The 44,040-nt window shown below is 67.6% G+C and carries 38 protein-coding genes and 2 tRNA genes; 21 read left to right on the top strand and 19 right to left on the bottom strand.

The annotated features are described in order from the left end of the window. The first annotated feature begins 207 nt into the window (after window positions 1–207). The 7 genes from P2P98_RS02400 to pknB all read left to right on the top strand — a co-directional run bounded on the left by P2P98_RS02400 (window position 208) and on the right by pknB (window position 9,148). The gene (locus P2P98_RS02400; RefSeq protein ID WP_275796855.1) at window positions 208–945 is read left to right on the top strand and encodes a DUF3662 and FHA domain-containing protein; all 738 of its coding nucleotides are present in this window, start codon (window positions 208–210) and stop codon (window positions 943–945) included. Further along, window positions 942–1,478 carry an FHA domain-containing protein gene (locus P2P98_RS02395; protein ID WP_275796852.1) on the top strand — a complete coding sequence of 179 codons (537 nt, stop codon included), beginning with the start codon at window positions 942–944 and terminating at the stop codon, window positions 1,476–1,478. Before P2P98_RS02400 ends, P2P98_RS02395 begins: the two co-directional genes overlap by 4 nt. Before the next feature lie 9 nt (window positions 1,479–1,487). Then, window positions 1,488–2,726: a PP2C family serine/threonine-protein phosphatase gene (locus P2P98_RS02390; RefSeq protein WP_275796850.1), complete on the top strand. Its 1,239-nt coding sequence runs from the start codon at window positions 1,488–1,490 to the stop codon at window positions 2,724–2,726. Then, window positions 2,723–4,123 (top strand): FtsW/RodA/SpoVE family cell cycle protein, encoded by a 1,401-nt coding sequence (locus P2P98_RS02385; protein ID WP_275796848.1) that lies wholly within the window; start codon window positions 2,723–2,725, stop codon window positions 4,121–4,123. Before P2P98_RS02390 ends, P2P98_RS02385 begins: the two co-directional genes overlap by 4 nt. A 61-nt stretch (window positions 4,124–4,184) precedes the next feature. Further along, the gene (locus P2P98_RS02380) at window positions 4,185–5,642 is read left to right on the top strand and encodes a penicillin-binding transpeptidase domain-containing protein (protein ID WP_275796846.1); all 1,458 of its coding nucleotides are present in this window, start codon (window positions 4,185–4,187) and stop codon (window positions 5,640–5,642) included. Then, window positions 5,639–7,384 carry a serine/threonine-protein kinase gene (locus tag P2P98_RS02375; protein ID WP_275796844.1) on the top strand — a complete coding sequence of 582 codons (1,746 nt, stop codon included), beginning with the start codon at window positions 5,639–5,641 and terminating at the stop codon, window positions 7,382–7,384. The genes P2P98_RS02380 and P2P98_RS02375 overlap by 4 nt, the downstream gene beginning before the upstream one ends. 33 nt (window positions 7,385–7,417) lie before the next feature. Further along, complete coding sequence (gene pknB / locus P2P98_RS02370; protein WP_275796842.1) at window positions 7,418–9,148, top strand: Stk1 family PASTA domain-containing Ser/Thr kinase; 1,731 nt, start codon at window positions 7,418–7,420, stop codon at window positions 9,146–9,148. On the opposite strand, the gene P2P98_RS02365 is transcribed toward pknB, so the two are convergent. The 3 genes from P2P98_RS02365 to P2P98_RS02355 are packed head-to-tail and all read right to left on the bottom strand — an operon-like array spanning window position 9,126 to window position 10,737. Beyond that, window positions 9,126–9,776: a gamma-glutamyl-gamma-aminobutyrate hydrolase family protein gene (locus P2P98_RS02365; protein ID WP_275796840.1), complete on the bottom strand. Its 651-nt coding sequence runs from the start codon at window positions 9,774–9,776 to the stop codon at window positions 9,126–9,128. The two genes, pknB and P2P98_RS02365, sit on opposite strands and share 23 nt — an antisense overlap. Beyond that, window positions 9,773–9,928, bottom strand: a complete 156-nt coding sequence (locus P2P98_RS02360) for a hypothetical protein (protein ID WP_193751324.1) — start codon at window positions 9,926–9,928, stop codon at window positions 9,773–9,775. The genes P2P98_RS02365 and P2P98_RS02360 overlap by 4 nt, the downstream gene beginning before the upstream one ends. Beyond that, entirely contained in the window at window positions 9,928–10,737 is an 810-nt protein-coding gene (locus P2P98_RS02355) for a class E sortase (RefSeq protein ID WP_275796835.1), read from the bottom strand. Before P2P98_RS02355 ends, P2P98_RS02360 begins: the two co-directional genes overlap by 1 nt. 54 nt (window positions 10,738–10,791) lie before the next feature. On the opposite strand from P2P98_RS02355, the gene P2P98_RS02350 reads away from it, so the two are divergent. After that, on the top strand, window positions 10,792–11,031 hold the full coding sequence (locus P2P98_RS02350) for a cell division protein CrgA (RefSeq protein ID WP_058596186.1): 240 nt from the start codon (window positions 10,792–10,794) through the stop codon (window positions 11,029–11,031). A gap of 62 nt (window positions 11,032–11,093) precedes the next feature. Here the strand turns inward: P2P98_RS02350 and P2P98_RS02345 are convergent, their stop codons facing one another. Both P2P98_RS02345 and P2P98_RS02340 read right to left on the bottom strand, forming a co-directional pair. Next, on the bottom strand, window positions 11,094–11,870 hold the full coding sequence (locus tag P2P98_RS02345) for a rhomboid family intramembrane serine protease (protein WP_275796857.1): 777 nt from the start codon (window positions 11,868–11,870) through the stop codon (window positions 11,094–11,096). 171 nt (window positions 11,871–12,041) lie between these two features. Further along, window positions 12,042–12,599: a peptidylprolyl isomerase gene (locus P2P98_RS02340; protein WP_275796832.1), complete on the bottom strand. Its 558-nt coding sequence runs from the start codon at window positions 12,597–12,599 to the stop codon at window positions 12,042–12,044. Window positions 12,600–12,699: 100 nt separating this feature from the next. On the opposite strand from P2P98_RS02340, the gene P2P98_RS02335 reads away from it, so the two are divergent. Both P2P98_RS02335 and P2P98_RS02330 read left to right on the top strand, forming a co-directional pair. Further along, window positions 12,700–13,272, top strand: coding sequence for a hypothetical protein (locus P2P98_RS02335; protein ID WP_058596189.1), 573 nt, complete (start codon window positions 12,700–12,702; stop codon window positions 13,270–13,272). Beyond that, on the top strand, window positions 13,269–13,742 hold the full coding sequence (locus P2P98_RS02330; protein ID WP_058627687.1) for a YbaK/EbsC family protein: 474 nt from the start codon (window positions 13,269–13,271) through the stop codon (window positions 13,740–13,742). Before P2P98_RS02335 ends, P2P98_RS02330 begins: the two co-directional genes overlap by 4 nt. On the opposite strand, the gene P2P98_RS02325 is transcribed toward P2P98_RS02330, so the two are convergent. The 10 genes from P2P98_RS02325 to dnaA form a co-directional block, all read right to left on the bottom strand. Then, window positions 13,723–14,190: an NUDIX hydrolase gene (locus P2P98_RS02325; protein ID WP_275796829.1), complete on the bottom strand. Its 468-nt coding sequence runs from the start codon at window positions 14,188–14,190 to the stop codon at window positions 13,723–13,725. The two genes, P2P98_RS02330 and P2P98_RS02325, sit on opposite strands and share 20 nt — an antisense overlap. 87 nt (window positions 14,191–14,277) lie before the next feature. Then, a tRNA-Ala gene (locus P2P98_RS02320) sits at window positions 14,278–14,350 on the bottom strand. A gap of 12 nt (window positions 14,351–14,362) precedes the next feature. Then, window positions 14,363–14,436: transfer RNA gene (locus tag P2P98_RS02315), tRNA-Ile, on the bottom strand. Window positions 14,437–14,504: 68 nt separating this feature from the next. After that, entirely contained in the window at window positions 14,505–14,909 is a 405-nt protein-coding gene (locus tag P2P98_RS02310; protein WP_058596192.1) for a DUF3566 domain-containing protein, read from the bottom strand. Further along, window positions 14,906–17,536: a DNA gyrase subunit A gene (gene gyrA / locus P2P98_RS02305; RefSeq protein WP_275796827.1), complete on the bottom strand. Its 2,631-nt coding sequence runs from the start codon at window positions 17,534–17,536 to the stop codon at window positions 14,906–14,908. Before gyrA ends, P2P98_RS02310 begins: the two co-directional genes overlap by 4 nt. A 71-nt stretch (window positions 17,537–17,607) precedes the next feature. Further along, entirely contained in the window at window positions 17,608–19,641 is a 2,034-nt protein-coding gene (gene gyrB / locus P2P98_RS02300) for a DNA topoisomerase (ATP-hydrolyzing) subunit B (protein ID WP_058596194.1), read from the bottom strand. Between the two features lie 118 nt (window positions 19,642–19,759). Beyond that, window positions 19,760–20,248: a DciA family protein gene (locus P2P98_RS02295; protein WP_275796824.1), complete on the bottom strand. Its 489-nt coding sequence runs from the start codon at window positions 20,246–20,248 to the stop codon at window positions 19,760–19,762. Beyond that, complete coding sequence (gene recF / locus P2P98_RS02290; protein ID WP_275796822.1) at window positions 20,241–21,392, bottom strand: DNA replication/repair protein RecF; 1,152 nt, start codon at window positions 21,390–21,392, stop codon at window positions 20,241–20,243. The genes P2P98_RS02295 and recF overlap by 8 nt, the downstream gene beginning before the upstream one ends. Window positions 21,393–21,449: 57 nt before the next feature. Further along, complete coding sequence (gene dnaN, locus P2P98_RS02285; protein WP_275796820.1) at window positions 21,450–22,601, bottom strand: DNA polymerase III subunit beta; 1,152 nt, start codon at window positions 22,599–22,601, stop codon at window positions 21,450–21,452. A 448-nt stretch (window positions 22,602–23,049) separates the two neighbouring features. Further along, window positions 23,050–24,465 carry a chromosomal replication initiator protein DnaA gene (dnaA, locus tag P2P98_RS02280; protein WP_275796818.1) on the bottom strand — a complete coding sequence of 472 codons (1,416 nt, stop codon included), beginning with the start codon at window positions 24,463–24,465 and terminating at the stop codon, window positions 23,050–23,052. 296 nt (window positions 24,466–24,761) lie between these two features. On the opposite strand from dnaA, the gene rpmH reads away from it, so the two are divergent. The 9 genes from rpmH to P2P98_RS02235 all read left to right on the top strand — a co-directional run bounded on the left by rpmH (window position 24,762) and on the right by P2P98_RS02235 (window position 35,177). Next, window positions 24,762–24,899: a 50S ribosomal protein L34 gene (gene rpmH, locus P2P98_RS02275; RefSeq protein WP_013584598.1), complete on the top strand. Its 138-nt coding sequence runs from the start codon at window positions 24,762–24,764 to the stop codon at window positions 24,897–24,899. Window positions 24,900–24,907: 8 nt separating this feature from the next. Next, window positions 24,908–25,246 carry a ribonuclease P protein component gene (gene rnpA / locus P2P98_RS02270; RefSeq protein ID WP_275796790.1) on the top strand — a complete coding sequence of 113 codons (339 nt, stop codon included), beginning with the start codon at window positions 24,908–24,910 and terminating at the stop codon, window positions 25,244–25,246. After that, complete coding sequence (gene yidD / locus P2P98_RS02265; RefSeq protein WP_013584600.1) at window positions 25,243–25,599, top strand: membrane protein insertion efficiency factor YidD; 357 nt, start codon at window positions 25,243–25,245, stop codon at window positions 25,597–25,599. Before rnpA ends, yidD begins: the two co-directional genes overlap by 4 nt. A gap of 2 nt (window positions 25,600–25,601) precedes the next feature. Beyond that, complete coding sequence (gene yidC / locus P2P98_RS02260) at window positions 25,602–26,675, top strand: membrane protein insertase YidC (protein ID WP_275796787.1); 1,074 nt, start codon at window positions 25,602–25,604, stop codon at window positions 26,673–26,675. A gap of 14 nt (window positions 26,676–26,689) precedes the next feature. Next, window positions 26,690–27,193, top strand: coding sequence for a R3H domain-containing nucleic acid-binding protein (locus P2P98_RS02255; protein ID WP_275796785.1), 504 nt, complete (start codon window positions 26,690–26,692; stop codon window positions 27,191–27,193). 8 nt (window positions 27,194–27,201) lie between these two features. Further along, the gene (gene rsmG / locus P2P98_RS02250; protein ID WP_275796784.1) at window positions 27,202–27,831 is read left to right on the top strand and encodes a 16S rRNA (guanine(527)-N(7))-methyltransferase RsmG; all 630 of its coding nucleotides are present in this window, start codon (window positions 27,202–27,204) and stop codon (window positions 27,829–27,831) included. Between the two features lie 5,058 nt (window positions 27,832–32,889). After that, on the top strand, window positions 32,890–33,807 hold the full coding sequence (locus P2P98_RS02245; RefSeq protein WP_275796782.1) for a ParA family protein: 918 nt from the start codon (window positions 32,890–32,892) through the stop codon (window positions 33,805–33,807). Beyond that, entirely contained in the window at window positions 33,807–34,787 is a 981-nt protein-coding gene (locus P2P98_RS02240) for a ParB/RepB/Spo0J family partition protein (RefSeq protein ID WP_275796780.1), read from the top strand. The genes P2P98_RS02245 and P2P98_RS02240 overlap by 1 nt, the downstream gene beginning before the upstream one ends. Window positions 34,788–34,829: 42 nt before the next feature. After that, entirely contained in the window at window positions 34,830–35,177 is a 348-nt protein-coding gene (locus tag P2P98_RS02235) for a hypothetical protein (RefSeq protein ID WP_058596205.1), read from the top strand. Between the two features lie 386 nt (window positions 35,178–35,563). On the opposite strand, the gene trxA is transcribed toward P2P98_RS02235, so the two are convergent. From trxA to P2P98_RS02215, 4 genes are all read right to left on the bottom strand, one after another. Continuing rightward, window positions 35,564–35,887, bottom strand: coding sequence for a thioredoxin (trxA, locus tag P2P98_RS02230; protein ID WP_058596206.1), 324 nt, complete (start codon window positions 35,885–35,887; stop codon window positions 35,564–35,566). Window positions 35,888–35,948: 61 nt separating this feature from the next. Beyond that, on the bottom strand, window positions 35,949–36,935 hold the full coding sequence (trxB, locus tag P2P98_RS02225) for a thioredoxin-disulfide reductase (protein ID WP_275796776.1): 987 nt from the start codon (window positions 36,933–36,935) through the stop codon (window positions 35,949–35,951). A 74-nt stretch (window positions 36,936–37,009) separates the two neighbouring features. Then, window positions 37,010–38,608, bottom strand: a complete 1,599-nt coding sequence (gene murJ / locus P2P98_RS02220) for a murein biosynthesis integral membrane protein MurJ (RefSeq protein WP_275796774.1) — start codon at window positions 38,606–38,608, stop codon at window positions 37,010–37,012. Continuing rightward, window positions 38,605–40,842, bottom strand: a complete 2,238-nt coding sequence (locus tag P2P98_RS02215) for a DUF6049 family protein (protein WP_275796772.1) — start codon at window positions 40,840–40,842, stop codon at window positions 38,605–38,607. The genes murJ and P2P98_RS02215 overlap by 4 nt, the downstream gene beginning before the upstream one ends. 68 nt (window positions 40,843–40,910) lie before the next feature. On the opposite strand from P2P98_RS02215, the gene P2P98_RS02210 reads away from it, so the two are divergent. After that, window positions 40,911–42,425 (top strand): methyltransferase, encoded by a 1,515-nt coding sequence (locus P2P98_RS02210; protein WP_275796770.1) that lies wholly within the window; start codon window positions 40,911–40,913, stop codon window positions 42,423–42,425. A gap of 124 nt (window positions 42,426–42,549) precedes the next feature. Beyond that, on the top strand, window positions 42,550–43,977 hold the full coding sequence (locus tag P2P98_RS02205) for a CCA tRNA nucleotidyltransferase (RefSeq protein WP_275796768.1): 1,428 nt from the start codon (window positions 42,550–42,552) through the stop codon (window positions 43,975–43,977). The last annotated feature ends 63 nt before the right edge of the window (window positions 43,978–44,040 follow it).

Below are 44,040 nucleotides of genomic sequence, written 5' to 3'. Positions count from 1 at the left end.
TGAAGGCACTGGCACCTGAAGCCAGCGCGTCTACCTATTCCGCCACTCGCGCGTGCGCGACATCAGAGGATGCCACGCGACCAACTTCCCGAGAATATCACGGCCGCGTCAACACAGCGAAACGCGGGCTCTGCAGGCGTCATCCATGACCTGCTCAGCCGCCCTGACTACGATGTGCCTACTGGTCTGCCTGCCCGAAGGAGTCTCGTGGGACTACTCGACAGTTTCGAGAAGGGTCTCGAACGCGCCGTCAACGGTGCGTTCGCGAAGACCTTCCGCAGTGGCATCCAGCCGGTGGAGATCGCCTCCGCGCTGCGGAGTGAACTCGACAAGAAGGCTGTCGTGGTCACCCGCGACCGCATCCTCGCCCCCAATGCCTTCGCGGTCCGCCTGTCGCCCGCCGACGACGAGAAGATGAGCGCGCTGGGCTCGACCCTGGTCACCGAGCTCACCACTCTCGTGAAGAAGCACGCCAGCACGCAGGGCTACTCGTTCGCCGGACCCCTGGCCATCTCGATCGAACGCGACGAGTCGCTGTCGACGGGGACTCTCCGCGTCGACTCGCAGACCAGCGAGGGCCAGGTCTCGTGGCGCGGTGTCGTCGACATCAACGGCACGCGGCACGAACTCACCCGCGCCCGCACGGTCATCGGGCGCGGCAGCGACGCCGACATCACGATCCCCGACGCCGGCACGAGCCGAAAGCACGTCGAGATCCTGTGGGACGGCGAACGCGCGATGGTGCGCGACCTCGGATCCACCAACGGCACGACCCTCAACGGCCGTAAAGTGTCAGAAGCCGCACTTCCACCCGATTCGACCATCTCCATCGGTCGCACCACGATCGTGTTCCGTGTGGTGGCGCAGGCACAGCCGGCGCGACGCGCGGCGGTTTCCGACGCCACGCGCCTGTTCGACGTTCGGGAGCGGGGGCCCCTGTCATGAGTCCGTTGACTCTTCTGCTGCTGCAGGGCGGCTTCCTCGTCCTGCTGTGGTTCTTCGTCTTCGGCGTGGTGTATTCGCTCCGCGCCGACCTCTTCGGCGTGAAGGTGCGCAAGCTCCCCGAGCCGGCGGCATCCGCCCCCGCGACTCCCGCCCCGGTCGCGTCTCCCGACGCGGTGACCACCCAGGTCAAGCGGCAGCCCGCCCCGGCGCCCGCGCCCGCCGGCGGGCTCGCCACCACCGAAACCGTCTCGCGCATCGTCATCACGAGCGGCCCGAAGGTCGGTCTCGAGCTCCCGCTCGGCACCGAACCGCTCACGATCGGCCGCTCGAGCGAGTCCGGTCTCGTGGTCCGCGACGACTACACCTCCAGCCACCACGCGCGGCTCGTGCTGTGGGGCAACCAGTGGATGCTGCAAGACCTCGACTCGACCAACGGCACCACGCACGACGGGGTGCGCGTGGCATCCCCGGTGCAGGTGAAGGTCGGCGCCCCGATCAAGGTGGGCGCGACGACCTTCGAGTTGAGGAAGTAACCCTCCTCCATGGTCTTCCAGGGCTCGAGCGCCGCCATCTCCCACACGGGCAAGGTGCGCTCCAACAACCAGGATTCGGGCTATTCCGGCTCGAATCTCTTCGTGGTCGCCGACGGCATGGGCGGCCACGCGGGCGGTGACGTCGCGTCGAGCCTCGCGATCCACCGCATGACCGAGCTGGACCAGCCCTTCCCGACCCCCGCCGACGCCGAGCACGCCCTCCGCGACGCCCTGTCCGACACGGCAGCCGAGCTCATCGACACGGTCGCGCGCCGACCCGAGCTCGCGGGCATGGGAACCACCGTCAGCGCGCTGATCATGGTCGACGACTACGCCGTCATCGGCCACATCGGCGACTCGCGCATCTATCTCTACCGCGACGGCGAACTCACCCAGATCACGACCGACCACACGTTCGTGCAGCGCCTGGTCGACTCGGGTCGCATCACCCCCGAAGAGGCGCGGTACCACCCGCGCCGCTCGGTCCTCATGCGCGTGCTCGGCGACATGGACCCCGATCCCGAGATCGACACGTTCATCATGCCGACGCAGGATGGCGATCGCTGGCTGCTGTGCTCCGACGGACTCTCGGGCGTCGTCGACGACACGCACACGGACCGCACCCTCGCCCTCGGGATGCCGCCCGCCCGCACCGCGGACGCGCTCCTCAAGCAGGCGCTCGACGGAGGGGCGCCCGACAACGTCACCGTCGTCATCGTCGACGTCGGCGGCCAGCACCCCGTCTTCACCGGCACGCCGACGATCGTCGGTTCGGCGCTGAACCCGGTTGGAGCCGTCGCTCCCGCGGGCCGACCGGCGCGATCGAACTGGCTGCACCCCGTCCGCCAGGCCGCGAACGAGCCGACGCACTTCGAACCCGCGCCCGAGTTCCTCGAGGAGCTCATCGAGGAAGACCGGCGCCGCGCCCGTCGGCGCCGCCTCGGCTGGCTCGCCGCACTCCTGATCGTGCTGGCCGGCATCGGCCTCGCTCTCTTCGCCGGCTACAACTGGACCCAGACGCGGTACTACGTGGGCGCCGACGACGATTCCGTCGTCATCTACCGCGGAGTGCAGCAGTCCATCGGCCCGATCTCGCTGTCGTCGGTGTACGAAGACACCAACATCGTCCTCGCCGACCTCTCGGACTTCGACCGCCAGACGGTCGAGGCCACGATCTCGGCGCGCTCCCTGTCCGACGCCGAACAGATCGTGGAGCGTCTGCGTCCCACCCCGGAGGCCGGCGGATGACCGATCAGAAGCTGACCCGCGACAACGCCGTGTCGACCGACACGGCCGTGATGCGCGCCCTGAAGAAGATCCGCGTCCCCGCCACGCAGCGCAATCGCGAGCTGGGCCTGCTGATCTTCGCGATCGCCGTCTACGGCGCCGCTCTCGTCCTCGTGCAGTTGGGCGCCACCGGCGCGATCGAGTCGGGCTTCCTCACGCTGGCGAGCATTCCCGCCGTCCTCGCGCTGATCCTCCACGTCGTGCTGCGCCTGCGCGCCCGCGACGCCGACCCCTTCGTCCTGCCGATCGCCACGGTGCTGACCGGGATCGGCATCGCGATGATCTACCGCATCGACCTCGCGGTCCGCCTCGAGGGCTGGGATGCCACGTCGAACCGTCAGATCGCCTGGGCGGCCATCGCTCTGGTCGCCGCCCTCGCTGTGGTGATCTTCGTGCGCAACTACCGCGTGCTCTTCCGCTACACCTACCTCTCGGGTCTCATCGGCATCCTGCTCCTGCTCCTGCCGTTCGTCCCGGGCCTGGGTACCGAGCAGAACGCCGACGTGTGGGTCTCGCTCGGGTTCGTGTCGTTCCAGCCGGGTGAGCTGGCCAAGATCTGCCTCGCGATCTTCTTCGCCGGCTACCTCGTGCGCACCCGTGAGAGCCTGACCTCCACGGGCACCCGGTTCCTCTTCATGACCTGGCCCCGCGCGCGCGAGCTCGGCCCACTCCTGATCATCTGGCTCGTCTCGCTCGGCATCATCGTGCTCCAGCGCGACCTCGGTACGGGTCTGCTCATCTTCGGCATGTTCGTCGCGATGCTCTATGTCGCGACCGGCAAGACGAGCTGGGTGCTCATCGGTGTCGTCCTCGCTGCGACCGGAGCGTTCTTGGCATCCCGGGTCCTCCCCTACGTCAACGGGCGCTTCGCCAACTGGCTCGACGCGTTCAACCCCGAGGTCATCAACCGCGACGGCGGCAGCTATCAGCTCGTGCAGGGGATCTTCGGCCTCTCGCACGGCGGACTCTTCGGCACCGGTCTCGGCCAGGGCCGCCCGTACATCACGCCGCTCTCGCAGAGCGACTACATCGTCCCGAGCCTCGGTGAAGAGCTGGGTCTCGTCGGCTTGTTCGCGATCCTCGCGCTCTACATGGTGTTCGCGAGCCGCGGCATCCGCATCGGCCTCGCGGGTCAAGACGACTTCGGAAAGCTCCTGGCCACAGGTTTCTCGTTCACGATCGCGCTGCAGGTGTTCATCATGGTCGGCGGTGTCACGCGCGTGATCCCGCTGACCGGCCTGACCACCCCGTTCCTCGCCGCCGGCGGGTCCTCGCTCGTGGCCAACTGGATCATCGTGGCCTTCCTGCTGCGGATCTCGGATGCCGTGCGCAGCCGCCCCCGGGTGGTGATCGGTTGATGACGCCCACGATCGCGCCCCCCACCGCGCCCCTCGGCGCTCCCCGACCGGAGGAGGCACCGTGACCAAAGAACTCCGACGCCTCAGCATCGTCATGCTGGCGATGTTCCTCGCCCTGTTCGCCTCGACGAGCATCATCCAGGTCGCCCAGGCGGGCAATCTCACCGATGCCCCCGGCAACACTCGCGCCCTCTACGACTCGTACGAGATCCAGCGCGGCTCGATCATCGCGAGCGGAAGCCCGATCGCGCAGTCGGTGCCGTCGGACGACGTCTACAGCTGGCAGCGCCAGTACACCGACGCGCAGATGTGGGCTCCCGTGACCGGGTACGTCAACCCGGTGCTCGACTCGCGAACCCAGATCGAGGATGCCGAGAACTCGGTGCTCAGCGGTTCGGGTGAGAACGAGTTCTTCTCGCGCATCAACCGCGCCATCACGGGCCAAGCGCCCCGAGGCGCGAACGTGGAGCTGTCGCTCGACGCCAACGTTCAGCGCGCCGCGTGGGACGCCCTCGGCGGTCTGCAGGGTGCTGTCGTCGCGATGGAGCCCTCGACCGGCCGCATCCTGGCCATGGTGTCGACGCCGAGTTTCGACACGAACGCCCTCGCGTCCCACGACACGGATGCCGTCGACTCGACCTACGATCAGTTGGTCGCCGATCCGTCGCAACCGATGGACAACCGCGCCATCGCGGGCAACCTCAACCCTCCGGGGTCGACGTTCAAGCTGGTCGTGGCGTCGGCGGCCTTGGCATCCGGAAAGTACACCCCCGACTCGAGCTTCCCGAACGTGGCCGAGTACACGTTGCCGCAGTCGAGCAGCGTCGTGCGCAACGCCGGCGGCGGGACGTGCGGCGGCGGCGACACCGTCACGATCGCGACCGCGTTGCGGTTGAGCTGCAACATCCCGATGGCCGAGCTGGCCGTCGAGCTCGGCGACGACGCGATCAAGGCCGAAGCCGAGAAGTACGGCTTCAACAAGCAGTTCTCGATGCCCCTGACCTCGACGGCGTCCAGCTACCCCTCGGGTCTCGACGCCGCGCAGACGGCGCTCAGCGGATTCGGTCAGGGACAGGTGACCGCGACCCCGCTGCAGATGGCGATGGTGTCGGCCGGAATCGCGAACGGCGGGGTGGTGATGAACCCGCGGATGGTGGACCGCGTGATCGAGTCCGACCTGTCGGTGACCGACGAGCGCGCTGACAGCGAGTTCGGCCGCGCGCTCGACGCGAATCTCGCGGCACAGATGGTTTCGATGATGACGGCGAACGTCCAGGACGGCGCGGCGTCGAATGCAAGAATAGACGGGGTCCAGGTCGCCGGTAAGACCGGCACCGCGGAGAACGGATCGACACGTCCGTTCACTCTCTGGTTCACGGGTTTTGCTCCGGCCGACGACCCCAAGGTCGCCGTCGCAGTGGTGGTCGAGAACGGCGGGGGCCAGGGGCAGAGCGGGAGCGGCAACGACATCGCCGCCCCGATAGCGAAGAAGGTCATGGAGGCGGTGCTGGGTAAATGAGACCGACGCAGGGAGTGACCTTCGGAGGACGGTACGAGCTCGATTCGCGTATTGCGATCGGCGGTATGGGTGAGGTGTGGGAGGCGACCGATCATGTGATCGGACGCACCGTCGCCATCAAGATCCTCAAAGACGAATACATGGGCGACCCCGGGTTCCTCGAGCGTTTCCGCGCCGAGGCCCGCCACGCCGCCCTCGTGAACCACGAGGGCATCGCCAGCGTGTTCGACTACGGCGAGGAAGACGGCAGCGCCTTCCTCGTCATGGAACTCGTCCCCGGCGAAGCCCTGTCGACGATCCTCGAGCGCGAGGGCTCGCTGTCGACCGACAAGACGCTCGACATCGTCGCGCAGACCGCCGCCGCGCTGCAGGCTGCGCACGCGGCCGGTCTCGTCCACCGCGACATCAAGCCGGGCAACCTGCTGATCACGCCCGACGGCCGCGTCAAGATCACCGACTTCGGCATCGCCCGCATCGCCGACCAGGTCCCGCTGACCGCGACCGGTCAGGTCATGGGCACCGTGCAGTACCTGTCGCCCGAGCAGGCGTCCGGACACCCGGCGTCTCCGGCGACCGACATCTACTCGCTCGGCATCGTCGCGTACGAGTGCCTCGCGGGCAAGCGCCCCTTCACCGGCGAGTCGCAGGTCGCGATCGCGATGGCCCAGATCAACGAGCAGCCCGCGCCGCTCCCGCCCACCGTGGCGGTTCCGGTGCAGAACCTCGTCATGGCCATGATCGCCAAGAAGCCCGACGACCGGCCCGCCTCGGCTGCCGCCGTCTCACGCGCCGCTACGGCCCTGCGCCGGGGAGACCTGACCGCCGCCGCGGCCGCAGTCCCCGCCATCGCCGCGGGTGCCGCCGTCGCCGACGACGTCACGCAGCTCCTGTCTCCCGGACAGACGGGCGCGGCGACGCGCCTCATGCCGACGCCGGCGGCCACGTCGCTCCTCACCGAGGAGCACACCGAAGAGACCGTGCCGCAGAAGAAGAAGCGAAGCCGGCTCACGTGGCCGCTCATCGCGCTGATCGTGCTGCTCGTCCTGGTCCTCGGAGGAACGCTCGCCGCTCTGCTGACCAACCAGAACGAGCCCGACGCGGCCCCCTCGAGCACGGCTCCGACCGCAGCCACGCCGGTACCGAGCGCGTCGACGCCCACGCCGGCTCCGTCGCCCTCGCAGACGCTCGTCGACGTCGACTCGCTCGAGCTGGTCGGCCGCACATGTGACGAGGCCCGCGCAATCCTCCGCGAGAACAACCTCGCCGCCACGTGCGCCACCGGAAATGCGGCGACCAGCGCCGACGCGGTCGGCAAGGTCTACATCGTCGACCCCACCGGTCGTAACCCCGCGGGCACCAACATCACGGTGACGGTCTACGGCGAAGAGACGCCCCTCAGCCAGCCGGGAACACCCACTCTGCCGTCGTCGGTCGCGGCCGGCGCCACGGTGCAGGTTTCGTGGCAGCAGTACACCTGCCCCTCGGGCACGGGCAACGTGACGTCGTACAATTTCACCGCCGAGCAGGGCACCTTCGCCACCAACGGCTCGTCGACGGCGTCGTTCTCCCCCGACGAGCGCAACGCCGAACTGGTGGTGAGCAACTCGCCCGGGTCGACTCTCCGCGTCACCTACACGGTCAGCTGCTCGGGCACCGATCGGACCGCGGGTCCCTCGGGCGAGGCCTCGGCCACCATCTCCGGCGGTCCGTCGCCGACGACCTCCGCGTCGCCCAAGAACTGACCCCTCGAACACGCACCACCCTGGAGTTCCTTCGTGACCACTGAGACGCGCGTCCTGTCCGGACGCTACCGCGTTGACGACCTCATCGGTCGTGGCGGCATGGCGAGCGTCTACCGCGGCTACGACCAGACGCTCGGGCGGACCGTCGCGATCAAGGTCCTCAAGGCCGATCTCGCCGGCGACGCGGCCTTCCGTACGCGCTTCCGCCTCGAGGCGCAGGCCGCGTCGCGCATGGCGCACCCCACGATCGTGCGGGTGTTCGACGCGGGCGAAGACGTGGAGACGGGCCCGGACGGCCAGCAACGTCCCGTTCCGTACATCGTCATGGAACTCGTCCACGGGCGTCTGCTCAAGGACATCATCTCGGCGGGCCCCGTTCCCACCGACGACGCACTGCGGTACGTCGACGGCATCCTCGAGGCGCTCGAGTACTCGCACCGCGCCGGTGTCGTGCACCGCGACATCAAGCCCGGCAACGTGATGATCACCGAATCCGGCGGTGTGAAGGTCATGGACTTCGGCATCGCGCGCGCGGTGTCGGACTCCTCGTCGACCGTGGCCGAGACGACGGCGATTGTCGGCACGGCCGCCTACTTCTCTCCGGAACAGGCGAAGGGCGAGTCGGTCGACGCGCGTGCCGACCTGTACTCGACGGGTGTCGTCCTCTACGAACTGCTGACCGGCCGACCGCCGTTCCGTGGTGAGACACCCGTGGCCGTCGCGTACCAGCACGTCAGCGAAGCCCCGGTGCCGCCGAGCGAGGTCAACGAATCCGTTTCGACGGCTCTGGATGCCATCGTGCTCCGCGCCCTCGCGAAAGATCCGTTCCAACGCCCGCAGGATGCCGCCGGCTTCCGGGAAGCGCTGGATGCCACCGTGGACGGCAAGGGTCCGACCAAGCGTCAGATGTCGGCGCTGTCGAACGAGCTCTACGGACCCAACCCGCGTCAGGCGGCCGAGACCGCACGGTCGCTGCGCCAGCTCAGCACCGACACGACGATGCGCCGTACGCAGCCGGGCCCTCCCGTCGCTTGGATCTGGGCGGGTGTCACCGTTCTCGCCGTGCTCCTGGTCGCCGTGCTGTTCTGGGTGATGCAGATCCAGCCCTCGAACAACGTCCCGTCCGCCGGCCGAGCCGTGCCCAACGTCGTCGACATGTCGTACGACCGGGCCGTCGAGGCGCTGGAGGGGGAAGACCTCGTCGCCAAGCGCGTCGACGAACCCAGCGACAAGATCGCCGCCGGAAACGTCACGCGGACGACGCCTGCCGCCGACACGTCCGTCGCGGAGGGTCAGGAGGTTGTGCTCTACGTCTCGAGCGGCCCCGATCTCGCCACCATGCCCACCCTCTCGGGGATGAGCGAAGAGGCCGCGCGCACCGCGCTGCAGCAAGCGGGGCTCTCCGTCGGTTCGGTCCGGCGACAGAACGACCCGGCTCTCGCCGCGAACACCGTGATCTCCGCGAATGTCGCGAGCGGCGGTGCCGTGACGAACGTTGAGGCGGGTTCGCAGCTCGCCAAGAACACCACCGTGAACCTCATCGTCGCCAGCGGCCAGGTCGTGATCGTCGACTACACGGGGTACACCGTGGATGCCGCTAAGCGCCAGCTCGAGTCCGATGCGACGCAGCTGACGGTCAAGGTCGAAGAGGATCCCAGCTGCGCGGCCTCGGTCCCGAGCCCCACGGTCAAGACGCAGTCGTTGGCTCCCGGTGAGGTCCCGGTCCACAGCGAGATCACGCTCACGTCCTGCTCGGGCTCCTGACGCGGCGGGGGTGGAGGGTCGCCCCGCGCTCGGCGGCGCCGCGGCATCCGGCATCCTCCATCCATCTGCCGAGAAGCCGGTGACCCCCCTCGGTCAGCACACTCTCCGGATGGAATTGGACGCCGACGATCGGCGCGAACCGGTGGCGGAGGCCCATGATCACGCCGCTGTCGGTACGCGCCGTGACCTCGAGCTCAGCGGGGAGTGTTCCGTCCGACACGGCGAGGGAGTGGTAGCGCGTCGCCGCGAACCCGTCGGGCAGGTCGGCGAACACGCCTCGTCCGTCGTGGCGGATGTGGCTCGTGATGCCGTGTAGGAGCTCGGGGGCGTGGTCGACGCGGGCTCCGAACGCGACCGCGATCGCCTGATGGCCGAGGCAGACGCCGAGGAGCGGACGCATCGCGTCATGTGCGGCTCGGACGACCTCGATCGACCCTCCCGCCTGATCGGGATGACCGGGCCCGGGTGAGATGACGACGGCCTCGGCGCGTGTCGAGACCGCGTGGAGCAGCGTCGGGTCGTTCGCGGGAAGCGTCTCGACGCTCGCACCGAGATCGCTCAGGTACCCGGCGAGGGTGTGGACGAAGCTGTCGCGGTTGTCGACGACGACCACGCGCCACCGAATCACTCGACCGTGACCTCCTGCGGGTAGACCATGTCGCTCACCCAGGGGAAGACGTAGTAAAAGAGTCCGTAGAGCACCGCGGCAGCGAGGACGAGAAGGATGAGCACCCGCACCCACCAGGGTCCGGGCAGCACACGCCAGAGGGCTCCGTACATCAGGCGGCTCCAGAGGTCAGCGAAGCAGGGGCGCCGTTGGCGCGGGGCGTGAACGATTCGAAGACGCCGTAGCCGATGGCACGCTCCGAGAATCCGTACCGCGGGCTGCACGTGGTCATCGTGATCAACCGATCCGTTGCCTCCACCTGAGCGGCCTGCGGGACGGGGAGCAGCACGCCGACGCCGTCGGGCTGCACGTACTCGAGGTTGCGGTAGCGGTAGGTGTACCAGCCGTCGGGGGTCTCGACGACGATGGCGTCGCCGATGTGGAGAGAGGGGAGGTCGGCGAACGGCGCGCCATGGCTGCCGCGGTGTCCCGCGATGGCGAAGTTGCCGACCTGACCGGGCATCGCGTTGTCGGGGTAGTGCCCCACGCCGATCGGGTCGAGTGTCACCGACGAACTCACTCCGCCCGCCAGCTTGAACTGGTAGTCCGACCCCAGGCGCGGGATGCGCAGGACGCCGAAGACCTCGCCGTCGCCGGGCTGTGGCAGAGCGGGCGGCTCGGCGGTGGCCGGCTCCGTCGGGGAGGGCGCTCCAGACGACGAGGCGGTCGGTGACGGAGCGGGGGCGGGTGTCTCGGTCGCCCACTTGTCGGTCAGTGAACTGGCTTCGTTCTTGTACTGGGCACCGATGATCGCGTCGCCGATCCAGAGCTGCCAGGCGACGAACAGAAGCACGAGCACGCCCGCGGTCAGCAGCAGGTCACCGAAGACACCGATGACCGATACCCGGCGCCGCGGAGCGGGACGCCGGCGAGAGCCACGGCGAGCGTCGCGACGCGTCTGCGGAGAGGATGCGGTGTCCACCAGGCGATTCTAGTTCCGTGGGTCGCACAGCACCTGAGCATTAGACTGGGCCGCATGGCTCGAACTGGAAACGGCGACGACCCGATCGCCGAGCGCAACGAAGGCGCGTCGGCACCGAACCCTGTGTGGTTCCTGCCCATCATGATCGGTCTCATGCTGGTGGGCCTGGTCTGGGTCCTGGTGTTCTACCTCAGCAACTCGCAGTTCCCCATTCCCGGCATCGGCCCGTGGAACCTCGTCATCGGCTTCGGAATCGCCTTCGTCGGCTTCCTGATGACCACGCGCTGGCGATGAATTTCACCCGACTTACACGCGTGTAATTCATCCCCACCTGTGGATGAGCCTGTGGATAACTCTCAGTAGTACACGACGACGGGGATCACGAGCAGCGCGAGAAGCACCGCGCCCACCCCGACCAGCAGCCCGATCTGCAACGCTCTCTGACGCGCGAGACGCGTCCGGGCGTAGACGAAGCCCACGGCCGCCCCGGTGATGAGGCCACCCAGGTGCGCCTGCCACGAGATCCCGACGCCGTTGAGCGCGGAGATGAAGTCGCCCGTACCGATCGAGGTGATGAGCGCGACGACGAACGGCCATGCGAAGTTGATGCCGATCAGCACGGCGATGACGCGGATGTCGGCGCCGATATGGCGCCCGATGACGAGCAGGGCGCCGAAGAGGGCGAAGATCGCGCCCGAGGCGCCGACGACCGGGGTCAGCGGCGCGAGGAGTGCCACCGCCACGGATCCGCCGAGTGTGCCGAGGACGTAGAGGACGACGAACCGCCATCGCCCCAGGAGCGGTTCGAGGTTTCGACCGATGAACCACAGCGCGAGCATGTTCAGCGCGATGTGGAAGAAGCCGGAGTGCACGAGCGAGACGGTGAACAGCCGCCACGGCTCGAACGCCCCGAACTGCGGAACGAGGTACGGGCCGTAGAACATGAGCGCGTTGCTCAGGATCGACCCGAGACCGGGGATGATCCCGATGATGTAGACCAGGCCTGTGATCGCGATGATCGTCAGCGTCGCGAGGGGTCGTCCCGAGGCGACCACGACGGCCGGGCGACGCGATGCCCAGCGTCGTTCCGCCTTCTTTTGGGCAGGGGTCTCCGCGGCGCGCTGCTGAGCCATGCACTCGGGGCAGATCACGCCGACGGCGGCGGGTGTGCGACATTCCGAACAGACCGTACGCAGGCATCGCTGGCAGAGCACGAAGCTCTGTCGATCCGGATGCCGGTAACAGAAGTTGTCGCTGTTACGACGGAACTCGTCGGTCGTGGACACCCGCCGCCGCCTCGAAGATCAGACGGCCACGACGTCGACCGAGTGCAGGACGACGTCGGCCTTCGGACGGTCCTGGGCACCGGTGGGCACCGCAGCGATGGCGTCGACGACGGCCTTCGACGCGTCGTCGGCCACCTCACCGAAGATGGTGTGCTTGCCCTGCAGCCACGGCGTCGGGTCGGTGGTGATGAAGAACTGCGAGCCGTTGGTGCCCTCGGCCTGGCCCGTGATGGCGTTGCGGCGCAGGCCGGCGTTGGCCATGGCGAGCTTGTAGGGCTGCGTGAAATCGAGCTCGGGGTGGATCTCGTCGTTGAAGTTGTAGCCGGGACCGCCGATGCCCTGACCGAGCGGGTCGCCGCCCTGGATCATGAAGTTCGGGATGATGCGGTGGAAGATGACGTCCTTGTAGAGCGGACCCTCACCCTTGGCGCCGGTGGCGGGGTTGGTCCATTCCTGCGTTCCATCGGAGAGGCCGATGAAGTTGCGGACGGTACGGGGAGCGTGGTCGCCGAACAGGTTGACCACGATGTCGCCGTGGTTGGTGTGCAAGGTCGCGACGGCGGTGTGAGTAGCCATGGGTACATTCTCTCAGAGTTATCTGCAAGGGTCCGTGGTGGGCACCGCCCGGTCTGGCAAGATGAAGCAACGTACATCCCATCGACAGGGAGGATGAGCCGTGGGCCTCAGCCGCAAGAGCAAGAAGGAACTGCGCAAGCTCCAGAAGCACGCCGCGAAGGTGTGGGAGTCGCAGCAGGTGCTGCTGGGCGAGAGCGGAAAGGTGGCTCGCGAAGCCGGCCACCAGCTCGGTCGCTTCAGCCGCGAAGACCTCGTCCCCGCCGTCCAAGACGGCTACAACAAGTACGCCGCGCCCTACGTCGACAAGAGCGTGAAGTACAGCAACCGCTTCCTCAGCAACAAGCTCATTCCGGCGGCCGGTGCGGTCGTCGGCGGGGCGATGTCGGTGTGGGATGCCGCGGGCGACACGCGTGACCGTCTCGCGAAGGGCCAGGGCTTCGAGCTCGATGCCCACAAGTACGCCAAGCGTGCCGAGAAGTACGGCAAGAAGGCGTCGAAGAACCTCGCCAAGAAGCTTCCGCACCAGAATGACGGCATCGGCGCGGGCGGCGTCATCGCCATCATCCTCGGCGTGGTCGCGGCGGCCGGTGTGGCCTACGCCGCGTGGCAGACTCTGCGCGCCGACGACGAGCTGTGGGTGGCCGACGACCCGCTGCGTGCACCGGACGCGTGAGCGACCCCACCATCAGAGTCAGAGAGGCCGCGCGTGAGCGCGGCCTCTCCGTCGATATCCGGGAGCGTCCGGCGGCGTCGAGCCTAGACGAGGCGGCCGAGCTCCTCGGCATCCCGTCCGCTGCGATCGTGAAGACGCTCGTGGTGAAGCGGTCCGACGACACCTACCTCTTCGCGCTCGTGCCCGGTGATCGGGCGATCTCATGGCCCAAGCTCCGCGCCGTCGTCGGGGTCAACAAGCTGCGCCTGCCCGAACCCGAGCTCGCGCTGGCGGCGACCGGGTACGAACGCGGGACGATCGTTCCCATCGGCAGCACGAACGACTGGCCGGTCTACGCCGACGAGAGCATCGTCGGGCAGCGCATCGCCATGGGAGCCGGCGCACACGGCTACAGCCTCTTCGTCGAGGCCGACGACCTCATCGACGCATACGACGCGACGGTCGCCGATATCACCGCGCCTCGGGCATAAGAGCCGACTCATCCGTCCCGCGCGGCGAGATCTTCGCCATGCGGAGGGCGATGTCCACGAGCTGGACACGGCGGAGCTTGCGGACCGTCGGCAACGAGAACCACTCTGCGCGGTCCGTGGATCCTCCGACCTCATGGCGGAGACGCCCTCCGACCACATGGGCGCGGTAGACGATTCGCAGTGTGTGAAGCGGACCGTCGGCATCGTCCGACAGGCGCCCGGACGCCGGTATCACTCGGGAATGGATGCCGAGCAGCTCATCGACCACCACACGGTAGCCCGTCTCCTCCCGCACCTCGCGCCGGACCGCGCGCTCGGGGTCCTCCCCCGCCTCGAGACCGCCCCCGGGGAGCGTCCACGCCGCCCGACGGCCCTCGACCCAGTGCGCCAGCAGCAAACGGTCGCTCGAGCCGGTGACGATGGCATAGGCGGCGACTCGCATGTCCATTGCGACACCATAGCGGCGCGACGGCGGCAGCGTGCGCCTCGGACCGTGAAGAGTCCCGCATCGGCCGGAGCCGGGGTGACGAAGATGTGGAGCCTGGGAGATTCGAACTCCCGACATCCTGCTTGCAAAGCAGGCGCTCTACCAACTGAGCTAAGGCCCCGTGGGGATGGGGTGGGGCTACCAGGACTTGAACCTGGGACCTCTTCATTATCAGTGAAGCGCTCTAACCGCCTGAGCTATAGCCCCGTTGTGACGACGTGATGTCGTCAACCTCGAAGACTTTACCGGAATCCCGAGGTTTTTCCGAATCGGCCTCAGTTCGAGGTGAAGCCGACCAGAAGACCGCCGGTCACCTTGACCGCGAGGTTGTAGATTCCGGCGACGACCGCGCCGAGAACCGTGATGACGACCAGGTTGAGGATCGCGACGATCGCCGCGAACGCCATCACCTGGGGGAGCCCGACGTACTGCGACAGCGTCGCGCCGCCGTCGGTGAAGCTCGTGAAGAACTCGTCGAGTTTCGTGATGAGGCCCGTGGCGCTCACGACGAGATAGATGAGGAAGTACGACACCACGGTCACGATCGCGACCGCCACGGCGGCCAGGAACGACAGCTTCACCGCCGACCAGAAGTCGATGTAGACCAGGCGCAGGCGGACCTGCTTGGCGGGGGTCTTGTGAGTCGACTTCTTAGCGAGCTTGTCGGCTACCGTGCTCATGCGTCAGTACTTTCCTCGGGGGTCTCGGGAGCGGAGGCGTCGGCCTCGTCCGCAGGGGCTGCGGCGGGCTCCGTGGTCGTCTCCGTCGTCTCTGCCAAGTTTCGTTCGGCGTTTCGAGCGATCGCGATGATGCGATCGTCGCCTCCAGCACGGGCGAACACGACACCCATCGTGTCGCGTCCCTTGGCGGGCACCTCGGCCACGGCAGAGCGTACCACCTTGCCGCTGGCAAGAACCACAAGGACCTCGTCGCCCTCGGAGACCATCATTCCGCCCGCGAGGACGCCTCGATCGTCGGTCAGACGAGCCACCTTGATGCCCAGACCGCCGCGGTTCTGCATGCGGTACTCGGTCACCGCCGTGCGCTTGGCATAGCCGCCCTCGGTCACGACGAAGACGTACTCGTCGTCCTTGGCGACGGATGCCGAGAGCAGGCTGTCGCCCTCACGGAAGTCCATGCCCTTCACACCCGACGTCGACCGACCCATCGGCCGCAGCGCGCTGTCGGTCGCGGAGAACCGCAGCGACATTCCCAGCCGGCTGATGAGGAGGATGTCGTCGCCCTCGTCGACCAGCAGAGCGCTGACCAGTTCGTCGGCCGTGCCGGGCTCGGTGTCGTCGCCCTCCTCGGCCACCTGGCCGCGGAGCTTGATCGCGATGACGCCGCCCTGCCGGTTGGTGTCGTACTCGTCGAGGCGCGTCTTCTTCACCAGACCGTTTCGGGTCGCCAGCACCAGGTAGGTGGCGACGTTGTAGTCGCGGATGTCGAGGATCTGCGCGATCTCTTCATCGGGCTGGAGCGCGAGCAGATTCGCGACGTGCTGGCCCTTGGCATCCCGACCCGCTTCGGGGACCTCGTAGGCCTTCGAACGGTAGACGCGACCCTTGTTCGTGAAGAACAGGAGCCAGTGGTGCGTCGTGGTGACGAAGAAGTGCTCCACGACGTCGTCGGCGCGCAGCTGCGCACCCTTCACGCCCTTGCCGCCGCGATGCTGCGACCGGTAGTTGTCGCTGCGCGTGCGCTTGATGTAGCCGTCACGCGTGACGGTGATGACCATCTCTTCTTCGGCGATCAGGTCTTCGATCGACACGTCTCCGTCGAAGCCGTGCAGGATCTGGGTGCGACGGTCGTCGCCGAAGCGGTCGACGATCCCGGTCAGCTCGTCACGGATGATCGTGCGCTGGCGGGCAGGGGTCGCGAGGATGTCGTTGAAGTCCGCGATGCGGGCCTCGAGCTCGGTCGCCTCGTCGACGATCTTCTGCCGTTCGAGCGCTGCCAGACGACGCAGCTGCATGTCGAGGATGGCCTGCGCCTGGATGTCGTCGATGTCGAGAAGCTTCTGCAGTCCCTCGTTGGCATCCTGAGCCGTCGGAGACCGACGGATGAGCGCGATGACCTCGTCGAGGGCGTCGAGCGCCTTCAGGTACCCGCGCAGGATGTGCATGCGCTCTTCGGCCTTGCGGAGCCGGAACCGGGTGCGGCGGACGATGACGTCGAGCTGGTGGTCGATCCAGTGGCTGATGAAGCCGTCGAGCGACAGGGTACGCGGCACCCCGTCGACGATCGCGAGCATGTTCGCGCCGAAGTTCTCTTGCAGCTGGGTGTGCTTGTAGAGGTTGTTGAGCACGACCTTGGCGACCGCGTCGCGCTTGAGCACGACGACGAGGCGCTGACCGGTGCGACCCGAGGTCTCGTCGCGGATGTCGGCGATACCGGTGATCTTGCCCTCGCGAGCGAGGTCGCCGATCTTCACCGCGACGTTGTCGGGGTTCACCTGGTACGGCAGCTCGGTGATCACGAGGCACGTGCGGCCCTGGATCTCTTCGATGTTCACCACGGCGCGCATCGTGATGGAGCCGCGCCCGGTGCGGTAGGCGTCCTTGATTCCGCGGGTTCCGAGGATCTGCGCGGCGGTCGGGAAGTCAGGCCCCGGGATGCGCTCCATGAGGGCTTCGAGCAGCTCCTCGCGGGTCGCATCCGGGTTCTCGAGAGCCCACAGCGCGCCGGCCGAGACCTCGCGGAGGTTGTGCGGCGGGATGTTCGTGGCCATACCGACCGCGATGCCGACCGAGCCGTTGACGAGCAGGTTCGGGAAGCGCGACGGCAGGACCACGGGCTCCTGCGTCTGACCGTCGTAGTTGTCCTCGAAGTCGACGGTCTCTTCTTCGATGTCGCGCACCATCTCGAGCGCGAGCTGCGACATCTTCGTCTCGGTGTAGCGCGGAGCAGCCGCTCCCTGGTTGCCCGGCGAGCCGAAGTTGCCCTGTCCGAGCGCGAGGGGGTATCGCAGCGACCACGGCTGCACGAGGCGCACGAGGGCGTCGTAGATCGGGGCGTCGCCGTGGGGGTGGTAGTGCCCCATCACCTCGCCGACCACGCGGGCGCACTTCGAGAACGACTTGTCGGGGCGGAAGCCCCCGTCGTACATGCCGTAGATCACGCGACGGTGAACCGGCTTGAGACCGTCTTCGACGCGCGGCAGGGCACGACCGACGATGACGCTCATGGCGTAGTCGAGGTAGCTCCGCTGCATCTCGAGCTGGAGGTCGACCTGGTCGATCCTGCCGTGGTTGTGCGCGGGTTCCGACCGGACCTCGTCGGGCTCGGGCGTGATGTCGTCAGCCATGTCTTCTCAGTTTCGTAGTACGTCGTCGATCGTCGTCGTGAGGTTCCGTGCGGGGTCGCGCGGGCGAGAGATCAGATGTCGAGGAAGCGGACGTCTTTGGCGTTGCGCTGGATGAAGCTGCGGCGCGACTCGACGTCTTCGCCCATGAGGACCGAGAAGATCTCGTCGGCCGCGGCGGCATCGTCGATCGTGACCTGCTTCAGCGTGCGCGTCTCGGGATCCATCGTGGTCTCCCAGAGCTCGTGGTCGTTCATCTCGCCCAGACCCTTGTAGCGCTGGATGCCGTTGTCCTTGGGGATACGGCGACCAGCGGCCTGGCCGTCGACGAGCATCGCGTCGCGCTCACGGTCGCTGTAGGCGTACTCGTGCGGGTGGTTGGACCACTTCAGGCGGTAGAGGGGCGGCTGAGCCAGATAGACGAAACCGGCCTCGATGAGTCCGCGCATGTAGCGGAACAGCAGGGTCAGAAGAAGCGTGGTGATGTGCTGGCCGTCGACGTCGGCATCCGCCATGAGCACGATCTTGTGGTAGCGCGCCTTGGCCATGTCGAAGTCTTCGCCGATGCCCGTGCCGAAGGCCTGGATCATCGCCTGGACTTCTTTGTTGCCCAGTGCCCGGTCGAGACGCGCGCGCTCGACGTTCAGGATCTTGCCGCGCAGCGCGAGGATCGCCTGCGTGTGCGGGTCGCGGCCCTGCACGGCCGAGCCGCCGGCGGAGTCACCCTCGACGAGGAAGATCTCGCTGATCGAGGGGTCTTTCGAGGTGCAGTCCTTGAGCTTGTCGGGCATCGCGGCCGACTCGAAGACGCTCTTGCGGCGAGCGGTCTCGCGGGCCTTGCGCGCCGCCAGGCGCGCGGTGGCCGCATCGATCGCCTTGCGGATGATGTTCTTGGCCTGACCCGGGTTGCGATCGAACCAGTCGCCGAGCTTGTCTCCGACGACTTTCTGCACGAAGGCGCGGGCCTCGGTGTTCCCGAGCTTCGTCTTGGTCTGACCCTCGAACTGCGGCTCCGACAGCTTCACCGAGATGACGGCGGTGAGGCCCTCACGGATGTCGTCGCCCGTGAGGTTGTCGTCCTTCTCTTTGAGCAGGTTGTTCGCGCGCGCGTAACGGTTGACCAGGGTGGTCAGCGCGGCACGGAAACCCTCTTCGTGGGTGCCGCCCTCGTGCGTGTTGATCGTGTTCGCGTAGGTGAACACGTTCTCGGTGTATGCCGTGGTCCACTGCATCGCGAGCTCGAGCGCGATGTGGCGCTCGGTGTCTTCCGACTCGACCTCGATGATCTCGTCGTTGACGACGTCGGCCTTGCGCACACGGTTGAGGTGCTCGACGTAGTCAACGAGACCTCGCTCGTAGAGGAACGAGTCGTTCCGCGCCTCGGTGACCTCTTCGCCCGGCTCGCCCTCGACGACCACCGACTGCGGACGCTCGTCGCGGAGGCTGATGCGCAGGCCCTTGTTGAGGAACGCCATCTGCTGGAAACGCGTGCGGAGGGTGTCGTAGTCGAAGTCGATGGTGTCGAAGATCGTGGCATCCGGCCAGAACGTGATCGTCGTCCCGGTCTGGTCGCTTTCTTCGCCCTTCTCGAGCGGGGCCAGAGGGTGTCCGCCATCACGGAACGACTGGCGCCACACGTGACCCTGCCGCTTGACCTCGACCTCGAGGCGAGTCGACAGCGCGTTCACGACCGACGAACCGACGCCGTGCAGACCGCCGGACACGGCGTATCCGCCACCGCCGAACTTTCCTCCGGCGTGCAGCACCGTGAGCACGACCTCGACCGTCGACTTGCCCTCGGTGCGGTGCATGTCGACCGGGATGCCGCGGCCGTTGTCGACGACGCGGACAGCGCCGTCGCTGAGGATCGTGACCTCGATCGTGTCGCAGTACCCGGCCAGGGCCTCATCGACGGAGTTGTCGACGATCTCTTGGACGAGGTGGTGCAGGCCCCGCTCGCCGGTGGAGCCGATGTACATGCCGGGGCGCTTGCGGACCGCCTCGAGACCTTCGAGCACCTGGATGGCGTCGGCCCCGTACTCGTTGGGAACCTTGGTGGAGGGTGCTTCGGGTTCCTCGGAAACGCTGTCGGGGTTTTCGGACGTCATGGGTACGCGCGCTCCAGATCGGTTCTCGGAGCTTCCATCCTATCGCGCGCGACCTGCAGAAATGGCGTGTACGCCCCTACGCGGCGATAAATCGACCCGAGGCGGGATCGACCATGGCCTAGCCGTAGGTATCGCGCGGGCCGCGGCCTGGAACGGCTCTGGGCCCCCATTTCCAGGAGGGGACGTCGGGTCCTACGAACCGGATCGCTTCGACACCCGCCTCGGGAAAGCGACGCAGGATCTCCGACAGGATCTGCGCGCGCATGAGCTGGAGCTGTTTCGCCCACGCCGTGGAGTCGGCCTGGACCGTGAGGGTGCCGGCGTCCAGCGCAACGGGACGTGTGTGCGCAGCCGTGTCCGCGCCGGCGACGTCATGCCAGGTACGCACCAGATCCTCGCGAGCGAGCTGCGGCTCCCACCCCGCCGACTGCGTCAGCGTCGAGAGCACGTCCCCGAGCCCGCGCGGATCGCGGCCGGGGGTGAAGGGGGCGTTCTCGTCTTCGTCCGTGCGCCGACGACGCCTCTTCTTGCGGTAGGGCGACGGCTCGAGACCTCGAAGGCGCAGGTAGGTCGCCATGGTCTCGGGCAGTTCGGCGTCGTCACTCATCGTCGTCGCTCACGATCCGCCCCGCCTCCACCCGAACCACGTGCGCGCGGAGGGCGTCGGGGACGTCTTCTTCGACCGCGGAGGTGACGATCACCTGCTCGTATCCGCCGACGAGCTCGGCGAGTCGCGCGCGGCGCCCGGCGTCGAGTTCTGCGAACACGTCGTCGAGGATGAGGACCGGATCTCCGAGACGCGACTCCGCGCGCAGGATCTCGGCCGAGGCGAGGCGCAGAGCGAGCGCGACCGACCAGGACTCCCCGTGCGAGGCGTAGCCCTTCACGGGCAGGTTGCGGACACGCAGGACCAGGTCGTCACGGTGAGGGCCCACGAGGGTCAGTCCGCGCTCGAGCTCAGCGGCACGACGAGCGGTGAGGGCGGCGCGGAACTGATCGGCGAGGGGCCCGGCCGACGTCGGGGTCGCCGCGTCGCCCTCTTCGGGGTCGCCGCCTCCGACGGAGAGTGCCCACTCGAGGCGTGGTTCGTGGTCGGCGCCGGCGATCGCCGTATACGCCCGCGCCACCGGTTCGGACAGGTCGGATGCCAGCGCCAGGCGGGCTTCGATGAGCTCGGTCCCGAGGGTGACCAGCTTGTCGTCCCACACGTCGAGCGTGCCGAGGGCGTCGCCGCGCACCCCTCGCGCCCGAGCGGACTTCAGCAGAGCGGTGCGCTGACGCAGGACCCGGTCGTAGTCGGCGACGACAGCGGCCATGCGGGGGCTCCGCTGCACGATGAGCTGGTCGGCGAAGCGCCGGCGTGCGGACGGGTCGCCGCGGACGATCTGAAGGTCCTCGGGCGCGAAGAGGATCACCTGCGCGTAGCGCGGCAACTCGGCGGTGCGGACGTTCACGCCGTTCACGCGCGCGCGATTGGAGCCCTGGCGATTGAGCTGCAGTTCGAGCAGGACGCTGCGCTCCCCGTGGGCGAGACGCGCGCGGACGATCGCGGCATCCGCCCCGTCTCTCACCATCGGCGCGTCACTGGAGACGCGATGAGAACCGAGCGTGGCCAGGTAGGCGACCGCCTCGACGAGGTTGGTCTTGCCCTGGCCGTTCCGCCCGACGAAGACGTTGGCGCCGGTGGCGAGCGAGACGTCGACTTCCGCGTAATTGCGGAAATCCCTGAGTCCCAGCTGCTCCACGATCACCGAGTCAGACTACCGGCCGCCTCCGACACCGAAGCCCGAGGATCGGCCCGGGCCGGCTCAGCGCAGCAGCAGATTCGGCTGGAGCAGGTACTTGAACGTGCCCTCGCCGCCCTTGTCGACCGAGGTCTGCGGGGTGACCAGCACGGGGCTCAGCTTGTTCGCGTTGTCGCTCGACGTGAACGTGATGCGGGTGAACTCGCTGCGCACGGCACCGAGCGACTCGAGCAGGTACTGCGGATTGAGGCCGAGCGTGACCTCGTCGCCGACCAGCGTGGCATCCACTGTCTCGGTGGCGCGCGCCTGCTCGGTCCCCGAGGCGTCCATCGACACTCCGTCGGCGCCGAAGGTGAAGCGCAGCGGAGCGGAGCGGTCGAGGACGAGCGCCACACGGCGGACGGCTTCGGCCAGTTCTGCGGTGTTCACGACGCTGTGGTGCTCGGTCTGCTCGGGGAAAAGCCGGCGCACCGGGGGGAAGTTGCCCTTGATGAGGAGAGACGTGACGGTCTTGTTCGCCGCGGTGAACGCGATGATCTCGCGATCGCCGGAGCCCGAGAAGGCGATCGAGATGTCGCCGCCGTGCGCGAAGGTCTTGCCGACCTCCTGCAGGGTGCGCGCGGGCACCAGCGCCGAGGTCGTCTCGTCGGATGCCGCGTGCCCGCCGTCCCAGGGGATCTCGCGCAGCGCGACGCGGTAGCGGTCGGTGGCGACGAGGCTGAGCCGCGTTCCGCTCACCTCGAGCTGGACGCCGGTGAGGACGGGGGTGACGTCGTCGCGGGACGCCGCGAAGGCCACCTGCGCGATGGCGGTGGCGAACTCGTCCGCGGGGACCAGACCCGACTCACCCGTGACCTCGGGGATGGCGGGGTACTCCTGGACGGGCATCGAGGCGAGGGTGAACCGCGCCGACCCGCACGTGAGCAGGATTCCGCCGTCGTCGTCGACGGCGATCTGGATGGGAGCGTTCGGCAGGCGGCTGGCGATGTCGCTGAGAAGACGACCGTGGACGAGGATCGTGCCGGGCTCGTCGACCGTCGCCTCGATCGTCGTCCGCGCGGAGGCTTCGTAGTCGAACGCGGCGAGCGTGAGTCCCTGATCGCCGGCCTCGATGAGCACACCCGCGAGGATCGGCTGCGGATTGCGCTGCGGCAGGAGCTTGACCACGAACGAGACGGCTTCGCTGAACACATCGCGATTGACGTGGAACTTCACGGACGCTCCCTTGACGGCGGGTATGGCTTACCCATGCTAGTCCCCGACCGAGGCGCCCCCGATGTGCGTGCCTTCGCACCACAAGGTCATCGAATCTCTCTTAACTCAAATGGGATCTTTCATCTTGTTAACAGCTGTGGAGAGTGTGGATAACTCGACGGATCCCTGTTAACAGAAGGGAACGACACCAGTGTGACCTGTGGAGGCGTTGCGGAGAGCCTGCGCAGTTAACGCGACGGCACTCGAAGGGGGTGCGCCTGCCGTCCACAGGTTAAGGCGCGTCGTACACAAGTCATCCGCAGAGATTTGGAGTTATCCACAGGTTTTCCACACTGTGTAGAACCGTGCGAGAAGTCTTCGCGGAAGAGGTTGTGACGGGTTCTCCCGGGCGAAAAAGACGAAAGGCCCGACCGCGGATGCGGACGGGCCCGGTGCGGGAGACGAGCTCTCAGCGCATACGTCCGAGTTGGCTCGTGATCTCCGAGACTTGGTTGAAGATCGATCGACGCTCCTTCATGAGGTCGCTGATCTTCTTGTAGGCGTACATGACGGTCGTGTGGTCGCGGTTGCCGAAGAGCTGCCCGATCTTGGGCAGTGACAGGCTCGTGCGCTCACGGCAGAGATACATCGCGATCTGACGGGCGGTCGCGACGGCTTGGGATCGGCTCGAACCGTAGAGGTCGTCGACCGAGAGCTTGAAGTACTGCGCCGTCGCCGTGATGATGTCGGTCGGCGAGACGACGTTGGCGTCGTCTTGATCGATGATGTCGCGGAGGACGGTCTGCGCGAGGGACATGTCGAGGGTCGACCGGTTCAGGCTCGCGAACGCGGAGACGCGGATGAGGGCACCCTCGAGCTCGCGGATGTTCGACGACACCACCGTTGCGATGTACTCGAGGACGTCGTCGGGAATGAGGAGACGCTCGCTCTGCGCCTTCTTGCGGAGGATCGCGATGCGCGTCTCGAGGTCGGGTGCCTGCACATCGGTGATGAGGCCCCACTCGAAGCGACTCCGCATGCGATCTTCGAAGCCCGTGAGCTGCTTCGGGGGCAGGTCGCTCGTGATCACGACCTGCTTGTCGTGGTCGTGCAGGGTGTTGAACGTGTGGAAGAAGGCTTCCTGCGTCTCGGCACGCCCCTGGAGGAACTGGATGTCGTCGATCAGAAGGATGTCGACGTCGCGATATCGGGCCTGGAACGCCGAGCCGCGGTTGTTCGCGATCGAGTTGATGAAGTCGTTCGTGAACTCTTCGCTCGAGACGTATCGGACGCGGATGCCGGCGTACATGCTCGCGGCGTAGTCGCCGATCGCGTGCAGCAGGTGGGTCTTGCCCAGTCCCGAGTCCCCATAGATGAAGAGCGGGTTGTAGGCCTTCGCCGGCGCTTCGGCGACGGCGACAGCCGCTGCGTGGGCGAATCGGTTGGACTGGCCGATGACGAAGTTGTCGAAGGTGTACTTCGGGTTCAGTCGGGTGTCGCTGCGAGAAGCCGGGACGATCGGCTCCGGAGCCTGCTCGGGGATGAGTGAGTGACCGGCCGGCGCCGACACGGAGCGCTCGTCGGCAGGAGTGGGTCGCGGCGAATCGATCAGGTCGGGATTCACGACCACACGGAACGCGTTCACTTCGGGGTCGGGCCCCTGAACCTGGGTCAGAGCCTCGAGGATGGGAGCCCGCATGCGCTTGTTGATCTGCGCTGCAGTCAGGTCATTGGGGACATCGAGGTACAGGGTGCCGCCCATCACGCCCTGGGGAACGGCGAGGTTCAGGAAGCCGTGGAGCTGCGGCGTGACGCGCTCGTCCTTGAGAAGGTGGTCGAGCACGGCGGACCAGACGGGAACATCCGGTACTTCGTGCAATGACATGTCCCCTCCGGGATCTCGGCGCGCGGGCAGACCGACGGAGTCACGTCGAACCTGTGGATAACTTCCGGGGCCACGCTAGTTCGCGGCTCATCCGGAGCAAAATCCACTGTAGAACGCTGTCGCGTGTCTTTGCCACGCCTGTGGACAACGACTGGGGATAATGGGCGGTCGGTTTCTCGGTTTGAGTTAAGGGCGCGCGCGACGTAGCCTTAGTCGGTTGACTTATGCCTATACGGCAGTCCCGACCCACGTCCCCGGCAGAAGAGCATCGGGCGACACCACCTCCGGAGTGACCCATGAGCAAGCGCACCTTCCAGCCCAACAACCGTCGCCGCGCCAAGAAGCACGGCTTCCGCGCCCGCATGCGCACGCGCGCCGGCCGCGGCATCCTCGCGGCCCGTCGTGCCAAGGGCCGCACCGAACTCTCGGCCTGATTCACCCGGTGCTCGCGAAGCCGAACCGACTCACCCGCGGATCGGACTATAAAGCCACTGTCCGCCGGGGGACTCGGTGCGCCGGAACGCACGCCGTGACCTATGTCGGCAGCGTGGACGAAGACGGCCCCGCCCGTTTCGGTTTCATCGTGAGCAAGCAGGTCGGATCCGCGGTGATCCGCAACACCGTCCGCCGCCGCCTGAAGGCGGTGTGCGCCGAGGCGCTCCCGTCTGTCCGCGGGGGCGCCTCGGTCGTGATCCGGGCACTCCCCTCCTCGGCGACTGCCGATTACGCGTCGCTCCGGTCCGACGTCCTTCGTTGCTTGCAGCGGAAGGCTTTCGCATGAGCGCCTCGACCCTCCCCACCTCGTCCACCGGGACGGCTCATTTCGAGCTGTCCGCGGTGGTGGCATCCGTCCCGCTCCTCCCCAGGAACGCGGGACTGGCCCTGTTGCACGCGTATCGCGCGACGATCTCGCACGTCTATGGCGACGTCTGCAAGTACTACCCGTCCTGTTCTGCCTATTCGGTAGGCGCCGTGCAGCAGCACGGACTCGTCAAGGGTGTCGCGCTGACCGCGGCCCGCCTCGCACGCTGTCATCCCTGGGCTCAGGGAGGCATCGACGATGTCCGTCCTCACCGCGCCTTCCGTCACGAACTCACTCCGCACGGATTCGTCGTGCCCTCCCGGAAGGACTGATCGTGCAATTCGATCTCATTGGGACCATCCTCTGGCCGTTGAAATGGATGGTCGAGCTCGTGCTGGTGGGCTGGCACGCGCTGTTCACGGCGTTGGGTATGGCGCCGGCCGCGGGCCTCACCTGGGTGCTCTCGATCGTGGGTCTCGTGCTCATCGTGCGTGCCGCCCTGATCCCGCTCTTCGTGAAGCAGATCAAGAGCCAGCGCAAGATGATGGAGATCGCTCCGGAACTGCGCAAGGTGCAGGAGAAGTACAAGGGCAAGCGCGACCAGCTGTCTCGCGAGGCGATGAGCCGCGAGACCATGGCTCTGTACAAGAAGCACGGCACGACGCCGGTCTCGAGCTGCCTCCCGCTCCTGGTGCAGATGCCGATCTTCTTCGCCCTGTTCAGCGTGCTGAACGACGTGTCGAAGCACGCCGCGAGCGGCGTCGGTGGTGTGGGTCTGCTCACCCCCGAGCTCACGACCGAGTTCTACGACGCGCGTCTGTTCGACGTGGCATCCATGCACGTGAACCTCGTGACGGCGTGGAGCCAGCCCGACGGCCAGGTCACCGTGGCGATCCTGCTCACGCTGGTGGTGCTGATGATCGCGTCGCAGTTCTTCACGCAGCTGCAGATCATCTCGAAGAACCTCTCCCCCGAGGCGAAGACCGGCCAGGCGTACCAGATGCAGAAGGTGATGCTCTACATCCTTCCGCTGGCGTTCATCTTCTCGGGTGTCTTCTTCCCGCTCGGTGTCGTCATCTACTGGTTCGTCAGCAACCTGTGGACGATGGTCCAGCAGTTCGTCGTCATCCGCGAGATGCCGACCCCCGGATCGGACGCGGCCAAGGCCCGCGAAGAGCGCCTCGCGCGCAAGGGTAAGGCGATCGATTCGAGCGGCAAGGTCGTCCCGATCGAGAAGTACCGCGCCGAGCAGCAGCGTCTCCTCGAGGAGGCCGAGCGCGCCCGCGCGACGCAGCCCAAGCGGCAGCAGCCGGTCGGCAAGCAGCGCGCGAAGAAGCAGCAGGGCAACAAGCCCGGCTCCCCGGCACGGCCGGCCCCCGGCTCCGCCGCATCCGACCCCTCCTCCTGACGACCGGAGACATCATGACGACGTCCGAGCAGATCTCGACCGACCAGAACGCCGCCACCGAAGAGCAGCTCGAGCAAGAGGGCGACATCGCCGCCGACTTCCTGGAGGGTCTGCTCGACATCGCGGATATCGACGGTGATCTCGCCCTCGACGTGCGCGCCGGTCGGGCCTATGTGTCCGTGGAGGCGGACGACGCGAGCGCGCTGTCGTCGCTGTCGCACCCCGACACGGTTCAGGCCCTCCAGGAGCTCACGCGCTTGGCCGTGCAGAACGCCACCGGTCGTTTTTCTCGGCTGATCCTCGACGTGGGGGGCTCGCGCGACGCGCGCCAGCGTCAGCTCGAGAACCTCGTCGACCGCGCGATCGAACGCCTGGACGAGGGCGCTTCGCAGGCGTCTCTGCCGGCGATGTCGAGCTACGAGCGCAAGCTCGTCCACGACATCGCTGCGGAGCGCGGCTGCGTGTCGGAATCCTTCGGCGAGGGCGCAGACCGCCACACCGTTCTGCGCCGTAGCTGAGGACCCGGATGCCGTTGGATCTGGAGGCGGAGCCGGCTGTCGCCGCGGAGATCTTCGGTGATCGTCTCAGCCTCGCTCGGCGATTCACCGAGGCTCTCGCGCAGCATGGCGAGGAACGGGGTCTGATCGGTCCGCTCGAGGTCCCACGTCTGTGGACACGTCACATCCTCAACAGTGCTGTCGCGGCGCCTTTCTTCGAAGGGCAGGCGGCGGACATCGGTTCTGGTGCCGGTCTGCCGGGGATCGTTCTCGCGATCGCGCGCCCGGACGTGCAGTGGACGCTCATCGAGCCGATGGAGCGCCGGACGATCTGGTTGACCGAGCAGGCGGAGGCCCTCGGACTCTCGAACGTCACGGTCGCTCGAATGCGCGGGGAAGAGTGGACCGGTGGGCGTTCGTTCGACGTTGTCACCGCGCGTGCGGTGAGTGCGCTCCGCACCTTGCTCCCCTTCACGGCTCCCCTGGTTCGTTCGGGCGGTCGACTGGTGCTCTTGAAGGGAGCGAATGTCGCGGCCGAGATCGACGCGGCCGCGAAGCAGGTGCGCCGCTTCGGACTGACGGATGTGCGCGTTGAGGTCGTCGGCGAGGGTCAGCTGGACGAGCCGACACGCGTGTTCGTCGCGACGGTATCGCGCTGACGAGCTTTTTCTTCCGCCGCTCGCGAGCCTGATTACCGCGACTGATCGCGGTGCTGTCTCACCAGCCCGCGTGAGGCTTCGGTGAAGCACTGTTCTCTTCGGGCCGCGGACGCGACGTATGCGTAGCCTGGCCCGCGAACATGTATGACAAGTACGTGCGGCGCTTTCAGTACGACCGTCACGAGCTTCTCGATTGAGAGACGTGCATCGCGGTGATCCCGGCGTGAACTCGGGTGCTCGCGTGCGTCAATCCTTGGATGGTCACTGCGGACGTTACTGCCGCATGGGGAGCGCGCGTTCCACGTGAAACGCGACTCTCAGAGTCCCGTGGTGTCGATGACGGATGTGCATCCTCACTCTCGGTGATGGGCGCGGTGCGTCGGCGGTGAGAGAGTGCGATTCCTTTTCCAAGTGGGCGTGGCTCCTTTCGACCGAGTCTGGCGGGAAGCATCTGGCGGGCCCGTGGGGCAATGCCATGGGATCTCAATCACCTGCGCTCGATTGCGGTGACACGAGAAGCTCGACGGAGAGTCCTGATCAACATCTGAAGCCGCTCGCGTCTGGATGTGGTGCGTGGCGGAGGCCATGCTCGGTGTTCTGCCCAAGGGAGATCGCGCTTCACCTCTCCCCCGCGGCCAGGGGAGGTGTCCGTACAACGCGGCCGGAAGCCTGCTGCTTGGTGATCGTCGGAAGTGCCCGACCTCTAAGACTCCCGTGATCGCAAGAGTGGGTGGTTTCAGGGTGATGACCAGCACCGGCGTGAGCCGTCGGCGGCGTTGTCGGCGGTGGAGTTGCGGCGCCCGCACGCCGGGGTCAGTGGCTTCTGCGATGGGCATCAATGTCGGTTGGACAGCTTGTCAACTGCCAGGGTCCGCGGGCATCGGCGGCGAGGGCTTCGGTTGATGTCGAGGCCGTGTGACACGAGCGCCCTTCCCCGGCGCGAGCTCGTGTCGGGGGCGTGAACGGAGGAGTGACCGCGCCTGCGCGTTGTTCGGCTGATCCCGGTTGAGACTCAAGGCGTCGGAGACAGACCTCGAGACGGTGATGCGCACGTCGTCGGTGACCGGCGCGACCAGGGTGTGAGAGGCGACGGTGTTCGACACGAGAGATATTTGAGCGAGGCCAGCGCTCGCCCGGTTTCCGTGGGCGAGCGGCCCGATGGGACGGCATCCGGGCTCTACCGGTCATCGCTCGCGTCATTGCGCAGGCAGTGTTGCGCGGCTCACCGTCTCACCGCGACGCCGGACTGGTGTGTGGCGTGTTGCCAGGCTTCGGAGTTCGGCGTGTGTTCGGTGCCGCCGTGGGTTTCGGGCGCCCTCGGAGCGGCGCGGCGCACGAGCGTCGCCCGCCGTGACGGTCGCGGGTGACACGGTTGTCGGCTCCTGGAGGGAAAGCGGACGCGCACTGCGGGCTGCTCGAGCCGACCTGCGTGCTCGCGTACCAGGTTGGATCGAGAGTTCGAGCAGATCGACCTGCTGTGTGAGATGGTCCCGCAGAGCGCGGTTGTCGCACAGGGGGTTCGATGAGGAAGTGACGGGATGCTGCGACGCGCGGGCGTCTGTGATCTTGGCGGTCGTCGCAGGATGCTGGGTGTCGCTCGACTGCCGAGATCATTTCGTGTGCGTAGGGAAGCGCTGGGAGAAGCGCCGCTGCCAGGGTCGCGTCTCGGATACATCTCGCGTCTCGATGGCAGAGGTCCATGAGATCCGCTACGCCTGAGTCGCGTAGCGGTCTGAGTGGGCTGAAGCCCCGTCACGTGTGATCCTCCTGAGCGTGCACGTCTGAGGCGTGTGACCAGGCGTGATGTTTCACGTGGAACGAGGCGTGCGCTACTCCCCCTGACGTCGAGGCGCCGCGTGGGGACAGTTTTCTGGGATGAGTTCGCGGCGTGAGGAGCACGTCACGCCTATCCGATCGTTTGTGTACCCGACCCGCACGTTCGGCGTTTCTGTTTCACGTGAAACATTCTTTGCCGTACGCCCGCGGTCCCCTGGCGTCGGGATGTCGTTGCCGACCCATGCGTACTGTGTGAACGTACGTGGTGTCCGCGCGCGGGAAGCCCTAGCAGCGCAGGAGCGCGCACGAGTTGTGCAAGAGCTGCTGGCACGCGAGACCTACCAGCACGAACGCACGGGCGTGCGAGCTTGTGTGCAAAGGCCGGTGATCTTGAGACATCTGCTCGTCGATTCGGCTGGCTGATGAGCGAGTCGTGGAGTCAACTGACACGTGCAGGTACGTGTCCAGGCCACCACGCGTGCGGTCTTTCGCGTGCAGGTCGCGCACGGCGGTGAGTTCACCGATCCGTTGGCCCGAAGATGCCGAGCGTGTCCATTCCAGGTGATGTCGGGTCCCGTGAACGTGAGTGGACTGCTCGTCAGAGCAAGTCACACGCAGTGGACGGTCGGAGGTTCCGATGCGCGCCGTCCAGACCAAAGAAGACCCGCGACTGTCCCGGTGGAAATCAGGGCGCCGCGCGTGGTCGGGGACCTGTGCGTGCGCAAGACTTCGTGGCTGAAAGCAGGACGCCTCAGGATGAGAACAGAGTGACCTGATCGAATGATGCGGCGAGCTCATCCCCCACAGGTCCCTCAAGGGTGGTGCCCGCGTTTCGCGATGGCTGGTCGCACGTTCGCAGTCTGGACCGGGGTCTGTCACTCGGTACGTCACGAGCATTTGCTACCAGATCCTGCCTGCGCTGCTGTTGAGCGGCGTAGAGGTTACTCGAGGCGGGATTGGGGCGCTGAGGTGGATGGTCAGGATCAGCCCGATCTCCCCCTCAATGTCAGGGCCGCGGTCAAGCCTGTGGTGTGTAGTCCGGAGCCGAGCGCACGCGTCGACCTTCCCATGAGCGGCGGATGCGCCGAGGGAAGTTCCCGCCGAGGTCGTGTGCCAACACGATTCTCCAGGAGGTGCACGCATAGGGCGTTGGGTGGCCTGAGTCCGGCCGACGGCTCTGACGTGTTTCACGTGGAACGCGGGCACGCTGAGCAGTGCGAGCGGTCCACCAGGATCGGCTGGCGAGACCTGCATTGTTTGGGTGGCTACGGCGCACGTGACGCCATCACAGGAGCGAACGTGGGCCTTGCCGGACGGCGTCGGACGGAGGATGGGCGATTATCCAAGATGGGTCGCACGAGGTGCTTGCTCAGGGTCCGGCCCCGACTGACACCTGCAACTATCCGCTGAGGGCAATTCACGCCTTGGTGTCAACATCGAGTGTGGGTGTAGGCATCTCGCAGTGAGTCCGCTGCCCGCATACCTGCTGGCTCGCGGTTCATAGACGACTACGGGCGGGATGTGTCGGCGGGTGAAAGTTAGGTCCGGGCGACACCCGCTCAGCCCCAGCTCTGACGGATGTACTCCACGACTGCTGGAAGCCAATGCAGCGTCGGCGTCGTTACCCGCGTTCGGGCCGTCCGCGGGGACTCGCGACTTCCGCACGAGCCACCGCACGACAACGCCTCGGGCGTGGCAGTGCTTTCTGATGAGACGACTCCTCACCGCGGCGTGCGGCGTTCTCATGGGACAACTCAACCGCCCGTCGAGAGCGGGTCGCGAGCTGAGTGGTTGGCTTCCACCTATCGTCGCCCGGTCGCGCGTTGGGGTTGTGCTGAACCTGCGGTTAGCGCGAGTGCGCGGCGAGAACCGTCCAGGACGCTGTTCCCATCGGCTCATTGTGTCTCTCGCAAGCGGTGTTTCACGTGAAACATGTTGCGGGCGCCGGCGTGCTGCTCGGGTCAGTATGAAGAAGAGAGAATACCGCGCAGGTTCAATCTGGTGGGGGGCGACGGGGCACCGGAGTGGAAAGACCCGGGGTGAGTCGACGGCGGTCTCGTCAAGATCGCGGCGTTGCCCTCCTGCCCGACTTCGCCTCGCGCCCAACGTGAAGAAGGCGCGAGGAGTGGGTGTCTTGAAGCAGGAGACTGGCGATTGCTTCGACGGGTGATCGATACGCGAGCGTGACTGGGACAATCGGACCGCACGGCGAACTGCAAGCCAGTTCGGCGCTTCGGGATGTTTCACGTGAAACCGACCAACGGATCTCGCTGCGCGGGATGTGCCCACGCGTGGGAAAGAGTGCAGGACGTTGCCGGGAGCCGGAAAGTCTCCCCAGCGGCGGAGAGTTGATCGAGTTCACGTAACGAGAACCGATCACTTCAATGGGTCATGCATCCAGTCGCTCCCCGGTCGATCTCGCTCACGTCAGAGTGGCGCTGGAGGAGTCCGGTTGGTTGTGTCTCCCTCGTCGAACGAGGTCGACGGTCTATCGCGAGAAACGCCGACTGTTCGAGCCTTTGCGATGCCAGCCGGGCTGTCTGCGCTGCATGAAGCACCCCTGTCTGTTCTGACTACTCCTCGCGCGTCGAGGCTGGTCGACATGGCACAGTGAGTGCCGTGTGGCCGTGATCGCTGGCGCGCCGGCCACGCACGGCGTGCAAGAAGCCTGCTGGACTGCTTCGCCCGGCAGGCAGCGAGATTCGCGACCCGTGGTGAGTTGCTCGATCGGCGAAACAGAGCTGATTGCGATCCTCCGCGTGTTCTCTGTGCACTCGAACTCTGTGGTCTTGACACGCCTTGGCTCCTGGTTGGGTCGCTCGTCCTCCCCCGCGGCGCATGTCGCAGAATACGAGCACAGAGCGCACCGCCGACGTTGCTCACGCGAGACCTTGCACTCAGGGCTCGCCGCTCGACGCTTCGCGCTCCCGAGTTGGTGCTTGGTGCTTGGGGCTCGGCAGTCAGGACTCGGTGGTCGTCACTTGCTACTCTGTGAGTCGCTCGTGGCAGGCGGCACTTCACGGTGGCAGGGTGCTGACGCCTCGCGACACCAGGCTGCGACTTAGCCACTCTCGCTGAAGTCCACAGCGTCTTACCGCCCCGGCGACCTCCACAAGACCGCGCCTTGGGGTGGGCGAGGCAGACAATGGCATCCCAACCACCCCCAGGAAGTGGGCTCGAACCTCGCCCACCACTCTGTGGATAACCGGCGCTCGGCGATCGTCGCGACCGCCTCGCGGGTAGACTGGGCGAGTTCGGCGACGGCAAGGGAGAGCGTTTCACGTGAAACAGTCCGACGAAACGCCATCGTCATCCTCGTTCTATGACTCCCCCATCGCACGCGAGATCGCTGATCTGTCCGCGCGGCGTCGGGCGCTCGAGAGCGCGAAGGTCGAACTCTCCGGGCGTACGCGCGTCTTCACGGTGTCGAACCAGAAGGGCGGCGTCGGCAAGACGACGACGGCCGTGAACATCGCCGCCGCTCTCGCGTCTGTGGGAGCGCGCGTGCTGGTGGTCGACCTCGACCCGCAGGGGAATGCCTCTACGGCGCTGGGGGTCGCTCACAACGCAGAAACCGCGAGCATCTACGACGTTCTGATCAACGAGGTGCCTCTCGCGGATATCGTCCAGACGAGTCCCGAGTCACCGAACCTCCTGTGCGCGCCCAGCACCATCCACCTGGCGGGCGCCGAGATTGAACTGGTCTCACAGGTCGCTCGCGAGCACCGTCTTCGGGGAGCGCTGCGCGACTACCTCGCGATCGATGGCAATTATCTCGATTTCGTCATCATCGACTGTCCCCCGTCGCTGGGTCTGCTCACCATCAATGCGTTCACGGCGGCCGACGAGGTCATGATCCCGATTCAGTGCGAGTACTACGCGCTGGAGGGGTTGAGCCAGCTTCTCGGCAGCGTTCAGATGATCCAGAAGCATCTCAATCCGACGCTGCATGTCTCCACGATCCTCCTCACCATGTATGACGGGCGTACCCGTCTGGCTCAGCAGGTGGCCGACGAGGTGCGTTCCCACTTCACGGACGAAGTGCTCGATACCGTGATCCCCCGCTCTGTGCGCGTTTCGGAGGCACCGAGCTTCGGGCAGACCGTGATCGCGTACGATGGCCAGTCAGCGGGCGCCATCGCCTACCGCGAAGCCGCGGTCGAGATCGTCAACCGCGACACCACGACGAAGGGCTCCTGATGGCGAAGAGGACCGGACTCGGGCGCGGTATCGGCGCCCTGATCCCCACGGCGGAGGCATCGGAGGCGCGTCCGGTCGACGTGTTCTTTCCCGGCGCGCCGGCGAAGGATTCGTCGGCCCAGACGGCATCCCCCGCTGGAACGGACGCGGCTTCGCCTGCGGACGACCTCGTTTCGGTGCCGGGCGCTCGTCTCGTACACATCGACCCCAAGGCGATCGTCCCCAACCCTCGCCAGCCACGTACGCACTTCGACCCCGAAGACCTCGCGGAGCTCGTGCACTCCGTGCGTGAGTTCGGGGTGCTCCAGCCCGTGGTCGTCCGCGACAAGGGCGACGGCACCTATGAACTGATCATGGGCGAGCGCCGGACGCGCGCTTCGAGGGAGGCGGGCCTCGAGTCCATCCCCGCCGTGGTTCGCGAGACCGACGACGAGTATCTCCTGCGCGACGCGCTCCTCGAGAACCTCCACCGCTCGCAGCTCAACCCTCTCGAAGAGGCGTCCGCCTACCAGCAACTCCTCGAGGACTTCGGCATCACCCAAGAGGAGTTGGCCACTCGTATCGGTCGCTCTCGTCCACAGATCAGCAACACCATTCGCTTGCTGAAGCTCCCTGTGCCTGTTCAGCAGCGGGTGGCGGCGGGAGTACTCAGCGCGGGGCACGCACGCGCGATCCTGTCGCTCGACGACCCGCAGGAGATGCAGAAGCTCGCCGACAAGATCGTCAACGAGGATCTTTCCGTGCGCGCGGCGGAAGCAGCGGCCAAGATGCCGGGGGTCTCGCCCGCGCGTCAGAAGCCGAAGGCAGGGTCGCGACGTTCCGGTCTCGACGACGTCGCGGAGCGGCTCGGTGACCGACTCGACACCAAAGTACGCGTTTCGCTGACGGCAAAGAAAGGCCAGATCAGCATTGATTTCGCTTCGATTCAGGACCTGAATCGCATCCTTTCCGCCCTGGGCGAAGAGGGCTACACCGGCTGACGGACAGCGCCGGGTGTCGCCGGTCGCGCGTACCCTTGAAAGGTGACCGCGAACGAGCAAGACCCGCCCCGGCGGGCGAGTCTAGAACTGCTGCGGGCAGAGGCATCCGACGAACTGGCAGTGCTCATCCATGAGCGGCTGCGCGGTGGCGAAGACCCGTGGGACTTCATGGAAGACCTTCCGAGCGTCGATGAGCTCGTCGTCCTGACGCTGCGGGCCGACAACATCGCCGAGAACGGCGGGCAGCGCCCGAACCGTGCGCGCAACTACCGCGTCCTGCGGCAGATCGCTCTCGACTATCCCCCGCTCACGCGCGCTGTGTGGCGCATCCTGGGCGAAGAAGAGCCACACCGGCGCTGGGATGCCAGCGTGCGCCTCGACGCCTCCTGACGGCCCTCAGGCGCCTGACGCGCCGCACTCCCGGTACGACGTTGGGACCGCGCGGCGTACATTCCGCGGTCCACGCAAAGCGCAAGCCGCGCACGGCGCCCACCCCCGCACGACGCGATCCGTGCACGGCGCACACCGCGCGCGGTGCACACCCCGGTAAGACACGGGTCTGCGCGACGCAAACCCCGAAGCGCGACCCCGTAGCGTCCTCTCCCCCGCCGCGTCGATGATGAAGCCTCCGTGGGCCTCACCCCAGCGCACCCCGGGCGTGATCGAGCGCGGGCCCTGCTCGGCATCCATTGTCCTTGCGACCCCCGCGGCGATACGCCGCCGGAAACGACGGATCCCCGACGCCGAAGCGCCGGGGATCCGATTCGCGAGGGGACTCAGCCGATGAACGGCGCGAGGTCCTGCTCGAGCGCGTACTTGGGCTTCGCGCCGATGATGGTCGTCTTGACCTCGCCGCCCTGGAACACCTTCATCGCGGGGATCGAGGTGATCTGGTACTTCATCGCGAGGTCGGGGTTCTCATCGACGTTGAGCTTGAGGATCGTGATCTTGCCCGAGTTCTCGGACTGGATCTCGTCGAGCACGGGGGCGACCATGCGACACGGTCCACACCACTCGGCCCAGAAGTCCACGAGAACGGGTCCGTCGGCCTGCAGGACGTCCTGCTCGAAGGTCGCGGAGGTCGTCGCCTTGGCGGTCATGTGCTTTTCTCCTTAGTGAGAGCGTCAGTTGGTGAAACGCCCGAGGGCGTCGAATTGTTCCTCAGACCACCGCAGCGTCGGGCAGGCCCTCGATGAGGCTGTCGGCGACAGCCGGTTCGCCGGCCTCACCGCGTGCCGCGAGGAAGTGCTCCACGTCGAGGGCCGCCACCGTGCCGCTGCCGGCCGCGGTGATCGCCTGGCGGTAGGTGGGGTCGATCACGTCACCGGCGGCGAAGACGCCCTCGACCGAGGTGCGGGACGAGCGTCCGTCGACCCAGATGGTGCCCTGGTCGGTGAGTTGGAGCTTGTCGTGCACGAGGTGCGTGCGCGGGTCGTTTCCGATCGCGACGAACAGGCCGTCGAGCGGCAGCTCGCGCGTGGTGTCGTCGACGGTCGAGCGCAGGCGGACGCCGGAGACGGCCTCGTCGCCGAGAATCTCGTCGACCGCGCTGTTCCAGATGAACTCGATCTTGGGGTTCGCGAAAGCGCGCTCCTGCATGATCTTCGAGGCACGCAGGGTGTCCTTGCGGTGGATGATGTACACCTTCGACGCGAACTTCGTGAGGAAGTTGGCTTCTTCCATGGCGGAGTCGCCGCCGCCGACGACGGCGATCGTGCGGTCGCGGAAGAAGAATCCGTCGCACGTGGCGCACCACGAGACGCCGCGGCCGGAGAGCCGGTCTTCACCCTCGAGGCCGAGCTTGCGGTAGGCGGAGCCGGTCGCGTAGATGACCGAGACGGCCTCTTCGACCTTGCCGCTGCCGAGCGTGACCTTCTTGACGGGTCCTTCGAGGTCGAGCGACACGACGTCGTCGTACAGGACCTCCGCGCCGAAACGCTCGGCCTGCGCCTGCATCTTGGCCATGAGGTCGGGGCCCTGGATGCCGTCGGGGAACCCGGGGAAGTTCTCGACCTCGGTCGTGTTCATGAGGTCGCCGCCGGCTTCGACGGAGCTCGCGACGACGAGGGGCTCGAGGTTCGCCCGGGCGGCGTAGATGGCGGCCGTGTAGCCGGCAGGACCCGACCCGATGATGATGACGTGACGCACGATTGCGCCTTCCTCTCGTTGATTCCGTCGGATGAAACCCATGGTAGCCCCGGGGTATTCCGCGGGGCTGAGGGCTAGCGTCGGGGCAGGAACCGGCGCACGAGTGAGAACGCCGACGCCACCTCGGGGGTGCGGAAGAGGGCCAGGATGCCGACGTACACCGCCAGCACGACGGTTCCGATCAGGCCGGCTCCGACCGCTCCGGCGAGAGAGCTCGTCGTCATCCAGCCGGTCGATCCCCCGAGGAGTGAGAGAACGACGAATCCGGCCATCGCGGCCGGAAGCGACGCGAGGGTGAACTTGACCAGCGCGGGGAGCCATGCGGCAGTCCCGATCCCGCCGAGGCGCCGGTGCAGCAGCACGCTCGCGACGATGACCTGCACGATGCTGGCGAAGGATTGGGTGAGGGCCACCCCCGCGGCGAGGACGCTGCGATCGAGGAGGAGGCCCGCGAGTACCGCGCCACCGGCCACGAGAGCGCACTGCAGCAGCGTGAAGAAGAACGGGGTCCGGGTGTCGTTGTACGCGTAGAAGGTCCGCTGCACGACGAACAGGACGGCCAGAGGCACCAGGCAGAGCAGGAAGCACAGGAGCACCGGAGCCGCGGCGGTCGCCTGCTCGGCGCCGTTGGTGAAGATGCGGCTGGCGGGTACCGCGGCCACGGCGAGGGCGGCAGCGGCCACGACGATGAAGAACCCGAGCGTACGAATGCTGCGAGCGATGTCGGCCCGCACCTCGTCGTGCCGTCCGGATGCCGCGTGCTCGCTGAGCTGCGTGAAGTACGGCGTCCCGATCGAGAGCACGATGATCGAGTACGGGAGCATGAAGAGGAGCCAGGCGTTCTGTGACGCGAAGATCGCCGGGTCCTCCCCAGAGGCGCCAGAGAGCACGTTGGATTGCACGATGCCGGCGAGTTGACCCGCGACGACCATGAGAAACGTCCACCCGGCCAGTCGGGCGATGTGGCGCAGGCCCACGCCCTTCCACTGGAAGTCCGGCCGCAGCGCCAAGCCGGCCCGCCGCCAGAAGAACAACAGCACGAGGGTCTGAACGACGATGCCCGCCGTCGCCGTTCCCGCCAGCACCGCGATCATGCTCGGTGTCCAGGCATCCACCCGGGTCTGGGGACCGCCGAAGATCAGGATGAACGCGCCGAAACCGGCGATCGAGACGATGTTGTTGACGATGGGTGCCCACGTGTACGGGCCGAACACCCGTCGAGCATTGAGGATCTCACCGAGTAGCGCATAAAGGCCGTAGAAGAAGATCTGCGGCAGGCACCAATAGGCGAACGCCGTCGACAGCGCGAGTTGGTCCGGTGTGAACTTGCTCGCGTACACCTGCACGAGGAACGGCGCGGCGATCATCGCGAGGGCGGTCGCGCCGAGCAGCCCGACCGTCCCGAGCGTGAAGAGCTTCGAGATGAACGCTTGGCCGCCGTCGGCGTGCGCTGCGGCCTTGACGATCTGCGGGACGACGACGGCGGTCAGCAGGCCGGTCGAGATGATCGCGTAGATGTTGTTGGGCAGCTGGTTCGCGACGGCGAACGCGTCGCCGGCGCCGCCGAAGGATCCGATCGCGGCGACGAGCACGATCGTGCGGAGCAGGCCACTGACCCGCGAGACGACGGTGCCCGCCCCGATGAGGACGCTCGCGCGACCGATGCTGCTCACGGGCGGGACTCCTCGGAGGCGTGGGGGGCGGTGGGGTCGTCGTCGACGGCATCGCCCTCGGCGGGCGCGCGTCCGTCGGCCGGCTCGTCGTCGGGTGTCGGCTCTGGTTCCTGGCCGGCGGCGGCGCGCCGTCGACGTGCGAGGGTACGGATCACGCCCACGCCGAGGAAGACCACGACGAGCACGATCACGACAATGAGGCCGATGCTCTCCCACTCGGCGCGCACTTCGACGTCGACGACCTGCGGGGCGCCGACGGGCTCTCCCGTGGGGCTGTAGAGCTGCAGGGCGACGCTGACCTCGCCGTTGGCCAGTCGCGCCTCGACGGGCACTTCGACGCGCGTGTTCGCCGAGGCCTGGGCCTCGACGGGGGTGCGATCCTGCACCCGGAGTCGCGCATCGTCGGGGCGGACCGCGAGCACGACCGAGATCGGCCACGGGAGGTCGTTGCGCACCCATGGACGCAGCGGCGCGCTCGAGCTCACCAGGCGGAAGTCCGACGACAGGATGCCGACCGCGTTCAGCGTGGTCTGTGTCGCGGCGCGATGGTCGGAGACGGCCGTGCGGGCGGCATCCCCTGTCCATCCCACGTTCAGCACCTGGAGGACCTCGGCGCGCTCGCGACCGGTGAGCAGGTCGGGCTGCTCGAGGATCGTCGCGAAGCGGTCGATGACCTGCTCGTCGGCGACGAGGTTCGTCACGTCGTCGACGAGCGTGCTGTCGACCGCAGCGTCGACGAGCGAGATCGCGGATGCCGGCTGCCCGGCGATCGCGTCGAGGGTCGTCCCGGTGAAGCCCGGCGCGGTCGTGACGGCCGTCATGGTGGCGCGCAGGCTCCCACGCGATCGGTCCGTGCCGCGGTCGAGGACGGCGAGGACGGGGCGGTCGGCGTTCGCTGTGCGCGCGAAGGCGAGATAGCCGAGCGCTGCGGCGAGGTCGGCTCCCCGTCGGGTGGTGTCGTTCTCGCCGGCCGCGCGGGTCAGCGCCGCCGAGACCTCGGCGTCGTACACGGGGGTGGACACTCCTCCGACGCTGGCGTTCGCCGGGACGGCCTCGCCCGCACCGGCGACGGTGCTCGAGGGAACCAGGACTCGTGTGGGGGCATCCGCGGTCCCCTGACCGCCGAGAGCGGCCACCGTGTCGGCACCCGCGGAGCCGGAGGCCGGCCAATACACCGACGGAGTTGAAGAGCCGATGTCGAGGAGGGTCGCCAGGTCGGGGAGCGTCGGCTGACCGGGGGTCGCGGAGGGATCCGGCGACGGGCTCGCGACCGCAGGGGGCTGCGTGAAATCGCTCGCGGTCATGTACGACTGGAGCGAGGTCGGGGCGAGGGGCGCCGTGAGCCCGGCGCGCAGTTGCGATGCCAGGTCGGCGTCGCCGAACTGCAGAGCGAAGCGTTCGTTGGGCAGCGACAGCAGTCTCTGCAGCCACGCCACGGCGGTGGGAGGTGCCGACGAGCCCAGTGCGCGGATGGATGCCACGATCGCCGGGTCGATCGCCAGGGTCGCCCGCGTGCCGTCGACGGCGTCGAGCTGGGCCGAGAGCGGACCGTCGACCGCCGTCAGATCGACGAGCTCGTTCGCGGTGAGCAGGCCGCGGGTCATCGGGGAGGCGGTGATCGGGACGACCAGCCCCAGGGGCGTCGGCGTTCCCCCGTCGGCGGTCACCACCACGACGCTGAGCGCCGTGAGGCCGTCGGCCGTGCGGGCGAGGAGCGGGTACACACCGGCCGCCCGCCCGGCCACCGCGGCATCGGTCGCGGGCACGCTGAACGTCGTCGACGCCTGCGCGCCGGAGGGAGTGGCATCCAGAATCCCGGTGGCGATCTGCTGGAGCGTCACGCCCGTCGAATCACCGTCGAGCCAGCGCGTGAGCGCCGAGTCGTCGGCCAGGGCCTGTGTGCCGATCGACAGGGCCACGGAGGAGGCAGGGAGGGCGCTTCCCCCGCTGGGGTTCGCTCGGGTCGCGGTCGCGGTGAGTGCGTCTCCGCTACGCAGGATGCCGTTGGCCGCCGGAGCGACGGCGAGCAGCGGTGCGGCGCTCGCCGTGGCGGAGGGCGTCGGCGTGGCCGTCGGAGCAGCCACGGCGGCGGCGGGCGCGGCCATACCCAGCGCGAGGGCGGTTGCCGCGAGGGTCGCCAGCAGCCGGCGCGTGAGAGGGCGCCGCAGCACGGGTGAGCCAGAGGGCTGGGAGATCACGGTCATACGAGCGTCGGTGGGCGAGGGGTCTCGCACCGCGACGAGTCTAGGGCCGCCCACCTCGGAGCCCCCCGATAGCCTCGCGAAGACGGTTGAATGGAGCGGTGCTTCCCGAACCCGATCCGACGCTGTGCCGCCTCCTCGCCGACGACCTGCGGGCGGCGGGCTACCGCAGCGCCGAGCTGAGGAGCGCGTGGGGTCCGCGAGCCGACGACGCCGTCGCACGCGGACTGCTCGGCCCCGCGATGCGCGCGCTGGGCGACCGGCGCGATCCGCTCGCGGTGCTGGGGCGCCTGTGGGGGCTCGGTCGTTCGGTGAGGCGCGACGACCTCGCAGCTGCCCTGCCGTCAGTCGGGATTGCGGGAGCCGTCACTCTGGGCCTCGCCGTTGAGGACGGAGACACCGTGGCGCCGACCGTTCTCGTCCGCCCGCAGGCCATCGCCGACGCGGACGGCGAGGAGGAGTGGTGGATCGCGAGCGACCTCGACGAGGCGGCGCTGGGCGGCCCTCTTCCCGAGGATCATGTGTTGGGCGTCGGTGGGGCGTCTCAGACGCTCGCTCGGTTGCAGGTCACCTGGCGTGCCGCCTCGGCTCTCGACATCGGCACGGGGTGTGGCATCCAGGCTCTCCGCCTGCGTCGCCTGGTGCCGCGAGTGGTCGCCACCGACATCTCCGAACGGGCGTTGCGGTTCACGCGCCTGAACGCCCTCCTGAACGACGTCGACGGGATCGAGACGCGGCACGGTTCGCTCTTCGAACCCGTCGAGGGAGAGCTGTTCGAGCGGGTGGCATCCAATCCCCCGTTCGTCATCACCCCGCGTGTGGCGGGGGTTCCGGCCTACGAGTACCGCGACGGGGGCCTCGAGGGCGACGCGCTCGTCGCCTCGGTCATCCGCGGGGTCGGAGCTCACCTCGCGCCGGGCGGAGTGGCGCAGTCGCTCGGGAACTGGGAGTACCGCGTGGACGAGAGCGGACTCGACCGCGTGAGGGGATGGGTCGATCCCGAGCTGGACGCGTGGGTGATCGAGCGCGAGGTGCTGGACCCGCTCGCCTACGCCGAGCTCTGGGTGCGCGATGGCGGAACCGTGCCGGGCACACCCGCCTATGCCCGCCTGATCGACGCGTGGCTCGAGGACTTCGATCGGCGCGGGGTCACGGGGATCGGCTTCGGGTACGTGCTCCTGCGTCGACCGCTCGCCGGGGCTCCGACGTTGGCGCGCTACGAGCGGGTCGCCGGCGGCGGCGAGGCGGCGTTCGGTCCGCACCTGGCCGCGTGCCTCGAGGAGCACGACCGCGCCGCCCTGCTCGACGACGACGGACTGGCCGCCGCGACCCTTCGTGTGGCGTCCGACGTCACGGAGGCCCGGCACCACCGGCCCGGAGAGGAGTCTCCGTCGGTGATCGAACTGCGCCAGGGCGGAGGCTTCGGTCGCACGATCGAGGTCGACCCGGCGCTCGCCGCCCTCGTCGGCGCGTGCGACGGAGACCTCGCCGTGGGACCGCTGGTCGGTGCGATCGCGGAGCTTCTGGAGGTGGATGCCGATGACCTCCGCGCCGACCTCCTCCCCCGCGTGCGTGAGCTCATCGTGACCGGTTTCCTCCGTTTCGTCGACGCGTAGGGCCCCCGCCTGTTGAGTGTCCACGACACGCCGCAACTGCGGGGTGCGATACGGCGTGTCTTGGACACTCAACCGGAGGCGGCACCGCTGCGGTGCTGTCGGCGGCCCCGGATAGGCTCGAAGCATGCTGAACATGGCCGAGGGTCTCGCGCGCCTCGAAGAGCTCGCCGCGCATCCCGTGGTCGCCACGCTGGCCCGCGTCTTCGCCGATGAGGGCCGCGATCTCGCGATCGTGGGCGGACCGGTGCGCGATGCGCTGCTCGGACGCCTCACCCACGACTTCGACTTCACCACCGACGCCCGCCCCGACGAGATCCTCGCGCTCGTGAAGCCCGTCTCGTCGGTGCAGTGGGACGTGGGACGGGCCTTCGGCACGATCGGCGCGCGCGTCCAGGGCGAGCAGGTCGAGATCACGACCTATCGCGCCGACAGCTACGACGGCGTCACCCGCAAGCCCACGGTGGAGTTCGGTGACACGCTCGAGGCCGACCTCACCCGTCGCGACTTCACCGTCAACGCGATGGCCTTGCGCGTCCCCGCGCGGACGCTCGTCGACCCGACCGGCGGCGTCGAAGACCTCCTCGCCGGACGCCTGCGCACCCCGATCGACCCGGCCGTGAGCTTCGGCGATGACCCGCTGCGCATGCTGCGCGGGGCGCGCTTCTCGTCGCAGCTCGAGTTCGCGATCGACCCCGACACCCTCGACGCGGTGAGCGCGCTGCGGCAGACGCTCCAGATCGTCAGTCCCGAGCGGGTCCAGGCCGAGCTCGTGCGGCTTCTGCAGACGGATGACCCGGTGCGTGGCATCCGGGTCCTGGTCGAGACGCGGCTGATCGACGAGTTCCTCCCCGAGGTCCCCGCGCTGCGGCTCGAGGTCGACGAGCACCACCACCACAAAGACGTGTACGAGCACTCGCTCACGGTGCTGCGGCAGGCCATCGCGCTCGAGAAGGAGCGGAACCCGGATGCCGCGCCCGACGTGCCCCTCCGCCTCGCGGCCCTGCTGCACGACATCGGCAAGCCCGCGACCCGGCGACTGGAGCCCGGCGGCGGCGTCACCTTCCACCACCACGACATCAAGGGTGCGCGGATGGCGCGCAAGCGCCTGCAGGCGCTGCGGTTCGACGCCGCGACCACGACGACCGTCTCGCGCCTGATCGAGCTGCACCTGCGCTTCTTCGGCTACGCGGAAGGCGCGTGGACGGATGCCGCGGTGCGCCGTTACGTCCGCGATGCGGGTGACGAGCTCGAGCGGCTGCACATCCTCACGCGGGCGGACGTGACCACGCGGAACAAGCGCAAGGCCCAGCGCTTGGCATCCGCCTACGACGACATCGAATCCCGCATCGCCGCCCTCCGCGAGCAGGAGGAGATCGACGCGATCCGGCCAGAGCTCGACGGCAACCGCATCCAGGAGGTGCTGGGGCTGACGCCGGGCCGCGAGGTCGGTGAGGCGTATCGCTTCCTGTTCGACCTGCGACTCGACGAAGGCGTGCTCGGCGAAGAAGAGGCCGAGCGGCGTCTTCGGGAGTGGTGGGCTGCCCGGGGGTGAGCTGCGCTCCGGCCGAGCACGAATGGCGTGCGGGCCGGGCGTGGTGTGCCGTCGGGCGTGGTG

Origin of the sequence: Microbacterium sp. Kw_RZR3, from assembly GCF_029222405.1 — a bacterium.
Lineage (GTDB): Bacteria > Actinomycetota > Actinomycetes > Actinomycetales > Microbacteriaceae > Microbacterium.
The sequence above is the reverse complement of the archived record's forward strand: the minus strand, read 5'-3'. Positions and strand labels throughout refer to the sequence as shown.

Excerpts from the sequence above, each read along its gene's own strand:
- P2P98_RS02375 (WP_275796844.1), top strand. The coding sequence starts at position 5,639 with ATGAGACCGACGCAGGGAGTGACCTTCGGAGGACGGTACGAGCTCGAT.
- P2P98_RS02295 (WP_275796824.1), bottom strand. The coding sequence starts at position 20,248 with ATGAGTGACGACGCCGAACTGCCCGAGACCATGGCGACCTACCTGCGC.
- P2P98_RS02395 (WP_275796852.1), top strand. The coding sequence starts at position 942 with ATGAGTCCGTTGACTCTTCTGCTGCTGCAGGGCGGCTTCCTCGTCCTG.
- P2P98_RS02345 (WP_275796857.1), bottom strand. The coding sequence starts at position 11,870 with ATGGCTCAGCAGCGCGCCGCGGAGACCCCTGCCCAAAAGAAGGCGGAA.
- trxA (WP_058596206.1), bottom strand. The coding sequence starts at position 35,887 with ATGACCGCCAAGGCGACGACCTCCGCGACCTTCGAGCAGGACGTCCTG.
- P2P98_RS02205 (WP_275796768.1), top strand. The coding sequence starts at position 42,550 with ATGCTGAACATGGCCGAGGGTCTCGCGCGCCTCGAAGAGCTCGCCGCG.
- P2P98_RS02350 (WP_058596186.1), top strand. The coding sequence starts at position 10,792 with ATGGCTCGAACTGGAAACGGCGACGACCCGATCGCCGAGCGCAACGAA.
- P2P98_RS02310 (WP_058596192.1), bottom strand. The coding sequence starts at position 14,909 with ATGAGCACGGTAGCCGACAAGCTCGCTAAGAAGTCGACTCACAAGACC.
- P2P98_RS02385 (WP_275796848.1), top strand. The coding sequence starts at position 2,723 with ATGACCGATCAGAAGCTGACCCGCGACAACGCCGTGTCGACCGACACG.
- rpmH (WP_013584598.1), top strand. The coding sequence starts at position 24,762 with ATGAGCAAGCGCACCTTCCAGCCCAACAACCGTCGCCGCGCCAAGAAG.
- dnaA (WP_275796818.1), bottom strand. The coding sequence starts at position 24,465 with ATGTCATTGCACGAAGTACCGGATGTTCCCGTCTGGTCCGCCGTGCTC.
- rsmG (WP_275796784.1), top strand. The coding sequence starts at position 27,202 with ATGCCGTTGGATCTGGAGGCGGAGCCGGCTGTCGCCGCGGAGATCTTC.
- P2P98_RS02340 (WP_275796832.1), bottom strand. The coding sequence starts at position 12,599 with ATGGCTACTCACACCGCCGTCGCGACCTTGCACACCAACCACGGCGAC.
- gyrB (WP_058596194.1), bottom strand. The coding sequence starts at position 19,641 with ATGACGTCCGAAAACCCCGACAGCGTTTCCGAGGAACCCGAAGCACCC.
- P2P98_RS02325 (WP_275796829.1), bottom strand. The coding sequence starts at position 14,190 with ATGGACATGCGAGTCGCCGCCTATGCCATCGTCACCGGCTCGAGCGAC.
- P2P98_RS02390 (WP_275796850.1), top strand. The coding sequence starts at position 1,488 with ATGGTCTTCCAGGGCTCGAGCGCCGCCATCTCCCACACGGGCAAGGTG.
- P2P98_RS02360 (WP_193751324.1), bottom strand. The coding sequence starts at position 9,928 with ATGTACGGAGCCCTCTGGCGTGTGCTGCCCGGACCCTGGTGGGTGCGG.
- yidD (WP_013584600.1), top strand. The coding sequence starts at position 25,243 with ATGAGCGCCTCGACCCTCCCCACCTCGTCCACCGGGACGGCTCATTTC.
- P2P98_RS02240 (WP_275796780.1), top strand. The coding sequence starts at position 33,807 with ATGGCGAAGAGGACCGGACTCGGGCGCGGTATCGGCGCCCTGATCCCC.
- P2P98_RS02255 (WP_275796785.1), top strand. The coding sequence starts at position 26,690 with ATGACGACGTCCGAGCAGATCTCGACCGACCAGAACGCCGCCACCGAA.
- gyrA (WP_275796827.1), bottom strand. The coding sequence starts at position 17,536 with ATGGCTGACGACATCACGCCCGAGCCCGACGAGGTCCGGTCGGAACCC.